We start from the raw sequence: 56328 nt of genomic DNA on the forward strand, positions 1-56328 counted from the left end.
ATGCTGCGCTCCTAGCGATTGGGTTGCGGGGTGAGCCGCAGGTACGGTTTGACTGCGCGGTAACCGAGCGGGAAACGCTGGCGGATTTCTGCCTCGTCCTTGAGCGAAGGCACGATCACCACCTCGTCACCGTCTTTCCAGTTCCCCGGCGTGGCGACCTTGTGGGTATCGGTCAGTTGCAACGAATCGATCACCCGCAGGATCTCGTCGAAGTTGCGGCCGGTACTCGCCGGGTAGGTGATGGTCAGCCGCACTTTCTTGTGCGGATCGATGATGAACAGCGAGCGCACCGTCAGGGTGTCGTTGGCGTTCGGGTGGATCAGGTCATACAGCGTCGAGACCTTGCGGTCTGCGTCGGCAATGATCGGGAAATTGACTTCGGTGTTCTGCGTTTCGTTGATGTCGGTGATCCAGCGCAGATGCGACTCAACCGGGTCGACCGACAGCGCAATCACCTTGACCCCGCGCAAGGCGAACTGCTCCTTGAGCCTGGCCGTCAGGCCCAGTTCGGTGGTGCACACCGGGGTGAAGTCAGCCGGGTGCGAAAACAGCACGCCCCAACCGTTGCCCAGCCACTCGTGAAAGCGAATGCGGCCGGTGCTGGAGTCCTGTTCGAAATCGGGGGCGATATCGCCTAGGCGAATACTCATGCTCATGCTCTCCTGAAAAAATGAAGGAGCCGCCGCAGCGGCCCCGGACTGTTACAGCACACTCAGGGTGTAATTGACGCTCAGGCGGGTTTCATCCTGGTCTGCGGTACTGGTGTTGCCGCGCTGCACACCGTTGCGCACGGTGAAGCCAAGCCCTTTGAGCGGCCCGTCGGCCAGCACGTAGTCGAGGCGCAGATCGCGCTCCCACTCTTGCTTGTCACCCGTGGATGAAGCGATGTTGTCGCCGGACAAGTAGACCGCGCTGGCTTTCAGGCCATTGATGCCGAGCGTGGAAAAGTCGTAGGCGTATTGCGCGACCCAGGTGTTCTCTTCGGAATTGGCGAACTTGCCGATCAGGCTGTCGGTGATCAGGTAGGTGGTGGCACCGTCACCCTGGTTCAGGTAGGGGAAGTTGCTGTCGCCGTTAAGCTCCTGGTAGCCGGCACTGATGGCGTGACCACCAATGCCGTAGGTAAACAGCGCACTCCAGGCATTGTTGTCGACTTCACCCTTGTCGCTGTCGCCAGTGGCCCAGTAGCCGCTGCTGTTGTACCCATCGGCACGTCCGGAAACGCTGGCATTCTTGCCTTGGGAGGCACTGTTGAAATAGCGCAGATCGGATTTCAGCGTTCCGCTCCCCAGCGCCAGGCTATGGGTCAGACCGAGAAAGTTCTGCTGATAGAAATCCTCGAGGCCACCGTAGTAATACTGCACCAGCAAATCCTTGCTGAGCTTGTAGTCCGCGCCGCCAAACCAGAACTCGTTGACGAACTGGCCAGTCTGGGCATTGTTGGCACCGCTGATCGACAGCCCGGTATCGTTGCTTGAACTGCGGCCCTTGGCCTGTTCCAGCTTGCCGCCGACCAGGGTCAGATCGGTGATGGCGCTGGAAGACAGCTGGCCCCCTTCGAAGGTTTGCGGCAGCAGGCGGCCATCGTTGTAGACCACCACCGGCAATTTCGGCAGCAATGTGCCAACGCGCCCTTCGGCCTTGCCGGCCAGCGACACCTTGCCGGTCAGGCCCAGGCTGCTGAATTCGTCAACGGCCTTGCCCTCGGAATCGGTCGGAAACACGGTGCCGCTGAACTTGCTGCTGGTCGGGTTGTAGTGGGTGCCCTTGCCGGAATCAAGCTTGACCCCGAGCAAACCCAACGCATCGACTCCGACGCCGATGGTGCCTTCGGTGAAACCCGAGGCGTAGTTCAGCGCGAAGCCCTGGCCCCATTCTTCCTGGGTGTTGGCGTCCTGATTGCGGGTGTCCTGGTTGATGTAGAAGTTACGCAAGCCCAGGGTGGCCTTGCTGTCTTCGATGAAACCGGCTGCTCCAGCCTGTTGGGCGATTGCGCCAAGCGCGATGGCCAGTGGCAGGTGTTGGTATTTCATGCGTCAAGCTCCAAATGCAGGTGATGGCTGTGTGTGACTCTGCAGTGGGGCTCGCTGCCCGGCTTATCTGTACCGGGTCATGCTGGTATGCGGTTGAGCCCCATCATTGGGCTCGGTGCGGAGGTCCGCTGTCGGCTTGAAGCGGACTTTAGGCGAGCTTGATAATCTCTCAAAAGAATTGTTTATTACTTTTTAATATCATTATGGAATATGTCATTGCGACCCCTGCCTCCAGGGCGATCGCATAAGCTAATTCCATAAAAGTATTTAATTTGATTTTTTTAGATCGTTACCATTGCATCCAGCGGACGACCGGGGCAACCGGAAACCCGCCTTCAGGCACAGTGAAAACCCGGCCTGCGATGGCCCGGCACGGCAAGCAGCGTGGCAGGACCGTCGCAGAGGCTGTATGCGCAGTTCCCGCAGCGCGGGTGAGCATTCCGCGTCTGCCTTCCACGCCTACATGACCGCAGCCAGCCTGATTCAGGGGTTGCCCCGGCTGTACTGCAGCACACCAGCACTACCCAGCAACTTGCTCCCGACTGGACCACCAGAGGGCCGGCCACTGCCAACGGGCCGCGGCCGACAACCACGGCAAAACTGCCGCAACGTGCCAGCAGAGCACGCCCTCATCCGATCCACTGTCAGGAGTTGTCCACCATGTCCATCCGCCCCTTTACCCTCGCCACCCTGACCAGCGCACTGCTTGCAGCGTCGGGCAGCGCCATGGCCACCAATGGTTATTTCGCCCACGGTTACGGGGTCAAATCCCAGGGCATGGCCGGAGTCGGTTATGCCCTGCCCCAGGATGCCCTGGCGGCTGCCACCAACCCGGCCGGCACAGCACGCATCGGCAATCGCCTGGATGTCGGCCTGACCGTGTTCAAGCCCGATCGCCAGTCGGAAATCGAAGGCAACGTGCTCGGCCCGGGTTTCTCCGCCGACGGCGATTTCGACGGCAATGACACCGACCTGTTCTACATCCCCGAATTCGGCTACAGCCGCGAACTCGACGAGCGCCTGAGCGTCGGCCTGGCGGTCTACGGCAATGGCGGCATGAACACCGACTACAACGACAATCCGTATGCCGCCTACGGCAGCTCGGGCAGCGCCGGGGTCGACCTGGCGCAAGTATTCGTCACCCCCTCGCTGGCCTTCAAGCTTACCGAGGCGCACGCCTTCGGCATCGGCATCAACTACGCCTACCAGCGCTTCGAAGCCAAGGGCCTGCAGGCCTTCGAGGGGCTTTCCGGGTCGCCGGCGAATGTCACCAACAACGGCCATGACGATTCCGACGGCTGGGGCCTGCGCCTGGGCTGGAACGGCCAGCTGAGCGACAGCCTGACAGCCGGCATCGCCTGGTCATCGAAGATCAATACCACCCGCTTCAAGGACTACGAAGGTCTGTTCGCGCATGCCGGCAGTTTCGACATTCCGGAGAACTACGGCATCGGCCTGGCCTGGCAGGCCACCCCGCAACTGACCCTGGCCGCCGATGTGCAGGAAATCCGCTACGGCCAGATCGACTCGGTGGCCAATCCGCTGTCCCTGCTGACGCCGGGCAATCCACTGGGCGGCAACAACGGCGCCGGCTTCGGCTGGGATGACATTACCGTGTACAAGCTCGCCGCCAGCTACCAGTTGAACCCGCAACTGACCCTGCGCGGAGGTGTCAGTCATGCCGAACAACCGGTGCCCAGCGACCAGACGTTCTTCAACATCCTCGCCCCCGGTGTGGTCCAGGACCACTTGAGCCTCGGTGCCACCTACGCGGTTTCCGCCAACGGTGAAATCAGCCTGGCCTACACCCATGCCTTCAGCGAAACCGTCAATGGCCACGACTCGATCCCACAAAACTTCGGTGGCGGCGAAGCCAACCTGAAAATGAGCGAGGACATCCTCGGCGTCGCCTACGGCTGGAAGTTCTGAGCCACCCGCAAGCCGGCGCGTGCCAAGGGAACGCGCCAGGCCATCCGGTTAACCCGCAAAGCCAGGGTATGCGCAGGGGTCACGGACACGGCGCCGCCAGCGAAGCCATGTCGATGACGAAGCGATAACGCACGTCGGCGCGCTCCAGGCGCTCGAAGGCCTCGTTGATCTGCTCCATCCCGATCATTTCGCAGTCCGGCAGGATGTTCTTGCGCGCGCAGAAATCGAGCATTTCCTGGGTTTGCTCGATGCCGCCGATCAGCGAGCCGGCGATGTTGCGCCGGCCCATCAGCAGCGGCACGCTGCTCAGTTCGGCCAGCGGACCGACCTGGCCGACCAGCACCAGGGTGCCGTCGACCTGTAGCAGCGGCAGGTAGGGGTTGATGTCGTGCTTGACCGGAATGGTGTCGATGATCAGGTCGAAACCGGCCGCCGCCGCGGCCATCGCCCGGGCATCGGTCGACACCAGCAGGCGCTCGGCGCCCAGGGCCAGGGCATCGCTTTGCTTGTCCGCACTGCGGCTCAGCACGCTGACCTCGGCCCCCAAACCAACGGCCAGCTTGACCGCCATGTGGCCGAGACCGCCAAGGCCGAGCACGCCGACCCGGCTGCCGGGGCCGACTTTCCAGGTACGCAGCGGCGCATAGGTGGTGATCCCGGCGCACAGCAGCGGTGCCGCGCGCGCCAGATCCAGGCCCGCCGGCACCCGCAGGACGAACTCCTCGCGCACCACCATATGCCTGGAATAGCCGCCCAGGGTGTTTTCCCCGCTCAGACGGTCGGGCGCGTTGTAGGTGTCGGTGCGCCCGTGCAGACAGAACTGCTGGTCACCGTGGTGGCAGTGCTGGCAATCCAGGCAGCTGTCGATCATGCAGCCCACGGCGACGGCATCACCGATTTTGTAGCGCCTGACCGCACTGCCGACGGCGATAACCCGACCGATGATCTCGTGGCCCGGGACCATCGGGTAGCGGCTGATGCCCCAGTCGTTACGGACATTGTGCAGGTCGGAATGACAGACGCCACAGTAGAGGATCTCCAGCGCAACATCCGCCGGGCGCAGCGCGCGGCGCTGCAGTTTGAACGGCGCGAGCGGCGCACCGGCACTCTGGGCGGCATAACCGATGGTGAACATGCAAAGACTCCTTGCAGCGCGTTGCCGAAAAATACGGGAGCCGCGACCCGCGCGCTGGTCGAGGCGGTGTGAGCGAACCGCAATAACGGCCCTGCCAGCTGTTCAGTGTTCCGCGGCAGGCACCACGCCGCGGCACACGCCTTTCTTCATCTTGCCGACCACCGCCAGGCGCAGGTCGCTGGTGGGGGTGATCCGGCAGGCCAGCACCGTGCCGCCGGCCTGCTCTTCGGCGCTGACGTGCGCCCGGCTCATGGCCTTTGCCGCGTAGCTGCCGGTCAGCACCTGCACCTTGCATACCCCGCAACCGCCGCCACGGCAACCGAGCGGAATACCGCGCCGGCCGAGCCGCGCCATGCCATCGAGCAGCGACTCCTGCTCGTCGCAGCCGTACTGCTCGCCGGTATCCTCGATCACCACCTGATGCTTCATCGCCAGCCCTCGCTATCGGCTACAGCCCGAGGGCCTCGAGGCCCGCCCTGGCGCAGATTTCATCCTGCGCCTCGGTGCCGCCGGAGACCCCGATGCCGCCCAGACAGACGCCATCGCGCAGGATCGGCAGGCCACCGCCAAGCACCACCAGTCGCGGTCGGGCGGGAATGCCGAGGCGCAAGCGCTCGTCGCTGCCGATCCGCTGCAGCCACTCGCCGCTGGCAAAGCCGAAGCTGGCGGCGGTATAGGCCTTGTCGATGGCCAGGCCCTCGGAATGCAGGAAGGCGCCGCGCATGCGCAGGTAGGCCAGGGTATTGCCGTGCTGATCGACCACCGCCGCATTGACCCGGATGCCCAGGCGTTCGGCGCGGCTCAGCGCCGACTCGACCGCCAGCGCGGCACCGACCCAGCCGAGGCTGGCGGCTTCCGCGCAGAACAGTTCTTCGCTGCTCATGCGGCACTTCCGGAACTGGCGGCGCGGGCACGGATTTCCTGCTCGCGCAGCAGCGCCGCGCTCTGCCCGCCGATCGACCAGTCCTGCGCCTCGACACGGATGCAGCGGCCGCGCACCCCGCTGCGCTCGACCGCGAGGGTCTCCACCAGCAACTCGGTAAAGCCGCTGAGCAAGGCCTGACGCTCGTCCAGCGGCCGGCCTTCCAGCACGATGAACTCGAAGAACGGCGCCGGCAGGCCGTTGACCTCGCCGGCCACGGCGAACTCGTCGGGCGCATGCAGGCTGATCAACGCGCGCACCCGCTCCAGCGGCGCGCGCAGCACCTGGCTGTACAGCCGGGAAGCGCCCTGGAGCAGGCGGACCTTTTGTTCGGCAGAGCAATGGCCTTCGACCAGATGGAACGTCACGACTGGCATATTGATGATCTCGACTGGATGGCCGACTAACCGACCGCAAACACCTCAGGGCAAACCGCGGCGGCGGCCGGAATCCAGCATCAGGCTGGAACCGGTCAGCGCATCGGCCTCGGGCGCCAGCAACAGGCTCACGGCCCAGGCCACTTGCGCCGGCGTGGTGAAGGCGCCGAGCGAGGACTCGGCACACATCTCCTGCAACACTGTCTCGGCACTCACGCCGCGCTGCCGGCCGCGGTCGGCGGCGACGCGGTGCAAGCGTTCGGTGTCCGCCGGCCCCGGCGCCAGCAGGTGCGCGGTCACCCCGCGCGCGCCATAGGCCAGGCTCAGCTGGCGCACGGCATTCACCAGCGCGGCATTGGCGATCCCGGCGGAGGCCGCATAGGCCGTTGGCTCGAAGCCGTAGTGGCCGCCGATCGCGACCAGCCGCGAGCCCCTGAGCAGGTGCTCGTCCACCGCGCGGGTCAGGCGCAGCAAACCGCCGACCTTGATATTCACCGCATCCACCAGCGCCGCGGTGGGCGCCGTGAGAATGCCACCCACCACCGCCACCCCGGGACCGTGCACGACCATGCGTACCGGCCGATCGAGCAGCCCGCGGATCTGCGCCACCGCCGCGTCACTGGCGATGTCGGCGACGCAGGGAATAAGCCCGGGATGCAGGCCGGCGAGCTCATCCAGCGCCACGGCGCTGCGCGCCACCGCCACCACATCCACGCCGCTGGCGCACAGCCGGGCGACAATCTGCCGGCCGAAGGCGCCGCTGGCGCCGACCACCACCGCCAGTTCCTTGCCCGTGCTCATATCCAGCCTCCGTTGCAGTGCGGGCATGCCGTACCGGCGCCCGCGGCGTTCAGGCGGGCAGCGGAATGCCGCGTTCCCGGGCCATGGTCATGGCGGTGTCCGGAATCATGTCTTCCTGGCCACCGATCATTTTCTTGCGCCCCAGCTCAACCAGGATGTCGCGCGCCGGAATGCCGAACTGCTGGCTGGCGCGCTTGGCATGCAGCAGGAAGGTCGAGTAGACGCCGGCATAGCCGAGGGTCAGCGACTCGCGGTCGACCCGCACGATGTGCTCCATCATCGGCACGATGATGTCTTCGGCGACGTCCATCAGCTTGAACAGGTCGGTGCCAGTCTCGATGCCCATGCGCTCGCAGACCGCGGCGAACACTTCCAGCGGCGTGTTGCCGGCACCGGCGCCCAGCCCGGCGACCGAACCGTCGATGCGGCTGGCGCCGGCCTCGATCGCGGCAATCGAGTTGGCCACGCCCATGCCCAGGTTGTGGTGGCCGTGGAAACCGATCTCGGTCTCCGGATTCAGCACCTCGCGCAGGGCACCGATCCGCGCCCTGACATCCTCGGGCAGCATGTAGCCGGCGGAGTCGGTGACATACACCGTGTGCGCGCCATAGGACTCCATCAGCTTGCCTTGTTTGGCGATGCCGGCGGCATCGTTGAGGTGCGCCATCATCAGGAAGCCGCTGGTGTCCATGCCCAGCTTGCGCGCATAGGCGATGTGCTGCGGCGAGGTATCCGCCTCGGTGCAGTGGGTGGCCACGTGCACGCTGCGCGCGCCGCAGTCGTAGGCCGAGTGCAGCTCGGCCATGGTGCCCAGGCCGGGGATCAGCAGCACCGAGACCTTGGCCTGCTGCATCAGCGGGGCTACCGCGCTGATGTATTCCTCGTTGCTGTGCGGGGCAAAGCCGTGCTGCAGCGAATTGCCGCCCAGCCCGCCACCGTGGGTGACCTGGATGTACGGCACACCGGCGGCATCCAGCGCGGTGGCGACCTTGACCATCTGCGCGACACTGATCTGCTCGCGCTTGGCGTGCATGCCGTCGCGCAGGCACATGTCATGCAGGATGACCTTGCGGCCCTTGAGGCTCGAATTGCTGGACTGGTTCATTACGCGACCTCCGCGGCTTGCAACTGGATGGTGCCGGCGAGGATTTCCTCGGCGAACATTTCGGCGGTACGGGTGGCGGCCGCGGTCATGATGTCCAGGTTGCCGGCATAGGTCGGCAGGTAGTCACCCAGGCCGGCGACTTCCATGAACACCGAGATCTGCTTGCCGTCGAACAGCGGGCCGTTGACCAGCCGGTAGCCCGGCACATACTTCTGCACCTCGCCGATCATCTGCAGGATCGAGGCGGAAATCCGCGCCCGGTCCGGCTCTTCGCTGGTCAGGCAGGAGATGGTGTTGCGCATCATCATCGGCGGCTCGGCCGGGTTGATGATGCACAGCGCCTTGCCCTTGCGTGCCCCGCCAACCTTTTCGATGGCGCGCGAGGTGGTGTTGGTGAACTCGTCGAGGTTGGCGCGGGTGCCCGGGCCGATCGACTTGGAGGCCAGGCTGGCGACAATCTCGGCGTAGTCGACGGCCTGGATGCGCGAGATGGCATTGACGATCGGGATGGTCGCCTGGCCGGCGCAGGAGATCATGTTGACGTTCATCTCCAGCTTCTGCGCATGCTCGCGCAGGTTCACCGGCGGCACGCACAGCGGGCCGATCGCCGCCGGGGTCAGGTCGATCATCAGCACGCCGAGGGCGTTCAGCTTGCGGCTGTTCTCCGCATGCACATAGGCGCTGGTGGCATCGAAGGCGATCTGGATGCCGTCCTCGAGGACGTGCGGCAGCAGGCCGTCGACGCCTTCATGGGTGGTTTTCAGGCCCATCTCGCGGGCCCGCAGCAAGCCTTCGGATTCGGGGTCGATACCGACCATCCACACCGGCTCCAGCACCGGGCTACGCAGGATCTTGTAGATCAGGTCGGTGCCGATGTTGCCCGAGCCGATGAGTGCACATTTGATCTTCTTCATGCCTGCTGTCCCCTCTTCGCGGCGCGCTGGGCCATGGTGATACCCGCAACATAGAACTCGTCGCCGGCGTGTTCGGTGATCAGAATCCGCACGGTCTCCGGCGCACACTCGAGGCTCTGGCAAACCGCTTCGGTCACGGCTGCCGCAACGCGGCTCTTCTGCTCGGTGGTACGGCCTTCGGCCATGTGCATTTCGATAATGGGCATGCATGCCTCCTCAAGTTCTTGTCGTTATTCCACAAAGCGCATCGATACGCTGCCCAGCTCCTGGAAGCGCGCAACAATGCTGTCGCCGGGCTGCACCGCAATGGCTTCGGTGATCCCGCCACTCATCACGAAGCTGCCGGCCGGCAACATTTCGTCCATCTCGGCGAGGATGTTCACCAGCATGGCGATGGCCTCGGCCGGATGGCCCATGACCGCCGCCGCCGCGCCCATGGCGACGATCTCGCCGTTCTTCTCCATCACCACCCCGAGGGTCGGCAGGTCCAGGTCCTCGACATAGCGGGCGCGGCCACCGCCGACAAAGCGCGCGGACGAGCCGTTGTCGGCGATCACGCTGGCCAGGTCGAACTTGAAGCCGGAAAACCGCGAGTCGATGATTTCCACCGCCGGCAGCACGTAGTCGGTTGCCGCCAGCACGTCGGCGGCGGTGCAGCCGGGGCCCTGCAGGTCGGCCTTCATGACGAAGGCGACTTCGCACTCGACGCGCGGATGAACCAGGTCGGCGGTGCTGATCGCCGAGTTCTCCGGACGCGCCATGCGGTCGGTGAGAAAGCCGATCGAGGGCACGCTGACGCCCATTTGCTGCATCTTGGCCCTGGAGGTCAGCCCGGCCTTCCAGCCGACCTGCTTGTGGCCCTGGGCGATGAAGCGCCGGCGCAATTCGTTCTGCACCGCGTAGCCATCGGCGATGCTCATCTGCGGGTATTCGTTGGTCAGCTTGGGAATGGCATAGGCGCGGGTCTGCGCGCCTTCGACGCGCTCGCACAGGCGCACGATGTCCTCGCGGGACAGGCTGAGGTTGCTGCTCATGCTGCGCTCCTTCCGGAAAACTTCACCCGGCAGCTACCAAGGCCGCCGACCCTGCACACCAGCTCGTCACCGTCGGTGACCGGCACCAGCGCCGACTGCGAACCGGAGAGAATCACCTCGCCGGCCTTGAACGGGATGCCCAGCTCGCCGAGGGTGTTGGCCAGCCAGGCCACGGCGTTGGCCGGGGAACCCTGGACCGCCGCGCCGACGCCAGTGGAGAACAGCTCGCCGTTCTTCTCCAGCACCATGCCGGCCAGGGTGATGTCCAGCTTGCGCGGGTCGCCCTTGGTCTTGCCGAGGACGAACACGCCGCAGGAGGCGTTGTCGGCCACGGTGTCCTGGATCTTGATCTGCCAGTTGCTGATGCGTGAATCGACGATCTCGAAGCACGGCAGCACGTAGTCGGTGGCGCGGATCACGTCCATGGCGGTGATCCCCGGCCCCTTGAGGTCATGCTTGAGGACGAAGGCCAGTTCCGCCTCGGCCTTCGGCTGGATCATCTGGCCGAGGTCGAGACTGTCGCCTTCCTCGTAGAGCATGCCCGAGGTGAGCATGCCGAAGTCCGGCTGGTAGACACCGAGAAACTCCTGCACCGGCTTGCTGGTGGCGCCGATCTTCTTGCCGATGATGCGTTCCCCGGCCGCCAGGCGGCGGGCAACAAACTGTTCCTGGATGCGGTAGGCATCCTCGATGCTGATATCCGGCTCGCGGCTGAGCAGAGGCGCGACAGCGCGACGGCTGAGGAACGCCTGATACAGCTCTTCGCCGTACTGCTCGATCTTTTGCTGGTCCATAAGAGCCTCAGAGTTTCACGCAGACATTGCGGGTTTCGGTGTAGAACTCCAGCGAGTGCACGCCGCCTTCGCGACCGATGCCGGATTGCTTGGAGCCGCCAAACGGGGTGCGCAGGTCGCGCAGGAACCAGCTGTTGATCCAGCTGATGCCCACCTCGATGCGCCCGGCCATGCGGTGCGCGCGCGCCAGGTTGCTGGTCCAGATGGTCGTCGACAGGCCGTAGTCGGTGTCGTTGGCTTTCTGCACCACTTCGTCCTCGCTATCGAAGGGTGAGATGTGGCAGCACGGGCCGAAGATTTCCTCGCGCACCACGGCCGCGGTTTCCGGCAGGCCGGTCCAGATGGTCGGCTGCACCCAGGCACCGGCGGCCAGCTCGGCCGGCATCTGCGGCACGCCGCCGCCGGTGACCAGGGTGGCGCCCTCTTCCACCGCCTTGCGGTAGTAGGACAGCACCTTCTGCTGGTGTTCCAGGCTGATCAGCGGGCCATAGTTGGCCTGATGGTCATCCGGGCGGCCGTACTTGACCGACTCGGCCTTGACCTTCAGCGCCTGCACGAAACGCTCGAAAATCGGCCGCTCGACATACACCCGCTCGGTGCCCAGGCAGACCTGGCCGGTGTTGAGGAACACCGAACGGGCGAAGCTGTCCACCGCCGCATCGAAGTCGGCATCGGCGAACACGATGCCGGCGTTCTTGCCGCCCAGCTCGAAGGACACATCGCGCATGCCCTCGGCCGCGGCCTTCATGATGGCGGTGCCGGTGCGGGTCTCGCCGGTGAAGGTAATCGCATCGACCTGCGGATGGCGGGTGACGAACTCGCCGGCCGAATCCGGGCCGAAACCGTGCACCACGTTGTACACGCCCCTGGGGATGCCCACCGTGTTCATCACCTCACCGAGCAGCGCCGCCGTCTGTGGCGACTCCTCGGACGGCTTGATCACCACGGTATTGCCGCAGGCCAGCGCCGGACCGACCTTCCAGGTCATCAGCATGAACGGCGCATTCCACGGGCAGACCACGCCGACCACGCCCTTGGGCCGGCGGATCGAATAGTTCAGCGCGCCGCGCCCGTCGGGGGTTTCCATCTGGAAGGATTCGCTGGCGACATTGCGGATCACGTCGGCGAACACCTTGAAGTTGGCCGCCCCGCGCGGGATGAACACATGCCGCATGACATGCTCGGGCTGGCCGGTGTCGGACATCTCGGCCTCGACGAAGTCGTCGAAGCGGCGGGTGATTTCGTTGGCCACGCCGTACAGCAGCTCGACGCGCTGCTCGATACTCAGGCCGCCCCACTCGCCATGCAGGGCGGCGCGGGCGGCGCGGACGGCGGCATCGACTTCGCTGCGGCCGGCTTCGCTGACCGAGCAGATGATGCGGTTGTCCAGCGGTGAACGCTTGTCGAAGCGCTGGCCACTGGCCGCCGCGACGTATTCACCGGCGATGAAGTTTTCAATCTGGCGCATGGGAACTCCGTGGAGGTTGTTCTTGATGACTGCTCGCCGTGGCCGCACAGGCCGGCGGGTGCCAATCCCTGAGAGCGAGTCTAGAAAAAGCAGCCAATACCGACTAATACTTTATTTCTGCATCCTCAATACCTAAAAGGTATCGAATCCGGCGTGCCTGCCTGCTGCCGCACAGGCTCCCCCGCGTGTACCGCAAAGGAGCCTGGCGCATGCTCAGATCGCCTTGAACAGCGGGCTGCGCACCTGCTGCGCATCCGCCGCCGAGATGAACTTCTCGGTGTAGATGTCGCGCTCGAACAGGCGCCCCTGCATCAGCGTGCTGATACAGGAATCGATCATCAGCGGCGGTCCGCACAGGTAGGCCTTGTGCCCACGGAAGTCGTTGCCGAAGTGCGCCTTGGCCACGTCATGCACGAAGCCGCGGGCCCCCGTCCAGTCCGAATCCTCCGGCTCGTGGGAGAGCGCCGGCACGTAGGTGAAGTTCGGGTGCTCGCGGGCCATGGCGAGAAACGCGTCGTGGTAATACAGCTCGGCGCGGTGGCGCTGGCCATAGACCAGGGTGATCGGCAGGTCGAAGCCTTCCGCCAGCAGGTCGAGAATCATCGAGCGCGGGCTGGACAGCCCGGAGCCGCCGGCCATGAAGATCACCGGCAGGTGCGCCGACTTCTTCACGAAGAAGCGCCCGTACGGCCCGCTGATGCCGATGCGCTGGCCCACCTGCAGCTGCTCGTGCACGTAGCCGGTGCCGCGGCCACCGGGCACGATGCGGATATTCAGCTCGATCTCGCTGCCGTGCGCCGGCGCGCTGGCCACCGAAAAGGCCCGGCTGCCGATGCCGTCGGGCAACTGCAGGTTGATGTACTGGCCAGCCTGGAAGTGCATGCCCGCCGCCTCGTCGAGCTTGATCCAGACGCCCTTGATGGTCGGCGTCAGGGTCTCGATGCGGCTGACCGTGCCGGCGAAGTCACGCACCGGCAGGTTCTCGGCATCCGGGTCTTCGTCGATTTCCGCCTCGATCACCAGATCGCTCTCGGCCGTGGCGCAGCAGGCCAGGCACTTCTTCTCCTCGCGCTCGAAATCCATCAGGGCGAAGCTGGAGGCCTCGCCATGCTCGATCTCGCCATCCAGCACCTGGATCTTGCAGGTCGCGCACAGCCCGTGACAGCAGGCATGCGGCAGGTAGATGCCGGCACGCAGCGCCGCATCGAGGATGCTCTGGCCTTCCTCGATCTCTATGGTCTGGCCCAGCGGTTCAATCGTCAGCTCGTAACTCATCGCCTGTCCCCCTCTCAGCTGACCGCACAGACGGTGTTGAGGCCCGGCGTCTGGAAGCGCAGCTGGTCCTTGTGGCGGATGCCGTTGGCGGCCAGGCTGGCGGCGAAGTCCGGCACCCAGGGCTGGTTGCCCTTGAGCCAGGTGATGTTGTGCCAGTCGATCAGCGCGGCATCCGGATCGGCCAGCAGCAGCGGCTTGAGCGCGGTTTCCAGCAGTTCGGCAAAGCTGGTCTGCGGCGGCAGGCACAGCAGGAAGGGGGCGGCAAACAGCAGGTGGTGATCCCAGCTGGCGTAGATCAGCTGCTTGCCATTGAAGTTCTCGACCCGGTCACGGGCCACACCGACATATTCTTTAAGGGCGACTACAGGCATGTTGTTCTCCTTGTTGCTGCGCAGGGGCCCGGCCGCGGCAAGCACTGGCCGGGCCCGCTGCGGATTAGTGGTTGGACGTGGCCATGCCGCGCCACATCTCGAAGTTGCGGCGGTCCGCGGAGTCGGCAAAGTCGCCGTTGTCCTGGCCGTCCTTGAGCGATACCCAGTCCATCCAGGCGCCCAGGTCGCCATGGTTCGGCGCCTGGAACAGTGCCGGCATCGGCAGCCAGGCCTGGATGTATTTCTCCGGCTCGTTGTCGAAGATGCCCATGCAGTGATCGGAGCAGAAGTGATAGATCTCGCCCTTGTACTCGACTTCGCGGTGGCAGGTCAGCGTCGGGTCCTGCGGCTCGGTGAACACGCAAGGCAACTGGCAGCACTGGCACAGCTTGGCCAGGCCGAAGTTCTTCACCGGGGTGCCGGCGTCGGCCATTTTCTTCAGGTACGCCCAGCGCGGCCGGTAGTACTTGTCGAAGGTCGTCGGGTACTTGGCCGACAACCACTGCAGGTCCTCTTCCGAGGGGATCCAGGCGTGGAAGGCGGTACCGAAGCTCCACTGGTAGAAACCCAGCATGAACTGGTGCGACATGTGGTCGATCGCCGCTTCGGCGTCATCCCAGCTCTTCGGCGGCCGGATGCCGTAGCGCGCCAGGTCCTTGAACAGCGCCCCGCCGTTCTCGGCGCCGTAGATCTCCCAGGCCTCGCGCCAGGACATGACGCGCTTGGGCAGCATGTAATCCATCATGGTGCTGACCAGGCCGAGCACGCGGAAGCCGCGCCAGAACCACTTGTCGATCCAGCCCTGGACGATCGGCAGGTTGGCCGGATCCTGTTCGAGCATGAACTTGATGCATTCCAGGCCGAGGGTCATGTGCCGCGCCTCGTCCGACTGGGCGGAGAAGCCGAAGGTCACGGTGGCCATGTCGCCGTTGTAGGCGGCACCCGACATGAACGGCACGAACAGCAGGTTGGTCAGCACGTACTCGAAGGAGAAGCCGATCGCGATCATGAACTCAAACGGCCCGGCGGACATGGCATCGTCGAAGAACGAGCGGGCCACCGAGGTGTACCAGATGCGGTCGCGCTGGTCGGCAAAGGCATGGAAGCCGTTGTAGAACTTGTTGTAGTTGGACAGCGCGTGGATCTGCGTCTGCGCGTGGCGGATTTCGTCGATCGCCTGCATCTGGCAGGCCACTTGCGTCCCCACACCGCGGAACTCGCGACCGGCCCGGGCAAAGCCCTTGTGCGCCGAATATTCGGCGGGGCTGATGGCCTGCAGGAAGATCTTCAGCGCCGACAGGTAGCGCGCATCGGTGATGTTGAGGTGGCCGTTGTTCTGCGCATGGGCATCGATGATGGCGTAGAACTTGCGCTCCTTTTCCGCCTGGTACTTCCAGTAGGCATCCATGGTCAGGCGGAACGGGTCTTCCCACTTGTCCCAGTCATGCACCTTGATGCCTTCGTAGGCAATGTACGGGAACACGTCTTCCTTGGTCTGATAGGAAGGCTCCCAGGCCAGGTCGCGGGTCAGCAGCTTGTACTTTTCTTTCAGGGTGAGCTTCTTGTTGGCTGTCTTCATGTCCACAATAAATCTCCTCGCTCAGTTGCCCCAGCTCAGGGTCAGGGAATCTTCATCCTCTTCGACATTGCCGGAGAGCGTGATCAGGTTGACGTTCAGCTCCTGCATGTCGAAGGCACGGCCGAGTTGTTCTTCGATGGTTTCGCGGCGGATCACCAGGCGCCCGGGGGCATTGATCTTGACCATCGCCGGTTCGCGGTTGACTACCGCCGCGGGGTTGTCCAGTTCGATCGCCTCGATGATCGGGCGGGTTTCTTCGTTGGTTTGCAGCGCAATAAATACGGTTGACATGGGAACCTCTCAGAGCACGATGCCGGTTTTGTCGAGGCGCACCTTGAAGGCAGCCAGTTGTTCGCCCATCAGTTCATCGGCCTGATCGGCGAACTCCTGCTCGATCACCGGCAGCAGGGCCGCCGCCGCACGATCACGCCAGGCACAGGTCCAGGCCTGCAGCTGGGCGCGGTTCTGCTCGGATTCGGCCGCCGCCACCTTGAGCACGGCGTCGACCCACTTGCGCGTCTCGTCGAACCAGTCGCTCATGAACTGGGTGAGCATGGCCACCGCCGAACCACCGTTGGCGGCAATCTGCTCATCGACGATGCGCTCGTAGACCAGCGGGTAAAGCAGGCCGTCCAGTGCCACGTTCTGCGCGACGAACAGCTCGAACGGATCGCGCACCACCATGCAGTCCTCGGTGTAGCGGCGCAGGCCCTGCCAGGTCTCGTCGTCCAGCCAGGCCGCCTTGCCGGCCTCGAGGGCCTCGGTGCCGCCGAGCAGCAGGCCGATGCGCGACAGGTACTGCGCGGTGCCGAGGTTATCCATCGCGTGGTAGATGCACGGCTGGGTGAACACCGTGCCGTAGCCGTAGCTGCAGATGAAGGTGTTGTTCAGGTTGGCGCCCCAGGCCGCGTGGCGCAGCGGCACCAGCAGGTTGAGCGCGCGCTGGCGCAGCGCCTCCGGCAGCATGTCGGCCAGGCCGCGGGTTTCGACGAAGTTGAAGTTGGCTTCGGCGTTTTCCTGCTGGCGCGCACGCGCCAGGGTGTAGGTGCTGTAGTAGAACTGGCGGGGATCCTTCAGAGCGTACCAGTCGCGCATGACGATCCTGGTGATGCCCGCATCGTAGAGCTCCTGCTCCGGGTCCCAGGTAGGCCGGTAGTGCAGGTTCTCGGCGGCCTGGATGTCATAGCTGCCTTCCTGGTAGCGCGAGGCCGGCTTGTCGCCAAAGCGACGGGCCAGATGGTCGAACGTCTGCCGCAAGGGCGTGATGCTGACCGTACGCAAATCGATATGCATGTTGTCTCTCCAGCCGCGCGTCACTCCGGGGTGACGCGCGCAATTGGGTTAATGTTTGAAACGCACCTGGGTGGCATCCGCCAGCCGCCAGTTCCACTCGGCCTCGGCGCCTTGCCCGCCAGGCGCGGCGGGCGCGGCCATCAACTGCACGCGGTTGGTGCTGCAGAATTCCGCGAAGGCTTCGTGGGTCAGGATCATCTCGACGAACAGTTCGGGCTCGCCGATGGCAAAGTCGAACTCGACAAAGCGGCTGCCGCGGTTGCCGGTGACCCGCACGAAACGCTTGCGCGTATCCAGCGTGGCCGGCTGCAGGTCCAGGGATTGCTCGGAGGCATTCATGGCGCAGCCCTCAGGTCACGACGGTGAGGAAACTTTCGTGCAGCTTGCGCTGCGGGTAGTCGAGACCCTGGGCGAAGTTGTCGAAGGTCCAGGTCAGCGGCTGGTAGTCCGGATACGGGTGGTAGCCGCCCATGAAGGTTTCGAAGCGGTTGCCGGAGGGGTCCCAGGCATAGATGGTGCAGCCGCGGGTGACGCCGTGGCGGGTCGGGCCGATGTCCACGTTGACCTTGTTCATCGACATGATGTCGCCGGCGCGCAGCACCTGCTCCCACGACTCGAGGAGGAACGAGCAGTGGTGCAGCTTGCCCTTCTCCGGGTACTCGACAAAGGCGATGTCGTGGACCTTGTGCGAACAGGACAGCCAGATGCCGAGGTCGCTGCCGCCATCCTCGCTGAGCACGCGCTCGACCAGGAAGAAGCCCAGCACCTCGGTGAAGATCTTCTGCACCTCGGCGATGTTCGGCCCGTAGAGCAGGCAGTGATCGAGCTGCACCGGCGCGATGCCGTGCTCGCGCTGCAGGTTCCAGGGCGCCGGGTTGATGGCGGGGATGCCGTTGCCGACCTGGGTTTTCTCCGCATACAGCTCGATCAGATGCCCCGACGGCAGCTCGAAGCGCACGCGCTCGCCGGTTTCCAGCAGCTCGCCCGCCGGAATGCGGGTGGTGGCCAGGCCGTAGGCCTGCAGGTCGGCATCCAGTTTGTCCAGGGTGGCCTTGTCGAGCACCTTGAAACCAAAGAAATCGATACCGGCGCTCTCCGCCTCGCGGATCACGTAGCAGTTGTGGTCGCGTTCATCCCAGCATTTGAAATACACCCGCCCCTGCGCATCCCGCCCGGTTTCCACCAGGCCCAGCACGTCGCGGTAGAACTGGATGCCTTCTTCTAGATTCAACACGCGCACCTGGGCATGCCCTGGGCGCAATACACCTGTCATCGCCATTTCTTGTCTCCATTGTTGGCCGGATGAGGTTGGCTCTGCGCATGCCCCGCGGGGGGCTGGCGACTAGCCGGATTTACAGCCTCGACCTAACATTGCAGAGATGATGCCAACAAATGCATGTTGTTGATTTAAAAGGATTAACCATGAAATTCAGGGCGAATCCGCAGACCCCGGGCATGACGCTTTTGTCCGTTGCCCCGCAGCGCCTTACAAAAACGTAAGGCTGTCCCCGGGCGAGCCGGCCGGCGGCCGCGCGGGGCGGGAGAAATTGCGGGGGGGCCGGGCAGCGTTCAGCGCGGGTTTATGGGGCTCGGCCTTCTGACGGGGCCTGGTCGCCAGCAGCACCGCTTGTGCAGGGCGGGTGCAACCCGCCGTTGCTGCGCGGGTTGCACCCGCCCTACCAAATCGAGCAATAAACTTCCCCGCTGGCACGGACTAAAGGCCCAGTCAGGAGCGTGAGCGGAATCGGTGGGGCCACCAGGCAGCCACAACCATTTCAGCGCCAGGCCGATGGCTAATAGCCGCTACCCGCCCCCCGTTAATCCGGGCAAAAAAAATGCGCCGAAACGACGCATCTGGCACAAGGCGGCTTAACAATCAGGTATTCCCCGCGCCAAGGCGCGGTTGTTGGCGGAATGACGGTTTGGCCACAAGCCTCAAGGTTCAGCGCTAAAGGTTTTGCTCAGGCATCGTGCTCCGGCGGTTCGGCCCCGCCGAGGACCTGTTTCACCCGGTACGCCAGTTGCCGGCGGGTGATGCCGAGCAGACGCGCGGCATGTGTGAGGTTGCCGCGCGCGCGGTCTACCGCGAGGCGCAGCAGGCGTGCTTCGTGGGCCTGCAGATCGAAGCCGTCTTCCAGCAGGGTCTCGTAGAGCTGGTCCTTGCGCGCCTCGTCGGCATTGCCCACCCGCCCCTGGCGGTCGATCGCAGCGCCCGGCGCCGCGGCCGGCGCCATGCCGGGAAACAGGTGCTCGACCTCGATCTGCCCGTCGGACGGCGCCAGCAGCACCGCCCGCTCGATCAGGTTCTCCAGCTCGCGGACATTGCCCGGCCAGTCGTAGGCCATCAGGCCGAGCATGGCCAGGTCGCTGATGCCCTGGATGTGCTTGTGATACAGCGGCGAGTATTTCTCGATCAGCACCGAGACCAGCACCGGGATGTCCGACTTGCGCTTGCGCAGCGGCGGAATCTCCAGCGGGTAGGTGGCCAGGCGGTAGTAGAGATCGGCGCGAAAGCGGCCCTCGGCAATCGCCTGCTGCAGGTTGACGTTGGTCGCCGCGACCAGGCGCACGTTGACCTTGCGCAGCTTGTCGTCACCCAGCCGCTCGAGTTCGCCGGTCTGCAGCACGCGCAGCAGCTTGACCTGGGCCGAGGGCGACAGTTCGCCCAGCTCATCGAGGAACAGGGTGCCGCCATCGGCGCGCTCGAAGCGCCCGGGACGGGAACATTGCGCGCCGGTATAGGCGCCCTTCTGCACGCCGAACAGCTCCGACTCGATCAGGTCGTTGGGAATCGCGGCGCAGTTGACCGCGACGAACGGCTTGTCTGCCCGTGTGCTGTTTTCGTGCAGCCAGCGGGCGAAGACCTCCTTGCCGACCCCGGTTTCACCCAGCAGCAGCACGGTGATCGGGCTGCTGGCGGCCTTGCTGAGCAGGCTGAAGGCGGCGCGGAAGGTCGGCGAACTGCCGACCAGCTTGCCCGCGGCGCGCTGCTCGCGCTGGCGCCCCTGAACTTGCCACAGCTCGTCCTGCAACTGCTCGAACGAGGTTTCCTGGTCCTTGGGCTCCAGGCAGTACTCGAGGAAGGCGGCATCGCCCCAGTCCTCGGCCGGCTTGCCCTCGAGCACGCAGCGCGGATCACCGCAGCAGACGCACTGGGTTTCGCGGAAAATGATGTCGCGCTTGAAGAAGCGGCTGGTATAGCCCGAGGCATAGCCCGCCAGGTTCCAGCAGGCCGGCTCGTCACCGACGCCGAACAGTTGCAGGTGGGACTCGCCTTCCCAGGAGTTGTCGCAGTTCACCGAACCGATGAACACGCCCTTTTCCCAGTCGATTTCGGCTTCGGTAATGGTCGAGCGCACCAAGCCCTCGAACGCATGCAGCTCCGGGCCGATCTTGAACACGTCATAGGCATCGCCCTCGCCATACAGCTTGTGCGCGAGGTCGGCATCCTGCTGGCCGGCGGCAAAGCCCATGCGAAACAGCAGGCGCCAGGCGCGCTTGGGGCCCAGCGATTCGATCATCTCCTGACGCAGGGCGCCGAAGGCCTTGGCGTGCATCAGCAGCATGCGGTTCTCGTCGAGCCAGATCTGCCCGCTCTCGATATTGAAGCGCAGCCGGGAACGCAGGTTGAAGCGTTCGACTAGGGGTTGCTCTGCCATGAAGATTCCTGAATCGGGTCCAAGCACGGGCCTTTCGCCCCGCTGGGCCGCGGGGGCCCTGCGGGGCGCAGGCATTTGTTGTTGTACGTGCAATCTGCAGCCTTCGCCATACGGACTACAGTTTAGGCCGTTCGCTTGCCACTCGCCTCTGCTGTTTGCCGGCAGCCGGCCATGGCCAGGGGTGCCCGGCCAGTTGGCTGCGGGCGCGGATCATGCCGCCGCGGCAGCCTTCGGCCGCAGCAGGAAGTGCGCCAGCGCCGGCAGCAGGATCAGCGCACCGAGCATGTTCCAGATGAACATGAACGCCAGCAGGATGCCCATGTCGGCCTGGAACTTGATCGGCGACAGGACCCAGGTGGCCACGGCGATGCCCAGGGTGATGCCGGTCAGCACCACCACCTTGCCGGTGAACAGCAGCGCCTGGTAATACGCCTCGGACAGCGACATGCCTTCCTTCAGCCGCGCCAAGGTCACGGTCATCACATACAGCGCGTAGTCCACGCCGATGCCGACACCCAGCGCAATCACCGGCAGGGTGGCCACCTTGACCCCGATGTTCAGCCAGACCATCAGCGCCTCGCAGAGCACCGAGGTGATCATCAGCGGCACCACGGCGCAGATCACCGCCCGCCACGAACGGAAGGTGATGAAGGCGAGCAGGATCACCGCCGCGTAGACCAGGAACAGCATCTGCACGTTGGCTTTCTTCACCACGATGTTGGTTGCCGCCTCAATCCCGGCATTGCCCGCCGCATTGAGGAAGCGGATCTCGGCGCTGTTGTATTTGCCGGCAAAGGCCTCCACCACCTCGACCACGCTGGTCAGGGTGTCGGCCTTGTGATCCTTGAGGTAGGCGTAGACCGTGAGCAGGTCGCAGTTCTGGTTGAACACTTCACGCGGCGCACGGGTGATGATCGCATTGAGCATGTCCTGCGAGCGCGGCACCTCGGACCACTTCAGGCTGCCCTCGTTCATCCCCGAGTTGGCCACCTTGGCGATGCTCGCCAGCGAACTGACCGCCTCCACGCCCGGCAGTTGCTGCAGCTCGCGTGACAGCGCATCCACCGCCATCAGGGTGCTGTAGTGGGCGCAGGCATATTGCGGGGTCTTGACCATGATGATGAACACATCACTGCTCGCCGCATAATTGGCCACCATGAAGGCATTGTCGCGGTTGTAGCGCGAATCGGCACGCAGCTCCGGCGCGCCCGGATCGGTATCGCCGATCTTCAGCTGGGTACTCACCGCCAGGCCGAAGGCGCCCAGGCCCAGCCCCAGGGCAAGGGCCAGGCCGGCCCAGGGAGTGCGGGTGAACAGGTCAAGGAAGGCCCAGAACGGGTGCTTCTTGTGCTGCACATCGCCCTCGTCCTGCACTTCGGCCTTGAGGCTGCGCCGCGCGGCCACCAGGCTGACGCCGGTATAGGACAGCAGGATCGGCAGCAGCACCAGGTTGGTGAAGATCAGCACGGCCACGCCGATGCTCGCGGTAATCGCCAGGTCCTGGATGACCTGGATATCGATCACCATCAGCACGGCAAAGCCCACCGCATCGGCGAGCAAGGCGGTCAACCCGGCGAGGAACAGGCGGCGGAAGGTATAGCGCGCCGCCACCAGGCGGTGGGTGCCGCGGCCGATGTCCTGCATGATGCCGTTCATCTTCTGCGCGCCGTGGCTCATGCCGATGGCGAACACCAGGAACGGCACCAGCACCGAATACGGGTCCAGCTCGTAGCCCAGGGTCGGCAACAGGCCGAGCAGCCAGACCACCGCGACCAGCGAACAGAACACCACCAGCAGGGTGCTGCGCAGGCAGCGGGTGTACCAGTAGAGCACCGCCGTGCAGATCACGATGGCCGCGGCAAAGAACACCAGCACCTGGCGCAGGCCGTCGATCAGGTCGCCGACCACCTTGGCAAAGCCGGTGACATGGATGGCGATCTGCTCCGACTCGTACTTGCTGCGCAGCTGCTCGACCTTCTGCGACAGCGCGTGGTAATCGATGCGCTCACCGGTTTCGGCAACCTTTTCCTGCAGCGGCACCAGCACGATGCTCGACTTGAAATTGGCCGCGACCAGCTGGCCGACCTCTCCCGAACGCTCGACATTCAGGCGCACCTGTTCGAGGCTCTCGCGCGAACCGTCATAGCCATCGGGGATGACCGTACCGCCATCCAGGCCTTCCTCGGTCACCCCGGTCCAGCGTACCGAGGGCGCCCACAGCGACTTCATGTACGGGCGATCCACACCCGGCAGGAGGAACACCTCATCACTGAGCTTGCGCACCGTTTCCAGGTATTCGGCATCGAAGATCGTGCCTTGCCTGGCTTCCACCGCGATGCGCAGCGTGTTGCCCATGCCGGACAACTGCTTGCGGTTCTCGAGGAAATTGACAATGTACGGATGACTGGTCGGAATCATCTTCTCGAAGGCCGCGTTGAGCGACAGGCCGAGCGCCTGGTAACCGAGCAGCAGCGTGGTCAGCAGGCACAGCACCACGATCACCAGGCGATTGTTGAACAGCAGGCGTTCACCGAAGGTTCCCGACTGCTGGTCGAAGTCCTGCAGGTCCGCGATGACGGTTTCCGACGCGTTGAAATGGGCATGACTCATGATTAATTCCCCGCCACGACTGCATCAGGCTCGATCCGCGACAAGCCGCGTGACCCTGAAATGATCAGCGCACCATCCGCTGCCTCGAGAATGCCGCTCAGGCCGGCGCCGGCCTGAACCTGTAGCGCCACGAACGTGCGGCCCGCATCGCTGCTGCGCAGGAAGCCACCGCTTTCATCGGCCAGCAGCCAGCTACCATCCTGCAGCCGCAGGCCCGCCGTGAGCGTCACCGCGTGCGGCAGCCCGATATGTTCCCAGCTGGCCCCGCCATCCGTGCTGCGCCAGGCATTGCCGCGCAGGCCATAGGCCAGCAGGGTGTTGTCGTCGACGCTGAGGGCACCGAAGAAGGTGCCGGGATACGGCGTGCGCACTTCGCTGAACTGCACACCGCCATCCGTCGAGCGGAACAGCGCACCCTGCTCACCGGCGACCAGCAACTGGCCGTGCCCGGCCTGGACCTGATAGAGGTGCTTGCCGCGCGGGTTGGGTATCCGCCCGACCAGCGACTGCCAGCTGTTGCCGCCATCGGCCGTCACCACGGCGATGCCGTAGGCACCGACGGCGTAGCCATGCAGGGCATCGCTGAAGTGCACGCCGAGGAACGGCTTGTCCGGACCGTCACTGACCAGGAATTCGGCGCTGCGCACAGCGGCGGCGGCGCCCTCCTCCCCGGCCGCCAGGCGCTGGCGGGCATCGTCCAGGATGATCTGCGCGGCTTGCCGGCCATCCAGCTGGCGCTGCCAGGTTTCCCCGCCATCGCTGCTGTGCAGGATCACCCCGCTGTGGCCGACCGCCCAGCCGTGGCTGGCGGAAACGAAATCGACATCGGTCAGCAGCACACTCACCGGCACGCTGCCGGCCTGGCGCCAGCTGCGCCCCTGGTCGTCGGAGAGCAGCACCGCGCCGCGTTCGCCAACCGCGACCAGGCGCTCGCCGGCCTGCGCCACGGCGAGTTGCAGGGCCGTCTGGGCGCGGGCATTGTGCTGCGCCGGAAGATCCAGCAGGTCAGGCACGCTGGCCGTGTCGGCGGCGCTGGAAAGACTGGCCAGGCTGGCCAGGCACAGGGCCGCGACGGCCCGCCGGAGCGGATTGAATGCGGGCATTTTGGGTACTCGAAGCCATCCCCGTTCCTGCGCGGCACGCGCCACGGCGATGCCTGCAGGAAGGAGGATCTAGGTAAGAGACGGCTGCCACCCGGCGCATCAGGCGGGGTGGCAGCACCGGGACAGCAACCCTGAACTCAGCGAATGCCTTCGCCGGCCACCGAGTCGCCGGTGAAGTACATCTCCGGTTTGCGCTCGACGATCTGGAACACCGCCTCGTTGAGCGACTGGGTGGTGCTCATGGTGCCGGCCTGCAGGTTGAACACATGCGCCGGCTTGAGTTCCAGCAAGGGCACCGAGGGCACCACGAACGGCGTGACCTGGGTGGTGCGCCAGAGCTTGCCTTCGCTGTCGTAGCCGTCCATCAGCAGGATCATCCAGGAGTCCTCATCGAAGAACACCCGCCGCGTCGGCACCGCATGCCGCTTGCCGGCGGCGACAGTGGCCTCGACTTCCCAGACCCGGTGCTTTTCCCAGCGCATCAGGTCGGGGTTCAGGTGATGCTGGCCGTAGGCCTGGTCCACTGTCGCGGTAACCAGCGCGTTGCTGTTGTACGGCACGTACAGCTCGCGCTTGCCCACCAGTTTCCAGTCGTAGCGGTCGAGGTGGCCCATGAAGGCCTGCACTTCATCGAAGTAGTTGGCCCCGGAAGCAACGAAATCGGGGGTGTCATAGGCGACTGTCGGCGCGCGGCGCACACGGCGCTGGCCCACCAGGTACTGCCAGGCCTGGCGCGAATTGGCCACGTCGATGCTGTCGCGGAACACCAGCGACTCGCCGGCCTTGAACGGTGGCGCGATGGTGCTGAAGCGTTGCAGCCAGTACTCGCCGCTCCAGGTATCGGCAGCGCCGTCCTTGTAGTAGTACGGGTACTGGTTGGCCTCGTCGTTCATGGTCGCCAGGGCGCGCGTACCATCGGAAGTGAGGATGATGTTCTTGAAGCTGGCCAGCTCGGAAGCCTCGGCTTCGACGCGCAGCAGGTGGTTCCAGATGACCTCCACGCCGGTCTGCGGAATCGGGAAGGGAATCCCGCCATAGCAGCCCTGCAGCGACAGGCCGTTGTCCTTGAGCTGGCACTGCGTGGCGTTTTTCAGAGTGTTGTCATACACGTATTGCGGGGCCGCGGCGGTGCGGTGCGCGGGGTACACGTCGACGCGGAAGCTGTCCGGGTACTTCTTCAGCAGCGCCTGGGTGCCCTCGGACAGGTTGGCGGCAAACTGCGCCATGTTCTGCGCGCTGATCTTCTCCAGCGGCTGCTCGCCGGCAAACACCTGAACCGGGATATCGCCGATCTTCTGCTCGGAAACCGCCAGCCCGGCCACGCCGCTCCAGGCCGGAATGCTGCCGTCCTGGTTGCCGGCCTTCTCGCCGCCCAGCGGGGTCAGGTTGCTGTTCAGGGCCGCTGCGGCCTCGGCGCTCACGGCGGCTTGTGCGGCCTGCATGCCCAGCAGGCTGACAGCCATGGCGGTGCACAGAATGGTTTTCTTAAACATGGTCATTAACCTCGAATGTTCTCTGTACTGGCTTAGAAAGTGCGCTGGAGCGAGACCGAGACAAAGTCCCGATCGCCGTGGAAGTTGTCGTAGGACAACTCCGGCACCGCTGTGTCGTACTTGATGACGGAACCGTCAGGACCGAAGTAGTGCGTGTAGTTCACGCTGGCCTGCCAGGTTTTCTGGTAATCGGCCTTGAGACCGAAAGTCATGTTGCCGCCGTTCTGCGCGGGGAACAGCGCGCCATTCACCGACGAGCGCCCGGACAGGCCGTAGCCCATGCCGATCGGCGCCTGCAGATCCAGCCCTGGTGCGACCTGGAAGTACTCGGGGGTGAAGATGAACTGCAGGGCACTGGCATCCCGGGTTGCCTCGGGATCGAGCTGCGCGGCGTTGTCGGTGATGCTCAGGCGGCGGTTCCAGGCGATCTCGCTGATCACCGAAGCGCCATCCCAGAAGGGCGTTTCGTTCAGCACGTTGATCAGCGACAGGTTGGCGTGCATGGTCCGGCCGACCGGGTAGGCCGCATTGTTGTCGCCATCCGCGCCGAAACTGGCGGGCAGGATTACCGTGTTGCCGGAGGCCACCAGCGGCATGTTGTCGCGGAACGACATTTCCCCGCCGACATTGGCTTCGCCGACCAGGGTGCTGAAGCTGAAACCCACGGTGCGGATTTTTTCGCCAAACACTTCCTCGTACTGGGCCACGTCCGGGTACACGTAGAACTGCGGCATCTTGTCGTGGAACTGCGCGGCATAAATGCCGTACTCGGTATCCCCGGCATTGAACTTGACCTGCATGCCGCCCTGGCCGGCGTCATCGGCCTCGATATCGCGGCCACGGTCAAAGCGAATCCCCGGGCCGAGGATCAGCGTCTCGCCCCCCTCGTCGACGAAGTCGGCAAAGCTGAAGTAGCTGCCCGCCGCCGGCAGGCGGTTCTTACGCCATTCCAGCTGGTAGTAGGCACCCACCGAGACCGTCTCGTTGATCTGCAGCTGGCCGGCGGTCTGGGCTATCGGGCGGAGGATTTCCTTGAACTGGGAGTTCGGCACCGACAGCGCCTTGATCAGGTCAAGCGAGGTCTGCGCCGCCGCGATGCCGTTGGAACCGAAGAACAGGCTCTCGCCATACAGCTGGGTAAAGCGCCCGGCCTTGAGGTTCAGCTGCATCTCGTTCGGGGCGAAACTGCCGTAGACGAAGGAGTCGAGCATCTCGGCCTTGCGCCCGTGGAGCTTCTCGGTATCGGAAGTGAATTCGTCGTAGGCAACCGTGTCCGAGTTGACCAGGGCGCCACCATAGGCCCCCGGGTTGTCGTTGGACTGGTTGTAGACATCGTCGTACCAGGCGGCGGCGCTGAGGCGCAGGCCGTAGTTGCGCTTGTAGCGCAGATCGAACTCGGACAGCAGGTCCAGGCGGTTGGAGATCAGCCCTTTGTCGAAGTTCTGGTCGCCATCGTTGGTGTTAGCCTGCACACCAATCGAGTTGTCGGCGATGTCGGCGTCGGTATCGCGCACACGCCAGGCGGCACTGTACTTGACGGTGTTGTCCCATGACGCGCGATAGTCCGGATTTCCAGTATCGAACTGGAAAGCCAGGGCTGTATCGGTCAGCGACAATCCGGCCAGCACGCTGATCGCCAGAAGCGACTTGCCGCTGCGCAGGAACGGTGGTCGGCAGTTACTTTCGTTCATATGACTCTCCTGGAAAATTTTTTGTTTTTTTAAATTTTCACTTGATCCGCCTTCCCGGTTTTCACTCGCGGGCAGCAGGCTTGGGGGTAAAGCTATTGCGCTGGAGAATTACCGTCCAATACCAAAAAAATGCCCGATCGATACCTCCTGGGTATCAATAACGCCGGATTCTCGATTAAGATTTCCCTTGAGTGCGCTGCCGTGGAGCCATCCATGCCCCATGCCGGAGCACTGCACCGGCCTGGAACGGCCGTTCTTGATGGGCCGCAGGCCCTGGCGCGGCGCCGCCGCGGCAAGCCCGGCGCAGTTGCTTGCGGCGCTGCGGAATGCCGGGCAAGCCGCCGCCGCAGGCCGGCATTGCAGCCCGCTATAGACGAAAGTTGAGTGTTGCCGGGTGCCTGGCCGCCATTAGAAGAGGGACTGCCGAGATGGATTTACGCCACATTCGCTACTTCATCGCCGTTGCCGAAGAGCTGAACATCCGCCGCGCCTCGCTGCGCCTGCACATCTCGCAGCCGCCGCTGACCCGGCAGATCCAGCAGCTGGAAGAAGAACTCGGCGTGCAGCTGTTCGTGCGCACCCCGCGCGGCATGGAACTGACCCCACCGGGCGCGCTGTTCCTCACCGAGGCGCGGAATATCCGCGCGGTGGTCGAACAAGCCACGGAGCGCACGCAACGCGCCGGCCAGGGCAAGCTCGGCCGGCTGGACATCGCCATCTTCGGCTCGGGGATTCTCGACACCATCCCCAAGCTGCTGCTGGAGTTTCGCAATGCCTTCCCTGACGTGAAAGTCATCCTGCACACCATGACCAAGGAGGCGCAGATCGAAGCCCTGCGCCAGCGCCGCATCGACGCCGGCTTCAACCGCTTTATCGAACCCTTCAGCGACATCGCCAACGAGATAGTGACCACGGAAAAACTGCTGCTCGCGGTCAACGAGGATCACGTGCTGGCCCGCGAGACCTGCGTGCCATTTCAGGCGCTGGCCGATCACCCGCTGATCCTGTTTCCCGCCGGCACCCGCAACAGCTTCCTGGACAAGGTGCTGAGCATGTGCCAGCAGGCCGGCTTCATTCCGCAAATTGCCCAGGAGGTCGGCGATACGCTGACCGGGGTGGCCCTGGTGGCGAGTAACTTTGGCGTCTGCCTGGTGCCCGAATCCGCCACCGTGCTGGCCCTGCCGGGCGTGGTCTATCGCCCGCTGAGCGATGTCCCGGGCAATACCCAGGTCGACCTCAACTGCATCTACCGGGCGGATGACCCGTCGCCGATACTCGAATCCTTCCTCGACACCGTGCGCAATTACCGCAACCGGACCCGCTAGCCCTGCTGGCGCCACGGCCAGGCGTGGCGCCGGCGCGTGGGGCCCGGTCAGGCCGCGTGCTGCCTGACCCAGGCCACGTAGCGCTCCATCCAGTGCTGCAGGAAACCCAGGCTGCCCGCGCCGATATTGCCGGCCGCATCGAACAGGCCATCCTTGACCTGGATGAAGGTTTCCGGCTGGCCCAGGGTCGGCACATCCAGATAGGCGAGGATGTTGCGCAGGTGCTGCTGGGCGAGTGCCGTGCCAATGGCGCCGACCGACACCCCCAGCACCCCCGCCGGCTTGCCGGCCCAGGCGTTCTGGCCATAGGGCCGCGAGGCATGGTCGATGGCGTTCTTCAGCACGCCGGGAAGCGAGCGGTTGTATTCCGGGGTGACGAACAGCAGGCCCTGCGCCGCCCCGATCTCGGCCTTGAGGCGCTTGACCGCGGCGGCCTGGTCGGCATCGTCGTCCTGGTTGTACAGCGGCAGATCACCGATCTGTAGCTGTTTGAAGCTGAACTCCGTCGGTGCCAGCCGGGCCAGGGCCGTGGCCAACTGGCGGTTGAAGGAATCCTGGCGAAGGCTGCCGACGATGACGGCTATCTGATACTGGTTCACGTTAATCGCCCTCCCGAGCTGCGGTGGATGACGGCCGCGGGCTTCTGCCTGCGCGGCGCTGGCGGCTGCCTGGTTCAACCCAGGCAGGCAGCAGGATACGCTGCACGTTTCAGCCTAGACCGTCGGCAAGCGCGCCGCCGCTTGATCCCGAGGGCAGAATGCCCGACCCTCCCCCACAGGCTTTTTCTGGAGTCCGACCATGGTTTCACGACGTTCGTTACTGCTGAGCAGCGCGGCTCTGGCCGGTGCTGCCGTGATCGCCAGACCGGGTGACCGTGGCGGACCCTATGACGACTACTTTGCCCGGCTGAACCAGACCCTGCGCAGCAATGCCATCGACCGCCCGGTGCTGGTCATCGACCTCGACCGCCTCGATCGCAACATCGACCGGGTAGTGCAGTCCGCAGCCATTGCGCCGGCCAGGACTTACCGGGTGGTGGTCAAGTCACTGCCCAGCCCGCAACTGGTCGACTACGTGGCCCGGCGTGCCAACACCCAGGCGCTGATGTGCTTTCACCGCCCCTTTATCGAAGCCATGGCGCAGCTGCGGCCGCAGGCCGACATCCTGCTCGGCAAGCCGATGCCGGTCAGCGCGGCACGGCATTTCTATGCCAGCCAGCAGGGCCCGTTCGATCCGGCCCGGCAACTGCAATGGCTGATCGACACTGAAGCCCGGCTGGCACAGTACCTGGAGATGGCCAAACAACTGGGCCTGAAACTGCGCATCAATCTGGAGATCGACGTCGGCCTGCGCCGTGGCGGTTTTGCAAGCCCGGAAGCGCTGCACGGCGTACTGAGCAGCATCCGCGACAACCCGCAGCACCTCGAATACGCCGGTTTCATGGGCTACGACGCGCACCTCATGGGCCTGCCGGGTTTTCTCGCCAGGCGCGAACTGCCGCAGGTCAAGGCGCGCTACGCAGCGTGCAAGGACTACCTGCAGGCACAGTTCCCGCAACTGCTCAGCGACCATCTTTGCTTCAACGGCGCCGGCAGCCCGACCTTCCGTTATTACGACGGCGACGCCCTGCTCAACGACATCTCCGCCGGCTCCTGCCTGATGAAGCCGACCCACTACGACCTGCCGATCCTCGACGACTTCGAGCCCAGCGCCTTTATCGCCTCGCCGGTGCTCAAGCGCCTGCAGGGCGGCCGCCTGCCGGCCATGGACGGACTCGGCCCGGTGCTGCGTGCGTGGAACCCGAACCAGGCGCAGATCTACTTCGCCTACGGCGGCAACTGGCTGGCCGAGCCCGAGTCGCCACCGGGCCTGCAGCCGAATTTCGCCTATATCAGCTCCAACCAGCAGGGTTACAACGCCTCGGATGCGGTGAACATCGGCGTGGACGACTTCATCTTCCTGCGCCCGACCCAGAGCGAAGCCGTGCTGTTGCAGTTCGGCGATCTGCTCGCCGTGCGCGGCGACCAGATCGAAGCGCGCTGGCCGGTGCTGCCGGCAGGGATCTGACTTTACGTCTGAGGCCTTTATCCGCTCAGGGTCTGTCTGCGCCGCAATCGACCGAGCTTGCAGGCCCAGTGTTATTTTTGGCACGATCGTACTACTATCCAGCAATCCATGGATACGAAATGCGGCCAATCAGCACACCTGTTCCAGCTGGTTTCGAACTATCAAAACACAGGCTCACTCGTTCGGAATAAAAACAAAAATGACTACTCATGACCGTGCAACCCCATTTCTCGACATCAGCCCCTACGTCAGCCTGCCCACCGACCTGCAGGGACCGCTGCAAGGTGACATCCGCGCCGATGTGGTGATCGTCGGCGGCGGCTTCACCGGGTTGTCCACCGCCCTCGCGCTGCACAAGGCGGGTGTCGAGGCGGTGGTGCTGGAACGCAGCTTCTGTGGTTATGGCGCCAGCGGCCGGAATGCCGGCCACCTGACCCCGACCATCTGCAAGGATCTGCCGACTGCCAACCTGCTGTTCGGTGCCGAAACCGCAGCCAAGCTGGTGCGCTTTGCCGACCACTGTGTGGAGAGCGCCGAACAGATGTTCGGCGAGTACGGCATCGACTGCGACTACCAGCAAAGCGGCAACATCATGAGCGTGGTGCATCCGTCGCAGGAGGCGCGCCTGCGCAAGGCCACCGAATCGGCGCGTGCGCTCGGCGCCAAGATGCACTTCATCGAGGCGGGCGAGATGCGCGAACGCGGCCTGCCCAAAGCCTTCCTCTGCGGTGCGCTGGAAGAAGCCGGCGGCACCCTTCACCCGGGCAAGTTCATCCTCGGTCTGCGCCAGGCAGCGTTGCAGCGTGGCATCCGCATCTATGAACAGACCGCAGTGGACCGCATCCAGCACGGCAAGCCGCTGCGCGTGATGACGCCCTGCGGCAGCGTCAGTGCCGACAAGCTGCTGATGGCCAGCAACGCCTATACCCCGGAGATCGGCAAGCCGGGCGAACGCATCGTGCCGCTGCACGTCACCCTGTTCGAGACCGAACCGCTGACTGACGAGCAACTGGCAGCCATCGGCGGCTGGCAGGGCCGCGAAGGCATCTACACCGCCCACGAAAGCATGGAGAGTTACCGCCTCACCGCGCAGCGCACCATCATCGGTGGTTCGAAGAATGTGCAGTATTTCTACGACTGCCAGCCACGCCGCCACGGTGGCGAAGCGGATGCCAGCAAGATGAGCGTGATCAACGCCTTCCGCGAGCGCTTCCCGGCACTGAGCGCAGTGCAGATCGCCCACTCCTGGGCCGGCTGGATCGGCATGACGATGAACTTCCTGCCGATTGTCGGCCGCTCGCCGGAACACCAGAGCTATTACTACAGCGTCGGTTACAACGGCCATGGCGTGGCGCAGGCCTCCAGCATGGGCGCCCTGCTCGCCGACCAGATGCTCGGCAAGGCCAACCCGTGGCACGCGGTGATCTGCCGCAAACCGGTCTACCTGCCACCCGGCCCGCTGCGCTGGCTGGCGGTGAAAGGTCTGCTCGGCGTGGTCAACGGCATCGACCGGCATATCGACCGCAAGATCCGCCGCGAGGGTATTGGCCGCTAAGGCTTTTCCTGCGCTATCCGTGGCGCAACCCTGGTCATGGCCGCGCCACCCTGTCCTTGTAGGAGCGCTGACCGCGCAAAAGCTCGCGCCGGGGGCGGCGCTCCTACAAAATCGCGCTGCCGGCAACAGGCATGTAGCCTGAGCGCAACCCCTTCCGCACAAGGAACCCCCCATGCGCAAAGTCATCCTGGTCACCGGCGCCTCCTGCGGCTTCGGCCAACTGATCGCCGAGCATCTTGCCGCCCGCGGCCACCAGGTGTTCGGCACCAGCCGCCGCGCCCTGCCGGACACGGGCCAGGTGCGCATGCTGGTGCTGGATGTCACCGACGAGGTGCTGGTCGAACATGCGGTAGCGCAGGTGATCGCCGAAGCCGGACGCATCGACGTGCTGGTCAACAATGCCGGCGTCGGCCTGTGTGGCGCGGTCGAGGACACCAGCCTGGCCGAAGCCCAGTGGCAAATGGACACCAACTTCTTCGGCCCGGTGCGCATGATCCGCGCCGTGCTGCCGCAGATGCGCGCCCAGGGCAGCGGCCGGATCATCACCGTCAGCTCGCTGGCCGGGCTGGCCGGCCTGCCCTTCCAGCCCTTCTACAGCGCCAGCAAGTACGCCATCGAAGGCCTCAACGAAGCGCTGCGGCTGGAACTGAGCGGCAGCGGCATCGACGCCACCACCCTCAACCCCGGCGATTTCAAGACCGGCTTCACCGACGCCCGGGTGCTTGCCCAGCACGCGCGCAACGGCGTGAATGCCGCACAACTGAATACCACTGTGGCGATCTACGAACGCGATGAACAGCAAGGTGCCGACCCGCGCCAGGTGGCCGAACGGGTCGCACGCCTGGTCGACAAACCCTCACTCGACGTGCGCTACCCGGTCGGCGCCCTCGGCCAGCGCGCCGGAATCTTCCTCAAGCGCCTGATCCCGGCGCGACTGTTCGAGCGGCTGATGAAAGCCACTTACTCAATCAGGTAAGCGCACAAGCAGTCGTGCCCGCCGGCACAGGGTGGGAAACTGCGCAGCATTTCCCGCCACAGCGGTTCATTCCCCGGTCAACTGCCGGCACATCTCATGGATGACAATGCCTTCGATCGCCCGCAACAGGTGTATCTCCCCTGCAAGCGTTGCTCAGACCTCCGGTTGCACCAGGGCGAGTTCGGCATTCTGCTGTTCGACTTCCGCCAACAGTGCCCTGGCCTTCGCGGAAGGCTGCCGACCAGCCTGGTAATGATGGTTCTGGCTATAGCGGTCTTGATGCCCAGACTTTCGCCGGCACTGAGCAAAACCTGCCAATTGATATCGGCAAGCCGCTCAATCCCGTTGACTGGCCAGGCCACAGGGTTGCCTGGCTGGGCCATCTGTCCTGATCAAATGCCCTGGTGCCGTAGACCGCCGTGCACAGCAAGTCGCAAAACGGCGCCAGGTGCACCGTGCGTCCAGCTATCAGGAAACTGAGGTCCTTCAAGTGAGGGCAAAAGGGGTCGGAGTCAATTATTTTGTGGTTCTCATCGTGGGGAATTGATTAAAAATAAATCACTCCGACCCATTTAGCTTTTTTCGAGCTGAGTGGAACGGTAACTTTCCACGGCATGCCCGATCGATGGGAAGTGGTGGCTGATGATGCTTTGTTCCAGCCCCAGGGATTTACGCCGCTCCATCAGCTCGGTCATGCGCCCGGCGAGGACCAGCTCCGCGCCCTGTTCGCGCAGGCTGCGGGCCAGCTCATCGACCGTGCAATACCCGGTAATGTCGAGGTGAGTGACCGGCAGTGTGTCGAGCACGAACCACTTCAGGGAAGGGCCGGCCGCGTTTATCGCCGCTTGCGCCTGTTGCTTGAAATGGGACGCATTGAAGAACACCAGCGGGGCGTTGAAGCGGAACAGCAACAGCCCGGAATCAGTCTGCGCGGTTGGATGACGCGCGACCGAGTGATAGCCGCGCAGGCCTTTGACCTTGCCGAGTATCTCGGCACTGGGTCTCGCGCTCAGGTGAACAAAGTGCAATAGCGCCAAGACCACTGCCACCACGATGGCTTTGATGGCACCCACCCAGATGACGCCGAAGGTGGCAAACAGGCAAAGGGCAAATTCAAAGCGGCTCAGGCGGTAGAACTGACGCAAGGGTCGCAGATCGAGCAGCGACAACGAGGCCATGATCAGCACGGCACCCAACCCCGCCATCGGGATGTAGCGCAGCGGATCAGACAGAAAGACCAGCACCAGGGCGATGGACGCTGCTGCAACCAGCCCGGTCATCTGGGTGCGGCCGCCGGATGCATCGGCCATTGCGGTGCGCGAGTCGGCACCGCTGATGGCGAAACCTTGCGAAACGGCCGCAGCAATATTCGCCGCGCCGAGCGCTGCCATCTCGCGGTCGGCATCGATTTCATAATGATTCTTCGCGGCAAAGCTGCGCGCCGTCAGGATCATGCTGGTGAAGGTGATCAGCGCCAGACCCGCCGCCGGGCCGGCCACCATTTCGATCTGCTCGAAGGAAAAACTGGGCAAGCGCAGCTGCGGCAAACCGGCCGGAACCGTACCGACCACCGCCACGCCGAGCTCATCCAGACCGAACAGCGCCACCAGCAGGCCCGAGCCAACCAGCGCCAGCAAAGGTGCTGGCAGGCGCGGCAACCAGCGTTTCGCGACCCCATAGATGGCCAGGGTCACCAGGCCCACCGCCAGTGTCGGCCAGTGGATATGATCGATCTTGCCGGCCACCTCCAGCAACTTGGGCAGGATGCCGCCGGCATCGATGGAAAAACCGAGCAGTTTGCCGAGCTGGCCGGCCAGGATGTACAGCGAGATACCGTTGAGGAAACCCACCAGGATGGGCCGGGACAGGAAGTCCGCCAGCGCGCCAAGGCGCAGAAAGCTGGCGGCGATACACATCAGCCCGGCGAGCGTGGTCATCAGCATGGTCAGCGCCAGGTAAGTCTGCGCGTCACCGGCCGCCAGCGGCGTAACCGCTGCGGCAACCAGCGCGCAAGTGGCCGCATCCGGGCCCACCATGAGTTGCCGCGAAGTGCCGAACAGCGCGTAGATGAACAGCGGCAGGATGCTCACATACAAACCGACCACCGGGCTGAACCCGGCCAGCAGCGCATAGGCGACACCCACCGGCAGCGCCACCGCCGCCACCGACAGACCGGCAATCAGGTCATGCGGTAAATCGGCACGCCGGTAACCCAGCAACGCCGGCAAACCCGGAGCAAAGCGCGCCAGCCAACCGGTCAGCGACTGCGCAAATGAGGCGTTGTGGTTATCCACTGGCGGTTTCTCAATCAAAGGGGGCGGCGCGAACTATTGTACGTATCCCGGGGAAACACATGACTCGATTTGCAAGCGATCCAGTCACAAGTAGCCCCCTGCTGAATGCAACACACAAGTGCGAGGTTCAGCCATGCGCAAACCGCTGCAACTGCATTTCCTGCAATCGGCTGAGGGTGCGGCGGAAGGCGAAAGCCAGGTAGCCCTCGGTGTACAGCTCGGTCAGCGGCACGGCGGCTTCCAGATAGAGCGGTACGCGGCGGTCGTAGCATTCGTCGACCAGGGCGATGAAGCGCCGCACGCTGTCGTCGTGCTGCGACAGGGACGGCAGGTGGCGGTCGCCCGCTTCTATCTGCTCGACGCCATCCTCGGTGCCGCGGGCGATGCGGCCGGGGCGCTGGCTGGCGCTCAGGTTGGGCACGTCGCTGAGGAAGATGGCGCTATAGCGGTCGCACAGGTCGATGAAGTCCAGCGCCGACAGCGGCCCGCTGCACAGGTCGGCGAAGCGGCACCAGAGCAGTTGTTCGCTGCGCTGCACCACCTGGACTTGCCGATGGCCCAGTTCGATCGGTGTGGTGCTGGTGGTCTGGTCGCTGCTCAGGCGCTGAAACGTGGCGGCCAGCTGGCTGTCAGCGCCGTCCAGTTGCACCCAGTAACGCGGCTGGGCGACGCCCGGATGCTGGCGATGGTCCTGGCCGCCGTCGACACCCAGCACCTGCATATGCTGCTGAATGGCGGCGATGGCCGGAGCGAAGCGCTCGCGGTTGAAGCCGTCGGCATACAGCTCTTGCGGCGGCTGGTTGGAGGTGCACACCAGCACCACGCCTTCCTCGAACATCACCTGAAACAGGCGGCCGAGGATGATGGCGTCGCCGATGTCGTTGACGAACAATTCGTCGAAACACAGCACGCGCACCTCGGCGGCCAGTTCACGGGCCAGGGCGCGCAGCGGGTCGGGCGTGCCGGTCAGCTCGAACAGGCGGATATGCACCCAGCGCATGAAGTGATGGAAATGCTGGCGCCGCGCCGGCACCTTGAGGCTCTGGTAGAAGCGGTCCATCAGCCAGGTCTTGCCGCGCCCGACCGGCCCCCACAGGTAGACGCCGCGCGGCGGTTCGCCATCGCCCTGCCGGTGCAGCGCCTCGTAGCATTGCTGCAGGCACTGCGCGGCGCGCAGCTGAAAGTCATCCGGGCAAAAACCCTGCTCGGCAATCGCGTGGTGGTAGGCAGCGAGGGGTGAGGCAGCATTCATGCAGTGAGCGGGCCTTTGGGCTGGGCGCGTAGTGTAGGCGCTGCCTGCCTTGCGAACCAAACTCGGGCGCCGGCTGAGGTGCTGGGTAGCGGTAGCCAAGACGGTTGATTGCGGCCGGGAATCGATGGGTATCGCAGGCTCAACCCATCCTACGAAGGCTGCGCGCTCCCCCTCTCTCCCCTATTGATCCGGCCCGAATCAACTGTGAAGCACTACACCGCATGCAGGAGTCAGCTTGCTGGCAATCAGGCGGGCGAAAAGCATCGCCAGCAAGCTGGCTCCTACACAAAATCAATCTATCTGCCGGTTTGGCCTTACAGTACGTAGCGGCCGATGGCGACGAAGTGCAGCAGGCTGCCGGCCATGACAAACAGGTGCCAGATGCCGTGCCAGTGGCGGAAGCGGCTGTCGTAGACAAAGAACACGATGCCCACGGTGTACAGCACACCGCCGCCGGCCAGCCAGGCAAAACCCACCGGGCCGAGGGCGGCGAGCAGCGGCTTGACCGCTACCAGCACCACCCAGCCCATCAGCGCGTAGATCACCAGCGAGAGCACCCGCGCCTCGGAGCGTGGCTTGATTTCCTGCAGCATGCCGAGCAGCGCCAGGCCCCAGACCGTGCCGAACAGCGACCAGCCCCACGGTCCGCGCAGGGTGACCAGGCAGAACGGCGTGTAACTGCCGGCAATCAGCAGGTAGATCGACAGGTGATCGAGCTTGCGCATCACCCGCTTCGCCCTGCCCTTGACGCTGTGATAGAGGGTCGAGGCGCTGTACAGCAGCACCAGCGTCACACCGTAGATGGCCGCGCTGACGATCTTCCAGAGATCGCCGCTGTGGCCGGCCAATAGCAGCAGCCACAACGCGCCGAGTACGGCCAGCAGCGCACCGACCAGATGGGTCCAGGCGTTGAAGCGTTCACCGTGGTACATGCCGTTCATTCCTTGTTCGGACAATCGCTCGGCGCATCATAGCGCTTCGATCGCAGGGCTGACCCGCGCGGGCAGCCTGTTGATGCGGCACTTAACTTAATTGGCAGGAGCGGCGCCCTCGCCGCGATGGGGCCGGCGTCGGGCCGCCAGGCAAAGGCACAAGCTCGCGCCGGGAGGCGGTGCTCCTGCAGGCGCCATGACTATTCAACGGCCGGATCAATGCTCGTCGCGCGCCAGCAGTGCCTGCAGTTCTGCGCTCAGCGGCATCGGCGCAAAGGCACTCACCCGAGCCCGCCCGGTATTGCCCAGCGGCACCCAGATCAGGGAGAACAGCACGGCGGCGAGGATGCGCGGCAGCTGCCCCGCCACCTCGCGGTAATCGCCGGTCTGCCAACCGCAGCGGAGCATCAGCCAGTGCGCCCGGGCATGCCGCAACGGCAGGCGCTGGCTGAGGATGTGCGCGCGTTCCAGCCAGGGCCAGGCCGCGTCGGCCTGGCCGGCGCGCATGGCCTGCCGGGCCTGGGCGAAGGCCTGTTCGATGGCTGCCTGCAAGGCGTTGTGCATGTGACTCTCCTGTCGATTCGGGCGCTGGGTGGGCACCTTTTGCGCTGCCTGGTTTAGTGGGCTGAAGCCCACCCTACGCCCAGCCTACGCCACCCAAAATCGGGCTGCCTGCAGCACCTATTTGCGCAGCAGGCGCAGGCCGTTGAATACCACCAGCAGGCTGACACCCATGTCGGCGAACACCGCCATCCACATGCTGGCCTCGCCCACCACGGTGAAGCCGAGGAACAGCGCCTTGATGCCCAGCGCCAGCACGATGTTCTGCCGCAGGATGCGCACGGTCCGCCGCGACAGGCGGATGAAGGCCGGGATCTTGCGCAGGTCGTCATCCATCAGCGCCACGTCGGCGGTTTCGATGGCGGTGTCGGTGCCGGCCGCGGCCATGGCAAAGCCGATTTCCGCCTGCGCCAGCGCCGGGGCATCGTTGCTGCCATCACCGACCATGCCGACCACGTGGCCATGCGCCTGCAGGGCCGTGATGGCCTGCAGCTTGTCCTCGGGCAACAGGTTGCCGCGTGCTTCGTCGATGCCGACCTGGCCGGCGATGGCGTTGGCGGTGTGCGGGTTGTCGCCGCTGAGCATCAGGGTCTTCACGCCGAGCGCGTGCAGCTGGCTGATCGCCTCGCGACTGCTGGCCTTGACGGTGTCGGCCACCGCAAACAGGGCCAGCGCGCGCTGCGCATCACACAGCAGCACCACCGACTTGCCCTGCTGTTCCAGTTGTTCCAGGGTGCTTTGCAGCGCCGGCGGACAGAGTCCCAGCTCTTCCACCAGGCGCTGGTTGCCGAGCTGGTAATCGGTGCCCTCGATGCGGCCCCGCACGCCGCGCCCCGGCAGCGCACTGAAGTGCTCGACCGCCAGCGGGCTGCCCGCTTCGGCTTGGCTGATGGCCTGGGATACCGGGTGATCGGAGCGCCCGGCGAGGCTGGCGGCGACCCGCCGGAAGTACTCGGCATGCTCCGCCTGCAGCGGCAGGTAGTCGGTCTGCACCGGCTTGCCGTGGGTCAGGGTGCCGGTCTTGTCGAGGGCGAGAAAGTCGAGCTTGTGGCCCGCTTCCAGATAGACCCCGCCCTTGACCAGGATGCCCTTGCGCGCCGCGGCGGCCAGGCCGCTGACGATGGTGACCGGGGTGGAAATGACCAGCGCACAGGGGCAGGCCACCACCAGCAGCACCAGCGCACGGTAGATCCAGTCATACCAGGGCGCGGCCAGCAGCAGTGGCGGCAGCACTGCGACGGCCAGGGCCAGGGCGAATACCGCCGGGGTGTAGATGCGGGCGAAGCGGTCGACGAAGCGCTGGGTAGGCGCACGTGAAGCCTGCGCCGCCTCCACCGCATGAATGATCCGCGCCAGGGTGCTGTTGTCCGCCGCGGCCAGCACACGGAACTCCAGCGCGCCGGCCTGGTTGATGGTGCCGGCATACAGCGGGTCGCCCGGGCCCTTCTCCAGCGGCAGGCTTTCACCGGTGATCGGCGCCTGATCGACCGTGGAATGGCCAGTGGTCACCTCGCCATCCAGTCCGATCCGCTCGCCGGGACGCACGCGCACCAGCGCGCCGATGCCGATGTCCTGCAACGCGGTCTCCAGCCAGCTGCCATCGGCCTGCTGCACGGTGGCCTGCGGCGGCGACAACGCCATGAGGCCGCTGATGGCATGCCGCGCGCGCTCCAGCGAACCGGCCTCGATCAGTTCGGCGACGGCAAACAGCACCATCACCATGGCCGCCTCGGGCCACTGGCCGATCAGCACGGCACCGGTCACGGCGATGCTCATCAGCGCGTTGATGTTCAGGTTGCGGTGCTTCAGCGCGATCCAGCCCTTGCGGTAGGTGCCCAGGCCGCTGCCGAGGATGGCCAGCAGCGCCAGCGCGGCCACCAGCCATTCCGGCGCCAGTTGGGCAAAGTGCAGCAGCTCGGCGCCGAGCGCGGCAACCCCGGCCAGGGCCAGCGGCCACCAGGGCTTCTTGCTCGCTGGCAGGGCTGTCGCCGCCCCGCCCTCGGCCTGCGGTACGCCGGAAAAGCCCAGTTCGCCGAGTGCCGCCAGCACCGCCGGCAGCACACCCGCCGCGTGCTGCACGGTCAGCACGCGCTGCAGCAGGTTGAACTGCAGGGTGGCGATGCCGGGCATCCCAGCGAGCTTGTTGCGGATCAGCTGCTCTTCGGTCGGGCAGTCCATCTGCTCGATGCGCAGGCGGCTGAGCTGCAGGCCAGGCAAAGGCACAACCTCGGCAGGGCTGCCGGTAACGGTGGCTGCCGGGCTGCAGCGGGATCCCTTGGCGGGCAGTGTGTCTGGCGCTTGAGCGCCACAGCGAGTACTCATGAATGTCTCCTCAGTGCTTCCTGTTGCCAAGTGAACACCCTGAAGCCACTATAGGGTCAAGCCCTTGGTGCAGACAATTTTGATGAAAATCGGTGAACTGGCCAGACTGGCCCATTGCCCGGTGGAAACCGTGCGCTACTACGAGCGTGAAGGCCTGCTGGCGGCCCCGGCGCGCAACGCGAGCAACTACCGCCTGTATGGCAGCAGTCACCTGGAGCGGCTGAGCTTCATTCGCAACTGCCGCAGCCTGGACATGACCCTGGGGGAAATCCGCCGCCTGCTGACCCTGCAGGACAACCCGGGCGCCGACTGCGGCGGGGTCGACGAACTGGTGGACGAGCACATCGGCCATGTGCAGGCGCGCATTGCCAGCCTGCAGGCGCTGCAACAGCAACTGCTCGAGTTGCGCCAGCGCTGTTCCAGCGGGCGTGGCGTGGCGCAATGCGGAATCCTGCAGCAACTCGGCAGCGTGGCCGGCAACGCCGCAGGCGATGCCGAACCCAGCCATGTCGGCAAGAGCCACCGCCACTCCTGAGCGGAAGGCCAACTGCGCACAGCAGGCCAAAGCAAAAGCTCGCGCCGGGGGCGGCGCTCCTACAGGGGCCGTGCGCCTGCACCCGCCTGCGCCAGCCGCTAACCCGGTGGGCGCTGCCGCAGGTCAGTGGCGGATGCGTTCGCTTTGCGGGTCGTACAGCGGCGCCAGCGAGGCGGTCGCCTCGACCAGTTGGTCGTTGACCTCGACCTCGAAGCGCCGATTGCGCAGCAATTCGGCGGTGATGCCCTCCTCCAGCTCGATCACGCCCAGGCCGACCGCCGCGCCGAGTGTGTGGCCGTAGGCGCCGGAGCGCATGTAGCCGACGTAGCGGCCGTCGCAGCGGATCGGCTCCTGGCCGAGCAGCAGCGGCTGCGGGTCGTTGAGCAGGAACTGCAGCAGGCGCTTCTTCAGCGGGCCGCCCTGCTTCTGGGCCAGCAGCACGTCGCGGCCGATGAAGTCGCCCTTGGCGAAATCGACGACAAAGCCCAGGCCGGCTTCCAGCGGGGTGTCGGTGTTGTCGATGTCCACGCCGAAATCGCGGTAGCCCTTCTCCAGGCGCAGGCTGTCCAGCGCCATCAGGCCACCGTGCACCAGCTCGACGCCCTGCGCCGCGCAGCCGTCGAGCAAGGCGTCGTAGACGGTGTGGCTGTACTCGGTCGGGATGTACAGCTCGTAGCCCAATTCGCCCATGTAGGTGATGCGCACCAGCAGCACCCGCGCATAACCCAGTTCGATCTCGCCACTGCCGCGGAAGGGCACGCTCGCGGTCGACAGGTCGGCGCCGCTGATGGCCTGCAGCAGTTCGCGCGACTGCGGCCCCTGCAGGCTGAGCAGGGTGTAGGCCGAGGTCACGTCGGTCAGCGTGCACTGCTCGTCCGCACCGGTGTGCTGGCGCAGCCAGCTGGGGGTGAAGCGCTGCAGCAGGTCGCCGGTGACCAGCATGAACTGCTGCTCGCCCAGGCGGGTGATGGTCAGGTCGGCAACGATGCCGCCCTGGCGGTTCAGCCACTGGGTGTAGATGTTGCGCCCGAGCGGGATCGACACCGAGTTGGCGCTGACGCGGTTGAGCACGCGCTCGGCATCGCGGCCCTGGACGATGAATTTGCCCATGAACGACTTGTCGAACAGCGCCACGCTTTCGCGGGTGGCGCGGTGCTCGCTGGCCGCGCAGGCGAACCACGGCTGGCGCCCGTAGCGGTATTCCACCGCCGGCATCTGCCCGTCGCCGGCGAACCAGTAGGGCATTTCCCAGCCGCCGAGGCTGACGAAATAGGCGCCGCGCGCCGCATAGCGCTCATGCAGGGCCAGGCGCCGCACGTTGCGGCCGCTCTGGTGCTTGAAGTTGGGCAGGCCGGCATGGTTGAAGATGTAGCCGAGGCTGTGCGGGATGCGTGCGGCGAGGAAGTGCCGGGTCGACTCGTAGCGCTGGGTGCGCGCCAGGCTGATGCCGGTCATGTCCTGCGAGGCATTGCCGTGGACGATCTGCTCGGCGAGCAGGCGACCCATGCCACCGGCCGAGAGGATGCCCAGCGAATTCAGCCCGCTGGCCACGTACAGGCCGTCCACTTCCGGGCTTTCGCCCATCAGGAAGGCGCCATCCGGGGTGAAGCTTTCCGGGCCGCAGAAGAAGCTCTTGATGCCCGCCTGGTTCATCACCGGGAAGCGCTTGAAGGCGTGTTCCAGGTGCGGCGTCATGCGTTCCCAGTCCGGCGGCAGGTGCAGAAAGCTGGCGTCGTCGGCAATCCCCTGCGGACACCAGCTGGCGCCCTGCGGCTCGAACAGGCCGAACAGCAGGCCGCCGCTCTCCTCGCGCACGTAGGCGTAGGCATCCGGATCCTCGACCACCGGCAGGTCCGGATGCACCCCGGCCAGCGGCTCGGTCAGCAGGTAGTAATGCTCGGCGGCTTGCAGCGGCACCGACACGCCGATCTTCGCCCCCAGCTGGCGCGACCACATGCCGGCGGCCAGCACCACCACCTCGGCCGTGATGGCGCCCCGGTTGGTCTGCACGCCGCTCACCCGCTGGTTCTTCAGCATGAAATCGGTGACCTGCACCCCTTCGATAATCCGCACGCCCTGCAGGCGCGCCCCGCGGGCCAGCGACATGGTCAGGTCGACCGGATTGGCGCGGCCATCCGATGGGGTGTACACGCCCGAGACCAGGCCGGCGGTTTCCACCAGCGGGAACAGCTGGCCAATCTCCGCCGGGCTCAGCTCGAACTTGTCCAGCCCGTGCAGGCGCGCGAAGTTGACCTCGCGGCGCTGGGTTTCGCGACGCGTGGCGTTGCTGGCCAGGTGCAGGTGGCCGATGCGCTTGAAGCCGGTGGCCAGGCCGGTCTCGGCCTCCAGGCGCTCGTAGAGCTGGCGCGAATACTGCTGCGACCACAGCAGGGTCTCGCTGGACATGCCGGCCGAGGCGATCAGCCCGGCGGCGTGCCAGGTGGTGCCGGAGGTCAGCTGGTCGCGCTCGAGCAGCACCACGTCGGTCCAGCCCAGCTGGGCCAGGTGATAGGCGATGCTGGTGCCGATCACACCACCACCGACGATGACCACGCGCGCGTGGGTGGGGAAGCCGTTACTCATGCCAGGCGCCTTCGTGAACATAATTAACTAAATGTTCATGAACTTTACAGGCATACTGTTCATCCGACAAGCCGGCGCAGCGTGCCTGCACCGCCGGCAATACCCCATAATCAGTGCCCCTGCGCAACGCGAGCCGAGCATGAACAGATCCGCCACCGAGGCCCTGGCCCAGACCATCCGCGACCTGCGCACGCGCCGGAAAGTCACCGTGCGGCAGCTGGCGGAACAGATCGGCCGCTCGATCGGCTTCATCTCGCAGATCGAGCGCGGCCTCTCGCAACCCAGCGTGGAAGACCTGCTGGCGATCAGCCAGGCGCTCGGCGTGCCCTTCACCTACTTCGTCGAACCGGCGCACGGCCCGCAGCATCCGTGGATTACCCGGCCCGGCGCGCGACGCACCCTGGGCTACGCCCGCGGGGTCAGCGACCAGGTGATTTCGCCGAACCTGTCGAGCCAGCTGATCCTGCTGGAAACCCGCCTCGAAGCGGGGGCGGATTTCGGCGAACGCAACCTCATCGACAGCGCCGAACAGGCTGGCTACGTCCTCGAGGGCGAGCTGACCCTGTGGGTCAACGACGAGGAACTGCGGGTCCGTGCCGGCGACGGCTTCCAGATCCCCGCCGGCGTGCCCTGCCGCTGCGCCAACCAGAGCACGGGCATCACGCGGGTGGTGTGGGTCTACAGCTAGGAGCCTGCCGGATAGTTGAATCGGGCACATGCACCCGGGCGTTTATCAACAAGCAATCTAATGTCCCGGCCAAGGGTTACTAACCTTCTTCTTGCAATAACCATTGTGTAGTTCGACCCGCGAAAGCGGTGGCAACTGCCCCTCTCAGAAGTACGTTGTTGAGTCCGGCGCCCGTTCACGCAAACGAGGAAGCTGACATGAATGACAAGCTGCTGATCGGAATCGGCCTCTGCCTATGTAGCGCGCTGGTGCAGGCAGACTATCTGGATGTAATCGACGTCAAGCTGAAACCCGCCTGCACCCTGAAGGACTTCATCGCCCTGAACAAGGAAATGAACGAGTGGGGCAAGCCCTACAACATGACCGGCGAGGTGGTCACCTCGATCTTCAGCGATGCACCCAACAGCACGGCCTGGGTCGGCCGGAGTCCCGACGCGACCTCCTTCGGCAAGGCCTGGGATGCCTGGCGCACGGCCCGCGACAAGGGCGAGGCACCGGTCAGCAAGCTGAATGCGCGCTGGGTCGAATGCACCGAAATATTGTACCGCCGCGCGTTTGACAGCTACTGAGCCGAGCCGTGCAAGGAGCACACGCATGAACGCCCTGCCTGAGCCTTACGCCATACCCCTTGCGCAGCTCGACCCGAGCGACGGGCGCTTGTTCCAGGATGGCCGGCATCTGGCCTATTTCGCCCGCCTGCGCGCCGAGGACCCGGTGCATTTCGTCGACAGCGCGCAGTTCGGTCCGTACTGGTCGATCACCCGCTTCGACGACATCGTGTTCGTCGATACCCATCACGAGCTGTTCTCCTCCGAGCCGCGGATTGTCATCGGCGATCCGCTGATCGACTTCACCCTGCCGATGTTCATCGCCATGGACCCGCCACGGCATGACCGGCAACGCAACGTGTTTGCCCCGGCCGTGGTGCCCAGGCAGCTCAGCGAGTGGGAAGCGCTGATTCGCACGCGGGTGCAGGGCGTGCTCGACGGCTTGCCGGTCGGCGAGACCTTCGACTGGGTCGATCGCGTGTCGATCGAGCTGACCACCATGATGCTGGCCACCCTGTTCGACTTTCCCTTCGAGGAACGCCGCCTGCTGACCCACTGGTCGAATGTGGCGACTTCCGGGCCGATCGTCGGCTGTACGGCGATGTCCGAGGAGGCGATCCAGGCCGAGCTGCTGGTCTGCCTGGAGTATTTCAGCCGCCTGCGCGACGAGCGCGCGCAACAGCCGCCGCGCATGGACTTCATCTCGCTGCTGGCGCACAGCCCCGAGACCCGCGAGCTGGCACCGCTGGAGTTCCTCGGCAACCTGGTGCTGCTGATCGTCGGCGGCAACGACACCACGCGCAACACCATGAGCGGCAGCGTCTATGCGCTGAACCGCTATCCGGAGCAGTTCGCCAGGCTGCGCGCCGATCATTCGCTGATTCCCGGCATGGTTTCGGAAACCATCCGCTGGCAGACCCCGCTGGCCCACATGCGGCGCATCGCCACGGCGGACGTGGAACTGGGCGGCAAGACCATCCGCAAGGGCGACAAGGTGGTGATGTGGTATGTCTCCGGCAACCGCGATGACGCGGTGATCGACCACCCCGATGAATTCATCATCGACCGCGCCAATCCGCGCCACCACCTGTCGTTCGGCTTCGGCATCCACCGCTGCATGGGCAACCGCCTGGCCGAGATGCAGCTGCGCATCCTCTGGGAAGAACTGCTGGCGCGCTTCAGCGACATCCAGCTGGCCGGGGCCGTGCAGCGCGTCGAATCGAACTTCGTGATGGGCTACAGCCAGCTGCCGGTCCGGCTGGTGGCTGCGTAGGCTGGGCGCAGGCGTAGGGTGGGCGTACCACCGATATCGGCCCGCGCTTTATGGTGGGCTGAAGCCCACCTACGCCCACCCTGCACTTACGCTTTGCAGCCAACAGGTAACGGGTACAGAGCGATTGCTTAACGGCGGGTACAGCGGAGGGCCGCGATGCCGAGCATTACCTTCATTGAGTTCGATGGCACCCCGCACCGCGTCGAGGGCACCTGCGGCAAGTCGCTGATGCTGGCGGCGGTGGAAAACGGCGTGCCGGGAATCGACGCGGACTGCGGTGGCGCCTGTGCCTGCGGCACCTGTCACGTGTTCGTCGACGAACACTGGCGCGCCGCCACCGGCCAGGCCAGTCCGCATGAGCAGGGCATGCTCGACATGCGCCCGGACCAGGCGGACAACTCCCGGCTGAGCTGCCAGATCACCGTCAGCGAGGCCCTCGACGGCCTGGTCGTGCGGCTACCCGAATTCCAGATGTAGCCTGGGAGCCTGTCGGACTTGACCACCCGTCGCGAGGGAAAGTCCGACCAGCGCCTGATGCCGGCTCACTTGGCCGGCTTGCCCCACAACTGTTCCAGGCGTTCATCGCGACCGCAGCCGTTGCGGTAGAAGGCGTAGCGAATCGGATTCCGCTGGTGATAGTCCTGATGGTAAGCCTCGGCCGGATAGAAGGTGCCGGCAGGCAGGATTTCCGTCACCACCGGGCCGGGCAACCGGCCGGACTGCTCCAGAGCCGCCCTGGAGGCCTGCGCCAGGCGCTGTTCCTCGGGATTGCCATAGAAAATCACGCTGCGGTACTGGGTGCCCTTGTCGCAGAACTGCGCGTTCGCCGTGACCGGGTCGATGGTTGGCCAGAAGGCCTCCAGCAGCTCGGCGTAGCTGATTTCGGCAGGGTCATAACGGACCCGCACCGCTTCGACATGCCCGCTGCTGCCGGAGGAGACCTGCTCGTAGCTGGGGTTCGGCAGCTGCCCGCCGGTATAGCCCGAGGTGGTCTGCATCACGCCCGGCAGCTTGTCGAAATCCGCCTCGGTGCACCAGAAGCAGCCACCGGCAAACACGGCCTCGGCGTAGTCTGCCGGCGCCGGTGCGCTGGCCGCTGGCGTTGCGGACTGGTCCGTCTGTGCAATGGTCGCGGCAGCGCCGGCCAGCAGGGCAAGGCTGGCCAGGATGGCCAGTGCCGGACGGCGCAGGCGCCCGCGGTTGTGGATGGTCTGCATGGCTAGCTCCGCAAGGCTGGCAAAGGTTGATCCTGGGGAATGAAGCGCAAGGCCACGCCGTTGTTGCACCAGCGCTGGCCACGCGGCGGCGGGCCGTCATCGAACACATGACCCTGGTGCCCGCCGCAACGCGCGCAGTGGTATTCGGTGCGCGGGATGAACAGCCGGGAGTCGTCCTTCAACCCGACATGGCCTTCGATCGGCTGGGTAAAGCTCGGCCAGCCGGTGCCACTTTCATACTTGTGCTGGCTGTCGAACAACGGCAGGTAACAGGCGGCGCAGAGGTAGGTGCCGCTGCGCTTCTCCTGATTCAGCGGGCTGCTGCCGGAGCGCTCGGTGTCCTCCTCGAACAGCACGGCATAGGCTTGCTCCGAGACCAGCTCGCGCCAGGCGCTGTGCGGCTTGTCCAACGCCACCACGCTGCTGGCGGTCGGGGTTGCGGCGCGAGCCGGGCGAACCCGGCCGAACAGGGCGAAGACTGGCAACAGGGCCAGCCCCTTGAGGGCGATACGTCTTTGCATGGCGGTTCTCCTGCGGTTATCTGCCCAATAGACGGCGCAAGGCTTGAGTTGTTACAGCCTTGGCGAGGCTTTGTCAGCCGCGAGTTGTAAGCAAAAGTGAGCGCCGCCCCCGGCGCGAACGCTGGCTGTTGCCCCGGCGTGCCGGGGCCAGCCCTCACGGCTCGCGATTGCCGAGCATGGCCGCCACCTGGTAGCCAAAGGTGGCGGCCAGCGCGCCGAAGAACAGCCCCACGCCGCAGGCGGCCGGCCATTCGGCGCGCAGCTCGGCATGTGCCGGGAAGACAAAGGCTGCGAAGAGGATGCCGGCGGGCACCAGCAGCGCCGCCAGTGGAATCGCGAGCAGCGCGCCCACGCCGTGCAGGCGCAGGTAGATGGCCAGGGCGAAGGTGGCGGCGAGCACGGCAAGCATCATGATTTTTCAGTCTCCACAGGATTCACTGCAGCAGCCGCAGCAGGCCATACAGCAGCGCGGCACCCGCCAGCGCGGCCAGGCCGAGGATGCCATAGGCACCACGGGTCATCTGGCCGATGCTTTGCTTGATCGCGGCGCGGTCATTGACGTTGGGGAACGGCGTGGACGGCTCCGGCACGCCGAGAAATTCGCAGAGCGGCTTCCAGCCCTGCTCGACGGAATAGGTCAGCAAGCGCTCGGCGGGGACCGCAGCCTGCACCTCGGCGATGTGCTGCTGGTAGTGCGCGATGGCCTTGGCGCGATCATTCATGCTGCCCTGGTGCGAACGTTGCCAGATCAGCTTGCGGCACATCTCGCCCATTTTCCTGGCGAACGGCGTGGTGCGTTCGAGCACCTTGAACTGCCACATGGTCTCGGTGAAATAGATGGTCTCCACGGTGCTTTCGTACCAGGCCTCGGCGCCGCGCGGGTGCACGGTCAGCAGCACCTTGGCCTCCGGGTAGGCCACCAGCAATTCGCGCCAGACGCAGCACGCCGGGTTGTCCACCGCGGCCGTGTAGCGGGAAAACACCTGCTCCCAGTCGTATTGCGTGCCGGGCGTGCCATTGGCCACCCGCAGCCAGAAATCCAGATGCGCCTGGTTGGCCTTGTTCTCCAGCACTTCGAACATGTGGTAGCAGGGAAAGCCCAGCTGGTTCAGCGCCGTATAGACCGACAAGGTGCCGGTCCGGCCAAACCCCGCGCCTATCACTTTGAGTCCCATTCGCCTACCTCCCCGGTCTGTTCGAGCGCCTGCCCGGTACTATGCATGCACCGCCGCGGCGCCAACAACCCTGGCCCGCGTTCAGTGCTGGACACTATGCCGGCGGATGAACGCGCGGTCGAGGCGGTCTTTCCACCAGCCGAGCCAGCGGCCCTCGGCGCTCAGCCCGGCCCAGCTGAGCAAGGCGCCGCCACGGCCATCGGCGAGCAGCGCCAGGGCATGCCGTTGCGCCACGAACGCGTGCAGGCGCCGGCCGTGCAGCGCCGCCGCCAGGTTGGCTGCCAGCAGCGGGCCCTGGCGCACCGCGTACACGCCGTTGCGCAGCGTTCCGGGCAGGCTGGCGCAGTCGCCGGCGGCGAACACCCGCGGATGCGACAGGCTTTGCAGGGTCGGGGCGACCGTGACGAAGCCTTGCGCGTCGCAGGCCAGCCCGCACGCGCGCAACCAGGGCCAGGCACTGGCGCCAGTGGCGAGGATCACCCGCGTACCGCGCCAGGCCGGCTGCCGCCCAGCCAGCAGGCAATCGCCCTGGATGCTCTCCACCGCGACGCCTTCCCGTACGCTCACCCCGGCCCGCGCCAGATGGCGCAGTGCACGCTGGCGCAAGGTCGCGGGGTGGCCGGCCAGCAACGGCCCGGCACTCAGCAGGGCGACTGCCGGCACCCGGGTGGCCAGCGCCAGCGCCAGTTCCACGCCGGCCGCCCCGCCGCCGAGGATCGCCAGCGGCTGCGGCGCGGCCTGCCAGCGGCTCCAGCCGGCGAGGAAGTCCGCGAAGGGTTTGACCGGCAGCTGCTCCAGCCGGGCATCCGCCGCCGCTGGCAGCCGCGCGACTTGCGCGCCGAGGTTCAGCGACAGCCAGGTGGCTGAAATACGCTCGCCGCTGGCCAGGGCCACGCTGCCGGCCTGCGGATCGAGCCCGACCAGCTGTCCTTCGAGCAGCTCCACCGCGGCGGCGGCGCACAGCGCAGGCAGCGCCACGCAGCAGTCTGCCGGCGCGTAGCGGCCGCCCAGCAGCCCCGGCAGCATGCCCGAGTACCAGGCCTGCGGGCCGGCGCTGAGCAGCGCGATACGGCCCCGGGGTCGCGATCCCTGGGCCCACTGGCGCAGCACGCCGAGATGGGCATGCCCGGCGCCCGCCAGCAGCAGGTCGAAGCCCGGCTTCACCGGCGCCACTGGTGGAAGCGCGCCAGCCAGCGCAGGACCCGTTGCGGGGCATGCGCGCGCTTCCAGGCGCCGGCCACGTATTTGTTGGCTTCCGCCAGGGTCGGATAGATATGAATGGTGCCGAGGATCTTGTTCAGCCCATAGCCGTGCTGCATCGCCGCGACGTACTCGGCGATCAGCTCGCCGGCCTGCGCGCCGACGATGGTCACTCCGAGGATGCGGTCCTTGCCCGGTACGCTGAGCACCTTGATAAAGCCCTGCGCGGCATCCTCGGCGATGGCGCGGTCCAGCTCGTCGATGCCGTAGCGGGTCACCTCGCAGGCGATGCCTTGGGCTGCCGCCTCCTGTTCGGTCAGGCCGACGCGCGCCACTTCGGGCTCGGTGAAGGTCGCCCGGGGGATGACCCGGTAATCCACCTTGAACCGGCGGAAACCGCCAAACAGGCTGTTGAGCGCCGCATACCAGGCCTGATGCGCGGCAACATGGGTGAACTGGTAGGGCCCGGTGACATCGCCCACCGCGTAGATATTGGGAAAGCGCGTGGCCAGGTATTCGTCGGTTTCCAGGCTGCCGTCCGCGCGCAGCCCCAGTTGCAAGGCTTCGGCGCCGAAGCCGCTGACATTGGCGACCCGGCCCAGTGCCAGCAGCACCCGGTCAAACGGCAGGCGCACCTCACTGTGTTCGCGCAGGTCCTCGCAAACCAGCTGGCGCTGGCCGTCGACCACCTCGAAGCGCAGCGCGCGGTGCTGCAGGCGCACGTCCACGCCGTCGCCACGCAACCCGGCAAGCAGCACCGCGCTGGCTTCCGCATCCTCCCGCGGCAGCAGGCGCTGGTTGCGCTGCACCAGGGTGACCGCGCTGCCCAGGCGCTGGAACGCCTGCGCCAGCTCGCAGCCAACCGGCCCGCCACCGAGCACCAGCAGGCGCGCCGGCTGCGCGCGCAGTTCCCAGACGTTGTCCGAAGTCAGCGGCTCGACCAGTTCGATGCCCGGAATATCCGGCACCAGCGGCCGCGCGCCGGTGGCGATGATGATCGCGCGGGCGCTCAGGGTGCGGCCATTCACCTCGACGGTCCACGGCGAGGTGAGGCGCGCCTCGCCCTGCAGCACCTCGACGCCCAGCCCGCGGTAGCGCTCGACCGAATCATGCGGTTCGATGTCGGCGATGACCCGTTGCACGCGCTGCATCACCGCGGCGAAATCCACCTCGACCGCGACCGGCCTGAAGCCCAGCTGTCCGGCCTTGCGCATCTCGCTGGCCAGGCGGGCCGAGCGCAGCAGCGCCTTGGACGGCACGCAGCCGGTATTCAGGCAGTCGCCGCCCATCCGGTGCTTCTCGATCAGGGTCACCCGGGCCTTCACCGCGGCGGCAATGTAGGCCGAGACCAGCCCGCCGGAACCGGCGCCGAGTACCAGCAGGTTGCGCTCGAAGGACTTCGGCCTGCTCCAGCCGGCATAGACCCGGCGCGCCCTGAAGACCTCCAGCGCCTTGCGCGACAGCAACGGCAGCAGCCCGAGCAGGGCAAAGGCGCCGAGCAGCCCCGGCGAGAGAATCCCGCCCAGCGAATCCAGGCGGGCCAGCTCGCGCCCGGCGTTCACGTAGACCAGCGTGCCCGGCAGCATGCCCAGCTGGCTGACCCACCAGAAGGTGCGCAGCGGCAGCCGGGTCAGGCCCATGGCCAGGTTGATCAGGAAGAACGGGAAGACCGGCACCAGGCGCAGGGCGAACAGGTAGGCCGGGCCTTCGCGCTGGATGCCCTGGTTGATCCCGGCCAGCCGCTGGCTGAAGCGGGCCTGCACCCAGTCGCGCAGCAGGAAGCGGCTGAGCAGCATGGCCAGGCTCGCGCCCAGCGTCGAGGCGAAGGACACCAGCAAGGTGCCGCCAAGCAGGCCGAACAGCGCGCCGCCGACCAGCGTCATCAGCGCCGCGCCGGGCAGCGACAGCGCGGTGACTGCCACATACACCAGCAGGAACAGGCCGCCGGCCAGCCACGGACTGGCCGCCACGCGGGCTTCCAGGCTGGCCTGCTGGGCCTTGAGGCTGGCGAGGCTGAAGTACTGGTCCAGGTCGAAGGCGAAGAATGCACCCAGCAGCGCCAGCAACAGGAGCAGCAGCGCCAGCTTAGACCGATTCATGGGCGGCCCCGCTCGGCTGCGCAGCGCTGGCAGGCAGCAGGCCCGCCAGCAGGTAGGCCGCAGTGCAGAGCAACAGGCCATAGAGGTTGGTGCCGAGCAGCAAGGCATATTTGCCGCTACCGATGGCCCAGCCCGCGGGTATCCAGTCCAGTGTCAGCGCGACGCCGAGCAGCAGGCCGGTCCAGAAGCTCAGGTGAAAACCCAGCCGGGTCGGCCGCACCAGGCCGTGCAGGACGAACACCGGCGCCAGGCCGATGACCATGGTGCCGCTGATGGTGGTGGCCTTGAGGATATCGGTACCCGCCAGCATCGGCAGGTTACCCAGCACGGCAAAGCTGACCATGGCGGCGATGCCCACGCCGATGGCCTTCTGCCCCAGGTCGCGCCCGGCCAGCCGCGGCAACTCGCGGCCGGCCAGCTTGGCCAGGCTGGAAAAGGTTGAGTCCAGGGTGGAGCCGGCAGCCGAGACCATCACCACCGTCATCACCAGCAGGGCCACCACGCCCATCGACTTGGCCAGTGCCGCCGGCACATTGTCGCCGGCGGCGATGCCCGCCAGGCTGGCGTGCACGCCGATCAGGCTGAACGCCAGAATCGCCAGGAAACCCAGCACCCCAGCCAGCACGAAGGAACGGCGCATGCTGCGTTCATCGCTGATGAAGCCGCGGTCGGTCAGCACCGGATCGTGAAACGGGTAGCTGAACACCTGCAGGCCGGCCACCAGCAGCAGATCGACCCCGGCATCCAGGCGCCAGTGGCTGGTGCTGGCCAGTTCGGCAACGCTGTGCTGCGGCAGCACCAGGCCGAGCACCCAGAGCAGCGCGATGAGGAAGATCGCGGCCTGCGCGGCATCGGTGATGATCGAGCTGCGCAGCCCGCCGCGCAGGCTGTAGGCCAGGGTCACCGCGGTGAACAGCAAAGCGGCGCCAATGAAGCCGGCGCTGCCGGACGCGCCGTAATAGCCGCCGACCACCGCGGTGTTGCTCCACACCTCGTTGAACAGGCGGATCAGGATCGCCGCCGTGAACGCCAGCGCCGCCGCCCGCCCGTAGTGGCTGGTCAGAAAGCTGACCAGGCCGGTGGCGGCGAAGCGCCGGCGCAAGCGGTAGATGACGAAACCGGCCAGCGGAATCGACAGCCAGTAGGTGGCATACGCCAGGCCGCCGACCAGCCCATAGCTGGCCCCGAGGTTGGCGGCATTGGTCACCGACTTGGCAAATATCCAGCTGATGAAGATGCTCGAGGTCAGCAACCAGGGCGCCGCGCTGCGGCCCTGTGCATCCTCGCCATGGAAAAACCCGCCGATAGTCACCGTCCGCGGTGACAGGGCATACATCAGCACACCGTACACCAGCAGAAAACCCCAGAAAAAAATCCCGATCAGGCCCGTCGCTTCCATTATCTATCCCCTATTCCTTGAGTGCGCCACCACAGCTCGAGCCCTGCCCGGCGGTGCAGGCATAGCAATGGTCGCGGGTCACGATGGGCCGGCCGTCCAGGCTGGCGCTGCGCAGCAGGTCGCGCAGGTGCGCGCGCTGGCGGCCGATCAGCGCCGGCATCGGCAGGTCGAGCATCTGGTTGAAGTCGCAGTCATACAGGTAGCCCTGCCAGTCGACGCTGACCAGGCTGCGGCACATCACCGTTTCCAGGTTTTCCGCTCGATAACTGTCGCGCAGCAGTTGCATGTACTGGTTGAAGCCGCCCTGGCTGACCAGGGTGCTGCCGAAGCGCGCGATCGGCTGGTTGGTGATGGTCAGCAGATGGTTGAAGCGGATGCCGAAGTCCTCGGCCAGGTGCGCCTTGTAGTCGGCTTCCAGTTGCGCCTGCGGTGGCGGCAGGCTCGGCCCCTGCGGGTTGTACACCAGATTCAGGATCAGGCCGCTGCCGTCGCTGCCATAACCCAGGCGGTTGAGCGCCTGCAATCCGGCAATGCTCGCGGCGAACACCCCGTCGCCGCGCTGGCGGTCGACATTGGCCCGCGCATAGCACGGCAGCGAGGCGCTGATTTCCACGCCCTGCGCGGCGAGGAAGTCGGCCAGGTCCTCCTGGCCCGGCTCGCCGAGGATGGTCAGGTTGCAGCGATCGATCACCCGCAGGCCGGCCTGGCGCGCATGCCGGACCAGCTCGCGAAAGCGCGGGTGCAGCTCCGGTGCGCCGCCGGTGAGGTCGAGAGTCTGCACCCTGTGGCAGTCGAGTACCTGCAGCAGCAGCGCCAGGCTCTCGTCGGTCATTGCCTCGCTGCGGGTCGGCCCGGCGTTGACATGGCAGTGCAGGCAGCGCTGGTTGCAGCGGTAGGTGAGATTGACCTGCAGCGCTTGCAGCGGGCCGCGCGCAAGGGCGGGGAAACCGAGGGCATCAAGCAGGGGCAAGGTGGCATGCATAGGGTTCTACTCTGGGAAACTGCTCATTGGAGTCGTGACAGGCGCCAGCGTTACAGGGGCCGGCAAGACCAGCTGGTGCGGCTCCGGCTGCGCCGTGCGCACAGGAGCTTTATAGCGTGAAAAGCCAAAACACCGGATGATTGGCAGACAGCCCTTTTGTAACAAATGCCCGGGCTGGATGTCCTTGGGAGACCCACCGCAGATGCCCGGGAGAGAAGCGTGACCGCCAGCCATAGCCGCGACACCGCGACTGTCATTACGCCCTGCCTGGTGCTGCTGTGCAAGCACCCGGCTCCCGGCCACTCGAAACAGCGCCTGGCCAGCCAGATCGGCCGCCTGCCGGCGCTGACAATAGCCCGCTTGCTGCTCGACTGTGCGCTGGAAGACCTGCGGCAGTGGCCGGGAGCGCGGGTAATTGCCCCGGATCAGGCGCACGACCTGGCCTGGGCACAGGCAGTCTGCCCGCCAGCCTGGGTGCTGGCGCAGGGCGAAGGCAACCTGGGGCAGCGCCTGAATGCCCTGGACCGGGCGTTGCGCGCGCGCGGCGAGCAGCGCCTGCTGTACATCGGCAGCGACTGTCCGGCGCTGCGGCCAGCCGACTATGCGCGGGTGGCGCAGCTGCTCGAGTCCTGCGACAGCGTGCTGCTCGGGGCGCGCGACGGTGGCGTGGTTTTGCTGGCCTCCAACCGGCCGTGGCCGGACCTCAGCCAGCTGCCGTGGAGTACCGCGCAGCTGGGTGAGGCCCTGGCCGCTTGCTGCGTGGCCGCAGGGCACTCGCTGCACGTGGCAGGCGAACTGTTCGATATCGACCAGCAGGAGGATCTGGCGCTGCTGGGCGACGGCCTGGCCGGGGATAACCGCCCCGCCCGGCGCGCCCTGCTCGCCGCCCTGCCCGCGCTGGGGATCGCCGCACATGCCTGACACCCCGGCCAATCTGCGCATATCCGCCCCGCCCATCAGCCTGGTGATTCCCTGCTACCGCGACGAAGCCAGCCTGGCCCGGCTGCTCGCGCAGCTGCGCCAATTGCCTGCCAGCAGCGCGCAGGAACTGCAGATCATCGTGGTGGATGCGGCACGCAATCCGGCCTGCCAGCAGCTGTGCGGGCAATATGCCGCGCAGTGGCTTGGCGCCCAGCCGTGCCGCGGCGAACAGCTGCGCCTGGGTGCGGCCCAGGCGCAACATGCGCTGCTCTGGTTCCTGCATGCCGACGCGCAGCTGCAGGGCGATCCGCTGGTGC

General features: G+C 65.7%; 53 protein-coding genes (2 of these 53 cut by a window edge). 12 read left to right on the top strand and 41 right to left on the bottom strand.

Translation table 11 applies throughout. The annotated features are described in order from the left end of the window. The 3 genes in view from ssuE to ISX93_RS03375 are tightly spaced (at most 51 nt apart) and all read right to left on the bottom strand, a layout consistent with a single transcriptional unit that may run on beyond the window. Positions 1–2 carry a 2-nt sliver of an NADPH-dependent FMN reductase gene (gene ssuE, locus ISX93_RS03365; protein WP_195777299.1) on the bottom strand. Its footprint begins 571 nt before the window's first position, so just 2 of its 573 coding nucleotides fall inside the window; only part of the start codon is in view: it crosses the left edge, with 2 bases visible at positions 1–2; its stop codon lies off the left edge, out of view. A gap of 9 nt (positions 3–11) precedes the next feature. Next, positions 12–650, bottom strand: coding sequence for a peroxiredoxin (locus tag ISX93_RS03370; protein ID WP_195777300.1), 639 nt, complete (start codon positions 648–650; stop codon positions 12–14). Between the two features lie 51 nt (positions 651–701). Then, positions 702–2033 carry an OprD family outer membrane porin gene (locus ISX93_RS03375; protein ID WP_195777301.1) on the bottom strand — a complete coding sequence of 444 codons (1332 nt, stop codon included), beginning with the start codon at positions 2031–2033 and terminating at the stop codon, positions 702–704. Between the two features lie 660 nt (positions 2034–2693). On the opposite strand from ISX93_RS03375, the gene ISX93_RS03380 reads away from it, so the two are divergent. After that, the gene (locus tag ISX93_RS03380) at positions 2694–3962 is read left to right on the top strand and encodes an OmpP1/FadL family transporter (RefSeq protein WP_195777302.1); all 1269 of its coding nucleotides are present in this window, start codon (positions 2694–2696) and stop codon (positions 3960–3962) included. Between the two features lie 79 nt (positions 3963–4041). Here ISX93_RS03380 and ISX93_RS03385 read toward each other — a convergent pair whose 3' ends face one another. The 23 genes from ISX93_RS03385 to ISX93_RS03495 form a co-directional block, all read right to left on the bottom strand. Beyond that, positions 4042–5097 carry an NAD(P)-dependent alcohol dehydrogenase gene (locus ISX93_RS03385; protein WP_195777303.1) on the bottom strand — a complete coding sequence of 352 codons (1056 nt, stop codon included), beginning with the start codon at positions 5095–5097 and terminating at the stop codon, positions 4042–4044. A gap of 102 nt (positions 5098–5199) precedes the next feature. After that, complete coding sequence (locus ISX93_RS03390; protein ID WP_195777304.1) at positions 5200–5526, bottom strand: 2Fe-2S iron-sulfur cluster-binding protein; 327 nt, start codon at positions 5524–5526, stop codon at positions 5200–5202. A 19-nt stretch (positions 5527–5545) separates the two neighbouring features. After that, positions 5546–5980 carry a GlcG/HbpS family heme-binding protein gene (locus tag ISX93_RS03395; RefSeq protein WP_195777305.1) on the bottom strand — a complete coding sequence of 145 codons (435 nt, stop codon included), beginning with the start codon at positions 5978–5980 and terminating at the stop codon, positions 5546–5548. Further along, entirely contained in the window at positions 5977–6396 is a 420-nt protein-coding gene (locus tag ISX93_RS03400; RefSeq protein WP_195777306.1) for a tautomerase family protein, read from the bottom strand. Before ISX93_RS03400 ends, ISX93_RS03395 begins: the two co-directional genes overlap by 4 nt. Before the next feature lie 45 nt (positions 6397–6441). After that, positions 6442–7197 carry an SDR family oxidoreductase gene (locus ISX93_RS03405; protein WP_195777307.1) on the bottom strand — a complete coding sequence of 252 codons (756 nt, stop codon included), beginning with the start codon at positions 7195–7197 and terminating at the stop codon, positions 6442–6444. A gap of 49 nt (positions 7198–7246) precedes the next feature. Next, the gene (gene dmpG, locus ISX93_RS03410; RefSeq protein ID WP_195777308.1) at positions 7247–8302 is read right to left on the bottom strand and encodes a 4-hydroxy-2-oxovalerate aldolase; all 1056 of its coding nucleotides are present in this window, start codon (positions 8300–8302) and stop codon (positions 7247–7249) included. Beyond that, on the bottom strand, positions 8302–9216 hold the full coding sequence (locus ISX93_RS03415) for an acetaldehyde dehydrogenase (acetylating) (RefSeq protein WP_195777309.1): 915 nt from the start codon (positions 9214–9216) through the stop codon (positions 8302–8304). Before ISX93_RS03415 ends, dmpG begins: the two co-directional genes overlap by 1 nt. Beyond that, positions 9213–9422, bottom strand: a complete 210-nt coding sequence (locus ISX93_RS03420; protein WP_195777310.1) for a tautomerase family protein — start codon at positions 9420–9422, stop codon at positions 9213–9215. The genes ISX93_RS03415 and ISX93_RS03420 overlap by 4 nt, the downstream gene beginning before the upstream one ends. Before the next feature lie 24 nt (positions 9423–9446). Further along, positions 9447–10250 carry a 2-oxo-3-hexenedioate decarboxylase gene (dmpH, locus tag ISX93_RS03425; RefSeq protein ID WP_195777311.1) on the bottom strand — a complete coding sequence of 268 codons (804 nt, stop codon included), beginning with the start codon at positions 10248–10250 and terminating at the stop codon, positions 9447–9449. Then, entirely contained in the window at positions 10247–11044 is a 798-nt protein-coding gene (gene dmpE / locus ISX93_RS03430; RefSeq protein WP_195777312.1) for a 2-oxopent-4-enoate hydratase, read from the bottom strand. Before dmpE ends, dmpH begins: the two co-directional genes overlap by 4 nt. Positions 11045–11051: 7 nt before the next feature. After that, positions 11052–12512, bottom strand: a complete 1461-nt coding sequence (locus ISX93_RS03435) for a 2-hydroxymuconic semialdehyde dehydrogenase (RefSeq protein ID WP_195777313.1) — start codon at positions 12510–12512, stop codon at positions 11052–11054. A gap of 213 nt (positions 12513–12725) precedes the next feature. Then, the gene (locus ISX93_RS03440; protein WP_195777314.1) at positions 12726–13787 is read right to left on the bottom strand and encodes an NADH:ubiquinone reductase (Na(+)-transporting) subunit F; all 1062 of its coding nucleotides are present in this window, start codon (positions 13785–13787) and stop codon (positions 12726–12728) included. A 14-nt stretch (positions 13788–13801) separates the two neighbouring features. Then, positions 13802–14158: a phenol hydroxylase subunit P4 gene (locus ISX93_RS03445; RefSeq protein WP_195777315.1), complete on the bottom strand. Its 357-nt coding sequence runs from the start codon at positions 14156–14158 to the stop codon at positions 13802–13804. Positions 14159–14222: 64 nt separating this feature from the next. Continuing rightward, complete coding sequence (locus ISX93_RS03450) at positions 14223–15743, bottom strand: YHS domain-containing protein (RefSeq protein WP_195777316.1); 1521 nt, start codon at positions 15741–15743, stop codon at positions 14223–14225. A gap of 15 nt (positions 15744–15758) precedes the next feature. Then, positions 15759–16028 carry an MmoB/DmpM family protein gene (locus tag ISX93_RS03455; protein ID WP_195777317.1) on the bottom strand — a complete coding sequence of 90 codons (270 nt, stop codon included), beginning with the start codon at positions 16026–16028 and terminating at the stop codon, positions 15759–15761. A gap of 9 nt (positions 16029–16037) precedes the next feature. Further along, positions 16038–17030 carry an aromatic/alkene monooxygenase hydroxylase subunit beta gene (locus tag ISX93_RS03460; protein WP_195777318.1) on the bottom strand — a complete coding sequence of 331 codons (993 nt, stop codon included), beginning with the start codon at positions 17028–17030 and terminating at the stop codon, positions 16038–16040. Positions 17031–17078: 48 nt separating this feature from the next. Next, entirely contained in the window at positions 17079–17369 is a 291-nt protein-coding gene (locus ISX93_RS03465) for a phenol hydroxylase subunit (RefSeq protein ID WP_195777319.1), read from the bottom strand. 10 nt (positions 17370–17379) lie between these two features. Beyond that, positions 17380–18309 carry a catechol 2,3-dioxygenase gene (locus ISX93_RS03470; protein WP_195777320.1) on the bottom strand — a complete coding sequence of 310 codons (930 nt, stop codon included), beginning with the start codon at positions 18307–18309 and terminating at the stop codon, positions 17380–17382. Between the two features lie 682 nt (positions 18310–18991). Continuing rightward, entirely contained in the window at positions 18992–20689 is a 1698-nt protein-coding gene (locus ISX93_RS03475) for a sigma-54-dependent Fis family transcriptional regulator (protein WP_195777321.1), read from the bottom strand. A 210-nt stretch (positions 20690–20899) separates the two neighbouring features. After that, positions 20900–23299, bottom strand: a complete 2400-nt coding sequence (locus ISX93_RS03480; RefSeq protein ID WP_195777322.1) for an efflux RND transporter permease subunit — start codon at positions 23297–23299, stop codon at positions 20900–20902. 2 nt (positions 23300–23301) lie between these two features. Continuing rightward, positions 23302–24402 (bottom strand): WD40/YVTN/BNR-like repeat-containing protein, encoded by a 1101-nt coding sequence (locus ISX93_RS03485; RefSeq protein WP_195777323.1) that lies wholly within the window; start codon positions 24400–24402, stop codon positions 23302–23304. Between the two features lie 137 nt (positions 24403–24539). Further along, positions 24540–25895, bottom strand: coding sequence for a DUF1329 domain-containing protein (locus ISX93_RS03490; RefSeq protein ID WP_195777324.1), 1356 nt, complete (start codon positions 25893–25895; stop codon positions 24540–24542). Between the two features lie 32 nt (positions 25896–25927). After that, positions 25928–27586, bottom strand: coding sequence for a DUF1302 domain-containing protein (locus ISX93_RS03495; RefSeq protein WP_195777325.1), 1659 nt, complete (start codon positions 27584–27586; stop codon positions 25928–25930). A 428-nt stretch (positions 27587–28014) separates the two neighbouring features. On the opposite strand from ISX93_RS03495, the gene ISX93_RS03500 reads away from it, so the two are divergent. After that, a complete protein-coding gene (locus ISX93_RS03500; protein WP_195777326.1) occupies positions 28015–28911 on the top strand; it encodes a LysR substrate-binding domain-containing protein in 897 nt (298 codons plus the stop codon). Positions 28912–28958: 47 nt separating this feature from the next. Here the strand turns inward: ISX93_RS03500 and ISX93_RS03505 are convergent, their stop codons facing one another. Beyond that, on the bottom strand, positions 28959–29510 hold the full coding sequence (locus ISX93_RS03505; RefSeq protein WP_195777327.1) for an NADPH-dependent FMN reductase: 552 nt from the start codon (positions 29508–29510) through the stop codon (positions 28959–28961). Between the two features lie 199 nt (positions 29511–29709). Here ISX93_RS03505 and ISX93_RS03510 point away from each other — a divergent pair, with 199 nt between their 5' ends. The 3 genes from ISX93_RS03510 (at position 29710) to ISX93_RS03520 (ending at position 33509) form a co-directional block, all read left to right on the top strand. Then, complete coding sequence (locus ISX93_RS03510; RefSeq protein WP_195777328.1) at positions 29710–30978, top strand: alanine racemase; 1269 nt, start codon at positions 29710–29712, stop codon at positions 30976–30978. 199 nt (positions 30979–31177) lie between these two features. Beyond that, positions 31178–32533 (top strand): NAD(P)/FAD-dependent oxidoreductase, encoded by a 1356-nt coding sequence (locus ISX93_RS03515; RefSeq protein ID WP_195777329.1) that lies wholly within the window; start codon positions 31178–31180, stop codon positions 32531–32533. A gap of 172 nt (positions 32534–32705) precedes the next feature. Beyond that, complete coding sequence (locus ISX93_RS03520; RefSeq protein WP_195777330.1) at positions 32706–33509, top strand: SDR family oxidoreductase; 804 nt, start codon at positions 32706–32708, stop codon at positions 33507–33509. Positions 33510–34081: 572 nt separating this feature from the next. On the opposite strand, the gene ISX93_RS03525 is transcribed toward ISX93_RS03520, so the two are convergent. The 5 genes from ISX93_RS03525 to ISX93_RS03545 all read right to left on the bottom strand — a co-directional run bounded on the left by ISX93_RS03525 (position 34082) and on the right by ISX93_RS03545 (position 40870). Then, positions 34082–35803, bottom strand: a complete 1722-nt coding sequence (locus tag ISX93_RS03525) for a SulP family inorganic anion transporter (RefSeq protein WP_219840983.1) — start codon at positions 35801–35803, stop codon at positions 34082–34084. Positions 35804–35930: 127 nt separating this feature from the next. Then, complete coding sequence (gene zapE, locus ISX93_RS03530) at positions 35931–37055, bottom strand: cell division protein ZapE (protein ID WP_195777331.1); 1125 nt, start codon at positions 37053–37055, stop codon at positions 35931–35933. A 314-nt stretch (positions 37056–37369) separates the two neighbouring features. Continuing rightward, the gene (gene trhA / locus ISX93_RS03535; RefSeq protein WP_195777332.1) at positions 37370–37987 is read right to left on the bottom strand and encodes a PAQR family membrane homeostasis protein TrhA; all 618 of its coding nucleotides are present in this window, start codon (positions 37985–37987) and stop codon (positions 37370–37372) included. A 216-nt stretch (positions 37988–38203) separates the two neighbouring features. Further along, the gene (locus ISX93_RS03540) at positions 38204–38551 is read right to left on the bottom strand and encodes a DUF3703 domain-containing protein (protein ID WP_195777333.1); all 348 of its coding nucleotides are present in this window, start codon (positions 38549–38551) and stop codon (positions 38204–38206) included. A gap of 117 nt (positions 38552–38668) precedes the next feature. Next, positions 38669–40870 carry a heavy metal translocating P-type ATPase gene (locus ISX93_RS03545; RefSeq protein ID WP_195777334.1) on the bottom strand — a complete coding sequence of 734 codons (2202 nt, stop codon included), beginning with the start codon at positions 40868–40870 and terminating at the stop codon, positions 38669–38671. Positions 40871–40952: 82 nt separating this feature from the next. Here ISX93_RS03545 and cadR point away from each other — a divergent pair, with 82 nt between their 5' ends. Next, positions 40953–41405 (top strand): Cd(II)/Pb(II)-responsive transcriptional regulator, encoded by a 453-nt coding sequence (gene cadR / locus ISX93_RS03550; RefSeq protein ID WP_195777335.1) that lies wholly within the window; start codon positions 40953–40955, stop codon positions 41403–41405. 123 nt (positions 41406–41528) lie between these two features. Here cadR and ISX93_RS03555 read toward each other — a convergent pair whose 3' ends face one another. After that, on the bottom strand, positions 41529–43988 hold the full coding sequence (locus ISX93_RS03555) for an FAD-dependent oxidoreductase (protein WP_195777336.1): 2460 nt from the start codon (positions 43986–43988) through the stop codon (positions 41529–41531). Positions 43989–44127: 139 nt separating this feature from the next. On the opposite strand from ISX93_RS03555, the gene ISX93_RS03560 reads away from it, so the two are divergent. The 4 genes from ISX93_RS03560 (at position 44128) to ISX93_RS03575 (ending at position 46974) form a co-directional block, all read left to right on the top strand. Continuing rightward, positions 44128–44676: a helix-turn-helix domain-containing protein gene (locus ISX93_RS03560; protein ID WP_195777337.1), complete on the top strand. Its 549-nt coding sequence runs from the start codon at positions 44128–44130 to the stop codon at positions 44674–44676. Between the two features lie 197 nt (positions 44677–44873). Beyond that, a complete protein-coding gene (locus tag ISX93_RS03565; RefSeq protein ID WP_195777338.1) occupies positions 44874–45245 on the top strand; it encodes a hypothetical protein in 372 nt (123 codons plus the stop codon). A gap of 25 nt (positions 45246–45270) precedes the next feature. Then, the gene (locus ISX93_RS03570; RefSeq protein WP_195777339.1) at positions 45271–46497 is read left to right on the top strand and encodes a cytochrome P450; all 1227 of its coding nucleotides are present in this window, start codon (positions 45271–45273) and stop codon (positions 46495–46497) included. A 156-nt stretch (positions 46498–46653) separates the two neighbouring features. Further along, positions 46654–46974, top strand: a complete 321-nt coding sequence (locus ISX93_RS03575) for a 2Fe-2S iron-sulfur cluster-binding protein (protein ID WP_195777340.1) — start codon at positions 46654–46656, stop codon at positions 46972–46974. 65 nt (positions 46975–47039) lie between these two features. On the opposite strand, the gene msrA is transcribed toward ISX93_RS03575, so the two are convergent. The 8 genes from msrA to arsS all read right to left on the bottom strand — a co-directional run bounded on the left by msrA (position 47040) and on the right by arsS (position 55090). Continuing rightward, positions 47040–47714, bottom strand: a complete 675-nt coding sequence (msrA, locus tag ISX93_RS03580; RefSeq protein WP_195777341.1) for a peptide-methionine (S)-S-oxide reductase MsrA — start codon at positions 47712–47714, stop codon at positions 47040–47042. Positions 47715–47716: 2 nt separating this feature from the next. After that, positions 47717–48235, bottom strand: a complete 519-nt coding sequence (msrB, locus tag ISX93_RS03585; RefSeq protein WP_195777342.1) for a peptide-methionine (R)-S-oxide reductase MsrB — start codon at positions 48233–48235, stop codon at positions 47717–47719. Between the two features lie 154 nt (positions 48236–48389). Beyond that, positions 48390–48647 (bottom strand): hypothetical protein, encoded by a 258-nt coding sequence (locus ISX93_RS03590; RefSeq protein WP_195777343.1) that lies wholly within the window; start codon positions 48645–48647, stop codon positions 48390–48392. A gap of 22 nt (positions 48648–48669) precedes the next feature. Next, on the bottom strand, positions 48670–49410 hold the full coding sequence (locus ISX93_RS03595) for a sulfotransferase family protein (RefSeq protein WP_195777344.1): 741 nt from the start codon (positions 49408–49410) through the stop codon (positions 48670–48672). An 81-nt stretch (positions 49411–49491) separates the two neighbouring features. After that, positions 49492–50574: an FAD-dependent oxidoreductase gene (locus ISX93_RS03600; RefSeq protein ID WP_195777345.1), complete on the bottom strand. Its 1083-nt coding sequence runs from the start codon at positions 50572–50574 to the stop codon at positions 49492–49494. After that, positions 50571–52709 carry an FAD-dependent oxidoreductase gene (locus ISX93_RS03605; protein WP_195777346.1) on the bottom strand — a complete coding sequence of 713 codons (2139 nt, stop codon included), beginning with the start codon at positions 52707–52709 and terminating at the stop codon, positions 50571–50573. Before ISX93_RS03605 ends, ISX93_RS03600 begins: the two co-directional genes overlap by 4 nt. Further along, positions 52696–54108 (bottom strand): sodium:solute symporter, encoded by a 1413-nt coding sequence (locus tag ISX93_RS03610; protein ID WP_195777347.1) that lies wholly within the window; start codon positions 54106–54108, stop codon positions 52696–52698. The genes ISX93_RS03605 and ISX93_RS03610 overlap by 14 nt, the downstream gene beginning before the upstream one ends. Before the next feature lie 10 nt (positions 54109–54118). Then, positions 54119–55090 carry an arsenosugar biosynthesis radical SAM (seleno)protein ArsS gene (arsS, locus tag ISX93_RS03615; protein ID WP_195777348.1) on the bottom strand — a complete coding sequence of 324 codons (972 nt, stop codon included), beginning with the start codon at positions 55088–55090 and terminating at the stop codon, positions 54119–54121. 219 nt (positions 55091–55309) lie between these two features. On the opposite strand from arsS, the gene ISX93_RS03620 reads away from it, so the two are divergent. Further along, the gene (locus ISX93_RS03620) at positions 55310–56011 is read left to right on the top strand and encodes a TIGR04282 family arsenosugar biosynthesis glycosyltransferase (RefSeq protein ID WP_219840984.1); all 702 of its coding nucleotides are present in this window, start codon (positions 55310–55312) and stop codon (positions 56009–56011) included. Further along, positions 56004–56328: the start of a TIGR04283 family arsenosugar biosynthesis glycosyltransferase gene (locus ISX93_RS03625; RefSeq protein WP_195777350.1), read on the top strand. It continues 425 nt past the right edge of the window; 325 of the gene's 750 nt are visible here — the first part of the coding sequence; the start codon lies at positions 56004–56006; its stop codon lies off the right edge, out of view. The genes ISX93_RS03620 and ISX93_RS03625 overlap by 8 nt, the downstream gene beginning before the upstream one ends.

The sequence above is a fragment of the Pseudomonas sp. N040 genome (assembly GCF_015637705.1).
Taxonomy (GTDB): domain Bacteria; phylum Pseudomonadota; class Gammaproteobacteria; order Pseudomonadales; family Pseudomonadaceae; genus Aquipseudomonas.

Excerpts from the sequence above, each read along its gene's own strand:
- ISX93_RS03370 (WP_195777300.1), bottom strand. The coding sequence starts at position 650 with ATGAGTATTCGCCTAGGCGATATCGCCCCCGATTTCGAACAGGACTCC.
- ISX93_RS03375 (WP_195777301.1), bottom strand. The coding sequence starts at position 2,033 with ATGAAATACCAACACCTGCCACTGGCCATCGCGCTTGGCGCAATCGCC.
- ISX93_RS03380 (WP_195777302.1), top strand. The coding sequence starts at position 2,694 with ATGTCCATCCGCCCCTTTACCCTCGCCACCCTGACCAGCGCACTGCTT.
- ISX93_RS03385 (WP_195777303.1), bottom strand. The coding sequence starts at position 5,097 with ATGTTCACCATCGGTTATGCCGCCCAGAGTGCCGGTGCGCCGCTCGCG.
- ISX93_RS03390 (WP_195777304.1), bottom strand. The coding sequence starts at position 5,526 with ATGAAGCATCAGGTGGTGATCGAGGATACCGGCGAGCAGTACGGCTGC.
- ISX93_RS03395 (WP_195777305.1), bottom strand. The coding sequence starts at position 5,980 with ATGAGCAGCGAAGAACTGTTCTGCGCGGAAGCCGCCAGCCTCGGCTGG.
- ISX93_RS03400 (WP_195777306.1), bottom strand. The coding sequence starts at position 6,396 with ATGCCAGTCGTGACGTTCCATCTGGTCGAAGGCCATTGCTCTGCCGAA.
- ISX93_RS03405 (WP_195777307.1), bottom strand. The coding sequence starts at position 7,197 with ATGAGCACGGGCAAGGAACTGGCGGTGGTGGTCGGCGCCAGCGGCGCC.
- dmpG (WP_195777308.1), bottom strand. The coding sequence starts at position 8,302 with ATGAACCAGTCCAGCAATTCGAGCCTCAAGGGCCGCAAGGTCATCCTG.
- ISX93_RS03415 (WP_195777309.1), bottom strand. The coding sequence starts at position 9,216 with ATGAAGAAGATCAAATGTGCACTCATCGGCTCGGGCAACATCGGCACC.
- ISX93_RS03420 (WP_195777310.1), bottom strand. The coding sequence starts at position 9,422 with ATGCCCATTATCGAAATGCACATGGCCGAAGGCCGTACCACCGAGCAG.
- dmpH (WP_195777311.1), bottom strand. The coding sequence starts at position 10,250 with ATGAGCAGCAACCTCAGCCTGTCCCGCGAGGACATCGTGCGCCTGTGC.
- dmpE (WP_195777312.1), bottom strand. The coding sequence starts at position 11,044 with ATGGACCAGCAAAAGATCGAGCAGTACGGCGAAGAGCTGTATCAGGCG.
- ISX93_RS03435 (WP_195777313.1), bottom strand. The coding sequence starts at position 12,512 with ATGCGCCAGATTGAAAACTTCATCGCCGGTGAATACGTCGCGGCGGCC.
- ISX93_RS03440 (WP_195777314.1), bottom strand. The coding sequence starts at position 13,787 with ATGAGTTACGAGCTGACGATTGAACCGCTGGGCCAGACCATAGAGATC.
- ISX93_RS03445 (WP_195777315.1), bottom strand. The coding sequence starts at position 14,158 with ATGCCTGTAGTCGCCCTTAAAGAATATGTCGGTGTGGCCCGTGACCGG.
- ISX93_RS03455 (WP_195777317.1), bottom strand. The coding sequence starts at position 16,028 with ATGTCAACCGTATTTATTGCGCTGCAAACCAACGAAGAAACCCGCCCG.
- ISX93_RS03460 (WP_195777318.1), bottom strand. The coding sequence starts at position 17,030 with ATGCATATCGATTTGCGTACGGTCAGCATCACGCCCTTGCGGCAGACG.
- ISX93_RS03465 (WP_195777319.1), bottom strand. The coding sequence starts at position 17,369 with ATGAATGCCTCCGAGCAATCCCTGGACCTGCAGCCGGCCACGCTGGAT.
- ISX93_RS03470 (WP_195777320.1), bottom strand. The coding sequence starts at position 18,309 with ATGGCGATGACAGGTGTATTGCGCCCAGGGCATGCCCAGGTGCGCGTG.
- ISX93_RS03475 (WP_195777321.1), bottom strand. The coding sequence starts at position 20,689 with ATGGCAGAGCAACCCCTAGTCGAACGCTTCAACCTGCGTTCCCGGCTG.
- ISX93_RS03480 (WP_195777322.1), bottom strand. The coding sequence starts at position 23,299 with ATGAGTCATGCCCATTTCAACGCGTCGGAAACCGTCATCGCGGACCTG.
- ISX93_RS03485 (WP_195777323.1), bottom strand. The coding sequence starts at position 24,402 with ATGCCCGCATTCAATCCGCTCCGGCGGGCCGTCGCGGCCCTGTGCCTG.
- ISX93_RS03490 (WP_195777324.1), bottom strand. The coding sequence starts at position 25,895 with ATGTTTAAGAAAACCATTCTGTGCACCGCCATGGCTGTCAGCCTGCTG.
- ISX93_RS03495 (WP_195777325.1), bottom strand. The coding sequence starts at position 27,586 with ATGAACGAAAGTAACTGCCGACCACCGTTCCTGCGCAGCGGCAAGTCG.
- ISX93_RS03500 (WP_195777326.1), top strand. The coding sequence starts at position 28,015 with ATGGATTTACGCCACATTCGCTACTTCATCGCCGTTGCCGAAGAGCTG.
- ISX93_RS03510 (WP_195777328.1), top strand. The coding sequence starts at position 29,710 with ATGGTTTCACGACGTTCGTTACTGCTGAGCAGCGCGGCTCTGGCCGGT.
- ISX93_RS03515 (WP_195777329.1), top strand. The coding sequence starts at position 31,178 with ATGACTACTCATGACCGTGCAACCCCATTTCTCGACATCAGCCCCTAC.
- ISX93_RS03520 (WP_195777330.1), top strand. The coding sequence starts at position 32,706 with ATGCGCAAAGTCATCCTGGTCACCGGCGCCTCCTGCGGCTTCGGCCAA.
- zapE (WP_195777331.1), bottom strand. The coding sequence starts at position 37,055 with ATGAATGCTGCCTCACCCCTCGCTGCCTACCACCACGCGATTGCCGAG.
- trhA (WP_195777332.1), bottom strand. The coding sequence starts at position 37,987 with ATGTACCACGGTGAACGCTTCAACGCCTGGACCCATCTGGTCGGTGCG.
- ISX93_RS03540 (WP_195777333.1), bottom strand. The coding sequence starts at position 38,551 with ATGCACAACGCCTTGCAGGCAGCCATCGAACAGGCCTTCGCCCAGGCC.
- ISX93_RS03545 (WP_195777334.1), bottom strand. The coding sequence starts at position 40,870 with ATGAGTACTCGCTGTGGCGCTCAAGCGCCAGACACACTGCCCGCCAAG.
- cadR (WP_195777335.1), top strand. The coding sequence starts at position 40,953 with ATGAAAATCGGTGAACTGGCCAGACTGGCCCATTGCCCGGTGGAAACC.
- ISX93_RS03555 (WP_195777336.1), bottom strand. The coding sequence starts at position 43,988 with ATGAGTAACGGCTTCCCCACCCACGCGCGCGTGGTCATCGTCGGTGGT.
- ISX93_RS03560 (WP_195777337.1), top strand. The coding sequence starts at position 44,128 with ATGAACAGATCCGCCACCGAGGCCCTGGCCCAGACCATCCGCGACCTG.
- ISX93_RS03565 (WP_195777338.1), top strand. The coding sequence starts at position 44,874 with ATGAATGACAAGCTGCTGATCGGAATCGGCCTCTGCCTATGTAGCGCG.
- ISX93_RS03570 (WP_195777339.1), top strand. The coding sequence starts at position 45,271 with ATGAACGCCCTGCCTGAGCCTTACGCCATACCCCTTGCGCAGCTCGAC.
- ISX93_RS03575 (WP_195777340.1), top strand. The coding sequence starts at position 46,654 with ATGCCGAGCATTACCTTCATTGAGTTCGATGGCACCCCGCACCGCGTC.
- msrA (WP_195777341.1), bottom strand. The coding sequence starts at position 47,714 with ATGCAGACCATCCACAACCGCGGGCGCCTGCGCCGTCCGGCACTGGCC.
- msrB (WP_195777342.1), bottom strand. The coding sequence starts at position 48,235 with ATGCAAAGACGTATCGCCCTCAAGGGGCTGGCCCTGTTGCCAGTCTTC.
- ISX93_RS03590 (WP_195777343.1), bottom strand. The coding sequence starts at position 48,647 with ATGATGCTTGCCGTGCTCGCCGCCACCTTCGCCCTGGCCATCTACCTG.
- ISX93_RS03595 (WP_195777344.1), bottom strand. The coding sequence starts at position 49,410 with ATGGGACTCAAAGTGATAGGCGCGGGGTTTGGCCGGACCGGCACCTTG.
- ISX93_RS03605 (WP_195777346.1), bottom strand. The coding sequence starts at position 52,709 with ATGAATCGGTCTAAGCTGGCGCTGCTGCTCCTGTTGCTGGCGCTGCTG.
- ISX93_RS03610 (WP_195777347.1), bottom strand. The coding sequence starts at position 54,108 with ATGGAAGCGACGGGCCTGATCGGGATTTTTTTCTGGGGTTTTCTGCTG.
- arsS (WP_195777348.1), bottom strand. The coding sequence starts at position 55,090 with ATGCATGCCACCTTGCCCCTGCTTGATGCCCTCGGTTTCCCCGCCCTT.